The organism is Paenibacillus sp. LC231 (assembly GCF_001860525.1).
In the GTDB taxonomy this organism is placed as follows: domain Bacteria; phylum Bacillota; class Bacilli; order Paenibacillales; family Paenibacillaceae; genus Paenibacillus_AQ.
This window is the reverse complement of sequence record NZ_JFOM01000058.1, coordinates 1-57671: the sequence shown is the minus strand read 5'-3', so window position 1 is coordinate 57671 and position 57671 is coordinate 1. Positions and strand designations below refer to the sequence as shown.

The 57671-nt window shown below is 48.5% G+C and carries 46 protein-coding genes, 2 pseudogenes and 1 other annotated feature (1 of these 49 running past the window's edge); of the genes and pseudogenes, 41 read left to right on the top strand and 7 right to left on the bottom strand.

Features of this window, described 5'->3' with window-relative positions; genetic code table 11:
* From AK95_RS32130 to aac(2')-IIb, 11 genes are all read left to right on the top strand, one after another.
* Positions 1-438 carry the 3' portion of an alpha/beta hydrolase gene (locus tag AK95_RS32130; RefSeq protein ID WP_071224059.1) on the top strand. It extends 342 nt beyond the left edge of the window, so the window shows 438 of its 780 coding nt (coding positions 343-780); the start codon falls outside the window, past its left edge; the stop codon is at positions 436-438.
* A 93-nt stretch (positions 439-531) separates the two neighbouring features.
* Entirely contained in the window at positions 532-2916 is a 2385-nt protein-coding gene (locus AK95_RS32125; protein ID WP_071224057.1) for a polyprenyl synthetase family protein, read from the top strand.
* A 541-nt stretch (positions 2917-3457) separates the two neighbouring features.
* Entirely contained in the window at positions 3458-4795 is a 1338-nt protein-coding gene (locus tag AK95_RS32120; protein WP_071224055.1) for an AraC family transcriptional regulator, read from the top strand.
* Positions 4796-4909: 114 nt separating this feature from the next.
* Positions 4910-5320, top strand: a complete 411-nt coding sequence (locus AK95_RS32115) for a VOC family protein (protein ID WP_071224053.1) — start codon at positions 4910-4912, stop codon at positions 5318-5320.
* Positions 5321-5757: 437 nt separating this feature from the next.
* Positions 5758-6993 carry an RICIN domain-containing protein gene (locus AK95_RS32110; protein WP_481855875.1) on the top strand — a complete coding sequence of 412 codons (1236 nt, stop codon included), beginning with the start codon at positions 5758-5760 and terminating at the stop codon, positions 6991-6993.
* 130 nt (positions 6994-7123) lie between these two features.
* Positions 7124-8722, top strand: coding sequence for an amidohydrolase (locus AK95_RS32105; protein WP_071224379.1), 1599 nt, complete (start codon positions 7124-7126; stop codon positions 8720-8722).
* A gap of 328 nt (positions 8723-9050) precedes the next feature.
* Positions 9051-9701, top strand: a complete 651-nt coding sequence (locus AK95_RS32100) for a phosphatase PAP2 family protein (protein WP_071224049.1) — start codon at positions 9051-9053, stop codon at positions 9699-9701.
* Between the two features lie 126 nt (positions 9702-9827).
* Positions 9828-10895 (top strand): hypothetical protein, encoded by a 1068-nt coding sequence (locus AK95_RS32095; protein WP_071224047.1) that lies wholly within the window; start codon positions 9828-9830, stop codon positions 10893-10895.
* A gap of 111 nt (positions 10896-11006) precedes the next feature.
* Positions 11007-11271: a binding site (T-box leader), on the top strand.
* 198 nt (positions 11272-11469) lie between these two features.
* A complete protein-coding gene (gene asd, locus AK95_RS32090) occupies positions 11470-12555 on the top strand; it encodes an aspartate-semialdehyde dehydrogenase (RefSeq protein WP_074961992.1) in 1086 nt (361 codons plus the stop codon).
* Between the two features lie 228 nt (positions 12556-12783).
* The gene (gene nhaC / locus AK95_RS32085; protein ID WP_071224045.1) at positions 12784-14160 is read left to right on the top strand and encodes a Na+/H+ antiporter NhaC; all 1377 of its coding nucleotides are present in this window, start codon (positions 12784-12786) and stop codon (positions 14158-14160) included.
* A gap of 177 nt (positions 14161-14337) precedes the next feature.
* A complete protein-coding gene (gene aac(2')-IIb, locus AK95_RS32080) occupies positions 14338-15060 on the top strand; it encodes a kasugamycin N-acetyltransferase AAC(2')-IIb (RefSeq protein ID WP_071224044.1) in 723 nt (240 codons plus the stop codon).
* Positions 15061-15160: 100 nt separating this feature from the next.
* Here aac(2')-IIb and AK95_RS32075 read toward each other — a convergent pair whose 3' ends face one another.
* From AK95_RS32075 to AK95_RS32065, 3 genes are all read right to left on the bottom strand, one after another.
* A complete protein-coding gene (locus AK95_RS32075; RefSeq protein WP_071224377.1) occupies positions 15161-15370 on the bottom strand; it encodes a hypothetical protein in 210 nt (69 codons plus the stop codon).
* 82 nt (positions 15371-15452) lie between these two features.
* Positions 15453-16322: a serine/threonine protein kinase gene (locus AK95_RS32070; RefSeq protein ID WP_071224042.1), complete on the bottom strand. Its 870-nt coding sequence runs from the start codon at positions 16320-16322 to the stop codon at positions 15453-15455.
* Positions 16323-16432: 110 nt separating this feature from the next.
* Positions 16433-17305 carry an AraC family transcriptional regulator gene (locus AK95_RS32065; RefSeq protein WP_071224041.1) on the bottom strand — a complete coding sequence of 291 codons (873 nt, stop codon included), beginning with the start codon at positions 17303-17305 and terminating at the stop codon, positions 16433-16435.
* Positions 17306-17445: 140 nt separating this feature from the next.
* Here AK95_RS32065 and AK95_RS32060 point away from each other — a divergent pair, with 140 nt between their 5' ends.
* Both AK95_RS32060 and AK95_RS32055 read left to right on the top strand, forming a co-directional pair.
* Positions 17446-19011, top strand: a complete 1566-nt coding sequence (locus AK95_RS32060; RefSeq protein ID WP_071224039.1) for a HEAT repeat domain-containing protein — start codon at positions 17446-17448, stop codon at positions 19009-19011.
* Positions 19012-19213: 202 nt separating this feature from the next.
* The gene (locus tag AK95_RS32055; RefSeq protein ID WP_071224038.1) at positions 19214-21298 is read left to right on the top strand and encodes a DUF5054 domain-containing protein; all 2085 of its coding nucleotides are present in this window, start codon (positions 19214-19216) and stop codon (positions 21296-21298) included.
* A gap of 81 nt (positions 21299-21379) precedes the next feature.
* On the opposite strand, the gene AK95_RS32050 is transcribed toward AK95_RS32055, so the two are convergent.
* The gene (locus AK95_RS32050) at positions 21380-22843 is read right to left on the bottom strand and encodes a 4-hydroxyphenylacetate 3-hydroxylase family protein (RefSeq protein WP_071224376.1); all 1464 of its coding nucleotides are present in this window, start codon (positions 22841-22843) and stop codon (positions 21380-21382) included.
* A gap of 197 nt (positions 22844-23040) precedes the next feature.
* The gene (locus AK95_RS32045) at positions 23041-23826 is read right to left on the bottom strand and encodes a M15 family metallopeptidase (RefSeq protein WP_071224036.1); all 786 of its coding nucleotides are present in this window, start codon (positions 23824-23826) and stop codon (positions 23041-23043) included.
* Between the two features lie 175 nt (positions 23827-24001).
* On the opposite strand from AK95_RS32045, the gene AK95_RS32040 reads away from it, so the two are divergent.
* The 20 genes and pseudogenes from AK95_RS32040 to AK95_RS31950 all read left to right on the top strand — a co-directional run bounded on the left by AK95_RS32040 (position 24002) and on the right by AK95_RS31950 (position 46448).
* On the top strand, positions 24002-24565 hold the full coding sequence (locus AK95_RS32040) for an SMI1/KNR4 family protein (RefSeq protein ID WP_071224034.1): 564 nt from the start codon (positions 24002-24004) through the stop codon (positions 24563-24565).
* A 34-nt stretch (positions 24566-24599) separates the two neighbouring features.
* Positions 24600-25574, top strand: a complete 975-nt coding sequence (locus tag AK95_RS32035) for a phosphotransferase enzyme family protein (protein ID WP_071224033.1) — start codon at positions 24600-24602, stop codon at positions 25572-25574.
* A gap of 127 nt (positions 25575-25701) precedes the next feature.
* Positions 25702-26298, top strand: a complete 597-nt coding sequence (locus AK95_RS32030; RefSeq protein WP_071224031.1) for a hypothetical protein — start codon at positions 25702-25704, stop codon at positions 26296-26298.
* A gap of 18 nt (positions 26299-26316) precedes the next feature.
* A pseudogene (locus AK95_RS35040) lies at positions 26317-26442 on the top strand (SAM-dependent methyltransferase); the annotation flags it as partial.
* A gap of 172 nt (positions 26443-26614) precedes the next feature.
* The gene (locus AK95_RS32025; RefSeq protein WP_071224029.1) at positions 26615-27835 is read left to right on the top strand and encodes an amidohydrolase; all 1221 of its coding nucleotides are present in this window, start codon (positions 26615-26617) and stop codon (positions 27833-27835) included.
* Positions 27836-27844: 9 nt separating this feature from the next.
* Positions 27845-29317, top strand: coding sequence for a sensor histidine kinase (locus AK95_RS32020; protein WP_071224027.1), 1473 nt, complete (start codon positions 27845-27847; stop codon positions 29315-29317).
* A gap of 3 nt (positions 29318-29320) precedes the next feature.
* Complete coding sequence (locus AK95_RS32015; protein ID WP_071224025.1) at positions 29321-30016, top strand: response regulator transcription factor; 696 nt, start codon at positions 29321-29323, stop codon at positions 30014-30016.
* A gap of 132 nt (positions 30017-30148) precedes the next feature.
* Positions 30149-31630: an S-layer homology domain-containing protein gene (locus AK95_RS32010; RefSeq protein ID WP_071224024.1), complete on the top strand. Its 1482-nt coding sequence runs from the start codon at positions 30149-30151 to the stop codon at positions 31628-31630.
* 291 nt (positions 31631-31921) lie between these two features.
* Positions 31922-33637, top strand: a complete 1716-nt coding sequence (gene treC / locus AK95_RS32005; protein ID WP_071224022.1) for an alpha,alpha-phosphotrehalase — start codon at positions 31922-31924, stop codon at positions 33635-33637.
* A 26-nt stretch (positions 33638-33663) separates the two neighbouring features.
* Positions 33664-35694, top strand: a complete 2031-nt coding sequence (treP, locus tag AK95_RS32000; RefSeq protein WP_071224021.1) for a PTS system trehalose-specific EIIBC component — start codon at positions 33664-33666, stop codon at positions 35692-35694.
* Positions 35695-35756: 62 nt separating this feature from the next.
* Positions 35757-36494, top strand: coding sequence for a trehalose operon repressor (gene treR / locus AK95_RS31995; protein WP_071224019.1), 738 nt, complete (start codon positions 35757-35759; stop codon positions 36492-36494).
* A 184-nt stretch (positions 36495-36678) separates the two neighbouring features.
* Entirely contained in the window at positions 36679-37461 is a 783-nt protein-coding gene (locus AK95_RS31990; protein ID WP_071224017.1) for an SDR family NAD(P)-dependent oxidoreductase, read from the top strand.
* Between the two features lie 489 nt (positions 37462-37950).
* The gene (locus AK95_RS31985; protein ID WP_071224015.1) at positions 37951-39033 is read left to right on the top strand and encodes a Gfo/Idh/MocA family protein; all 1083 of its coding nucleotides are present in this window, start codon (positions 37951-37953) and stop codon (positions 39031-39033) included.
* 174 nt (positions 39034-39207) lie between these two features.
* Positions 39208-39723 (top strand): DUF3189 family protein, encoded by a 516-nt coding sequence (locus AK95_RS31980; protein ID WP_071224012.1) that lies wholly within the window; start codon positions 39208-39210, stop codon positions 39721-39723.
* A 346-nt stretch (positions 39724-40069) separates the two neighbouring features.
* Positions 40070-40564, top strand: coding sequence for a sigma-70 family RNA polymerase sigma factor (locus AK95_RS31975; RefSeq protein WP_162487688.1), 495 nt, complete (start codon positions 40070-40072; stop codon positions 40562-40564).
* A 21-nt stretch (positions 40565-40585) separates the two neighbouring features.
* Entirely contained in the window at positions 40586-42025 is a 1440-nt protein-coding gene (locus AK95_RS31970) for a DUF4179 domain-containing protein (protein ID WP_071224010.1), read from the top strand.
* A 189-nt stretch (positions 42026-42214) separates the two neighbouring features.
* The gene (locus AK95_RS31965; protein WP_071224008.1) at positions 42215-43810 is read left to right on the top strand and encodes a spore germination protein; all 1596 of its coding nucleotides are present in this window, start codon (positions 42215-42217) and stop codon (positions 43808-43810) included.
* A 35-nt stretch (positions 43811-43845) separates the two neighbouring features.
* The gene (locus tag AK95_RS31960; RefSeq protein WP_071224005.1) at positions 43846-45054 is read left to right on the top strand and encodes a Ger(x)C family spore germination protein; all 1209 of its coding nucleotides are present in this window, start codon (positions 43846-43848) and stop codon (positions 45052-45054) included.
* 12 nt (positions 45055-45066) lie between these two features.
* The gene (locus AK95_RS31955) at positions 45067-45306 is read left to right on the top strand and encodes a hypothetical protein (protein WP_071224003.1); all 240 of its coding nucleotides are present in this window, start codon (positions 45067-45069) and stop codon (positions 45304-45306) included.
* A 17-nt stretch (positions 45307-45323) separates the two neighbouring features.
* On the top strand, positions 45324-46448 hold the full coding sequence (locus tag AK95_RS31950) for a GerAB/ArcD/ProY family transporter (RefSeq protein ID WP_071224002.1): 1125 nt from the start codon (positions 45324-45326) through the stop codon (positions 46446-46448).
* Positions 46449-46645: 197 nt separating this feature from the next.
* On the opposite strand, the gene AK95_RS31945 is transcribed toward AK95_RS31950, so the two are convergent.
* Entirely contained in the window at positions 46646-47053 is a 408-nt protein-coding gene (locus AK95_RS31945) for a hypothetical protein (RefSeq protein WP_071224000.1), read from the bottom strand.
* A gap of 230 nt (positions 47054-47283) precedes the next feature.
* Between AK95_RS31945 and AK95_RS31940 the strand changes: the two genes are divergently transcribed.
* The 4 genes from AK95_RS31940 (at position 47284) to AK95_RS31925 (ending at position 50702) form a co-directional block, all read left to right on the top strand.
* Positions 47284-48126: a hypothetical protein gene (locus AK95_RS31940; protein WP_071223998.1), complete on the top strand. Its 843-nt coding sequence runs from the start codon at positions 47284-47286 to the stop codon at positions 48124-48126.
* Positions 48127-48327: 201 nt separating this feature from the next.
* Positions 48328-48936 (top strand): TetR/AcrR family transcriptional regulator, encoded by a 609-nt coding sequence (locus AK95_RS31935; protein WP_071223996.1) that lies wholly within the window; start codon positions 48328-48330, stop codon positions 48934-48936.
* A 20-nt stretch (positions 48937-48956) separates the two neighbouring features.
* Entirely contained in the window at positions 48957-49979 is a 1023-nt protein-coding gene (locus tag AK95_RS31930; protein ID WP_071223995.1) for a 2,3-butanediol dehydrogenase, read from the top strand.
* Between the two features lie 183 nt (positions 49980-50162).
* Positions 50163-50702, top strand: a complete 540-nt coding sequence (locus AK95_RS31925; RefSeq protein ID WP_071223993.1) for a GrpB family protein — start codon at positions 50163-50165, stop codon at positions 50700-50702.
* A 53-nt stretch (positions 50703-50755) separates the two neighbouring features.
* On the opposite strand, the gene AK95_RS31920 is transcribed toward AK95_RS31925, so the two are convergent.
* A complete protein-coding gene (locus AK95_RS31920) occupies positions 50756-51562 on the bottom strand; it encodes a phytanoyl-CoA dioxygenase family protein (protein WP_071223991.1) in 807 nt (268 codons plus the stop codon).
* A 142-nt stretch (positions 51563-51704) separates the two neighbouring features.
* Between AK95_RS31920 and AK95_RS31915 the strand changes: the two genes are divergently transcribed.
* The 4 genes and pseudogenes from AK95_RS31915 to AK95_RS34370 form a co-directional block, all read left to right on the top strand.
* Positions 51705-52511 carry a helix-turn-helix domain-containing protein gene (locus tag AK95_RS31915; protein ID WP_071223989.1) on the top strand — a complete coding sequence of 269 codons (807 nt, stop codon included), beginning with the start codon at positions 51705-51707 and terminating at the stop codon, positions 52509-52511.
* Between the two features lie 144 nt (positions 52512-52655).
* The gene (locus AK95_RS31910) at positions 52656-53561 is read left to right on the top strand and encodes a DMT family transporter (protein WP_071223987.1); all 906 of its coding nucleotides are present in this window, start codon (positions 52656-52658) and stop codon (positions 53559-53561) included.
* Positions 53562-54116: 555 nt separating this feature from the next.
* Entirely contained in the window at positions 54117-57359 is a 3243-nt protein-coding gene (locus tag AK95_RS31905) for a PQQ-binding-like beta-propeller repeat protein (protein WP_071223985.1), read from the top strand.
* A 241-nt stretch (positions 57360-57600) separates the two neighbouring features.
* Positions 57601-57671 (top strand): annotated as a pseudogene (locus tag AK95_RS34370) (IS200/IS605 family transposase); the annotation flags it as partial.

Here is a 57671-nt window from a genome sequence, read left to right as displayed (position 1 = left end):
GCCATCTTCGGACAGAATAAGGCGGATTCCTTCATATCGGAGCATCAAGACAGACGTTATGTCATTGGCGGGCATTCCTTAGGCGGTGTTTTTGCTGCGAGATATGCTTCTGAACATGCGGATGTCATTGACGGGGTTTACTTCATGGCATCCTACGCGGATGATGGAGGAAAGCTAAACGGGTTGAATATGTCCGCGCTTCAAATCACCGGTACGCAGGATGGCGTTCTTGATCGAACCGAGTGGGAGGCTGCAAGAAAGAATCTGCCGGACGATACGACATACGTGGATATTGCGGGCGGCAATCACGGACAATTCGGTTCTTACGGTTTCCAAAAGGGAGACAACGAAGCTTCTTTAACCCCGGCAGAGCAGTTGATCGAAGTGACGGAAGCCATAGACCTCTGGATCCAGGGCCTTGATTCGTTTCAACGTTGAAACTGAAATGTAACCCGATTGAAACTTCTACGTATATAGGTTATAAACATGGGTACATGTTAAACACTTAAAGAAGTTGAGGGATTCCATCATATGAATGTGGCGTATACAGACTATGCCGATACGGGATATCGGCGGGCTGAGCAGAAGGCAGCTCAGTATTTTGCATCACTTTATGTACAGGTTAAGGAAAAGAGTTATGTGCCGATCCTGACAGAGGACATTCTAGTATGGAAAAGGAAGCATATTCATCGTCCTTCATGGCTGTCTTTTTTATCGCGCGGAAAGAAGAAACCGGATAGCCGGGATTATCATAAATATATCGGCTGGCTTCATTATACAGGTGAATTGGATAATTACTTGGATCGAAGCATTTCCTATATTTATATGAGAGACCTGGGTATGGACCTGGATTCGCCAGACACGAAGGCCCGAATTCGGCGCGTTGCCCAAGATACCAAGAAACTTCTGCTTCGCTCGACCAATAGGAACGGTGGAGGTACGCCGGATTACATGAGTTTGGCCGGGCTGTACCGATGGGCCCAGAAGGAAGGCATCGAGAATGCCGTGATTTGGGTCATTAACAAACTGAAGCTCGTGGCGACCCATATCCCGGAGGAGATGGATGCGGACCAAGCTCAACGCAAATTGATTAAAATTATCGTAGGCGTTGTTATGCACGTCATCGAGGATATGAATGCCGAGACATCGCCTGCGGAGCGCTCAGCCCGCCTTGATGATGCTATCCGGCTGGGATATTCCTATGGGTTGACCTATCCTTTTATAGACGATCTGCTCGATTCAAGGGTACTTAACGCTCAAGAGAAGGAACAGTACTCCCAGATGATACGTCAGGCGCTCCTTACTGGAACGGTACCGGAGCTTGGGCAGTGGACCGGGAAGAACATGGATCTCGTTCAATTCGTTCATAAGGAGCTTCGGGATGCATTTGAGTATATTCAGGGACACCAACGCCCGGAAACGCAGCATGCTTTTTTCGAGCAGTCTAATGTATTTTTTCATTCACAGCATATTGACCGAATTAAGGATCTTGACAATCCCAATTACAGTAACGAGGAACTATATCTGCCAATCATCTTGAAATCATCGTCCTCCCGCTTGATCGTCCGTTCCGTTATCAGCGCTTCGGCGGATGAAGGCTTTGAGGACCGGACCTTCTTCTACGGTATCTACAACCAGCTGGCCGATGATTTTGCCGATATGTTTCAGGATATGGAAGACGGAGCGGTAACCCCGTATACGTACTATTTAAAATATCGCGGTCAGCGTACGGATCTTATCAATCCTTTTGAAATGTACTGGGCGGTTATTTCCCATCTGATTCATGAGGTGTATCATTCAGACGCCAAGACGCGAGAGGTGATGCTGGACCGGGCCATTAATGGCCTGAAGCGTTGTAAAGAACGGGTCGGTGCTGAGAAATATAACGATATCATGGATATTTTTGCATCCGGTAACCCGGAATTCAATCGGCTTGTCCAGCAAATGGTTCGAACAGCCGATCAGGTGGATTTCTTCGATAAGTTGCTGCGGGACCAGATGGTTACGGTGCTCCGAAACGAGCGGAAGGAAAAGGATTATTTTATCGATACCATTAAAACCGTTCGAAACGAGATAAACAACAGCTTGCAAATCGCGAAGCCCCTTGGCATTCCACCCATGAAAGAGTCGCTGATTGACGCAGCCAATTATACGCTCGAAGGGGACGGCAAACGTCTAAGACCTATCTTGACTTGGGTCATGGCGGTCAACGAATACGGTCTGCAAGCTTCCGCCATCGTGCCGCTGCTAAGGTCGCTTGAATACATGCACACCGCTTCCTTGATATTCGATGATTTGCCGTCTCAGGATAACGCCTCTACCCGTAGAGGACGACCGACCCTGCATCGGGTTCATGATAGCGCCACGGCGGAAATCACCGGCTTGTTCCTGATTCAGAAGGCTATCGAAGAACAATCATCCCTTGAAGGGTTTGATCCCCAGACGGTATTAAAACTGATTCAATATTCGTCTCAGCGAGCGGGAGATATGTGTTCGGGCCAGGCGATGGATTTGAATTCAAAAGGGAAGGCATTGTCTTTGGAGGAGCTGAATACGGTATGTTATTACAAGACGGGCATTGCCTTCGAGGCATCTCTCGTTATGCCTGCCATCCTCGCTCAGGTGAAGGAGACCGAAATTGCGACACTGAAGAAATTCGCCTACCATGCGGGCATTGCCTTTCAGATTCAGGATGATTTGCTTGATGTGCAGGGTGATATGGAGCAGCTCGGGAAACCAGGAGGACAGGATGCGGAGAATAATACATCGACCTTTGTGAGCATTTTGGGTCAGGAAGGCGCCAGTCGGGAAATGTGGGAGCATTATTGCCTGGCTATGGAGGCGCTGCAGGAGATGCCGCGCAATACGGCGTTTCTCAAGCATTTATTAAATTACATGGTAAATCGAGATCGTTAAATTGCTTCATTGTTAATGTACAATCATGAGAAAATATCCCGAGAGGAAGTGTTGGCGTGAATGCCAGCACTTTTTTTGGTTATGGCATTGGTTTAAGCCATGCTTGCTGCATGCTTGTTACAAGGATGGATTGTGCAAAGGCAGCAATTTCAGAAGAAATACAGCGTATTCCCTAAAGATATAATAAGCCCTATGATACGCTTCTTGCCAGCGACCTGCCGCCGATTGAAAGAGCGTCCCGTCTGAGCACGCCGATTCATATCATGGTTGGCGAACAAAGTCCTGAATCCATGCTGGAGATTGGAAGGCAGCTAAGCCGAGCTATTCCAACGCCATAAACACGATCCTAGAGGGCCAAGATCATATGCCGGATCCGGAATTGTTGCTGCCATTACTCTCAAGCTTTCTTCACAAGCAGTTGAAGCGGAGAAGAATAAAAGCGAGATTGTTTTTTTGATAAAAAAGTACAGTTCATGCTGCATGGAATTTGGTATGATGACCTCATAGCCAATCCACATAGAGAGGGGGCAACAGGCTTGAAATGCAGAGCGGTGAAATCGTTCAACGCGCCATTGATTATATCGAGGATCATCTGACGGAATCACTAACACTTGAGGAGATTGCCGGCGTGGCGGCCATGTCGCTGCCTAATTTATACCGTTTGTTTCATAGCCTGACGGGACACCCGATTAAGGAATACATACGTAAACGCAGAATCAACGAAGCCGCCTTATGCTTGCGGGATAGCGACTTGCCGACCATCGATATCGGGTACCGCTGCGGATTTGAGTCGTATCCGACATTCATTAAAACCTTCAAGAGACTCACGGGACAGACTCCAGGACAATATCGAAGATCTGAGGTAGTTTACAGCTTCGAACGGATGAATCTGAAAGAGCATGTAAGCTATTTGGAAGAGCGGGCCTTATCTGAACGATTTCCTGAAGTAAGGGTTATCCGTCTGAATCCTCAGCAAGGGATCGGCCATCTATTCGTTTCCGAGTATGAGGAGGGTATAGAGACCGCTGCGATCGATCATTTTCGCGAACGGTTGTCATCACACCGTATCGATCTCAATGGGCTGAGGCTCTTCGGTTGGAACGTGGACATGGAAGGTGAAACCAAGCCCTTCGGTTATCAACTGCTGGCTGTAGGCTCGATGGACCAAGCCGAGATGATGAAGCATTCGGAACTTAATTCCCTGACGCTTGAGGGCGGATTGTATGCAGTGGCCAGAACGCCATCGGTAGCGGAAGACAGTATTCAAAACACCTGGAACCGTTTGTTCTCCGAGTGGCTGCCCCGCAGTGTGTTTGAGCAAGGAAAGCATGAGTTCATTGAAGAATATGCGCTGAACCGAGATCAAATCGTTCGGATGAAGCTTTATCTTCCGGTGGAACGAAGTAAGCTGGTGAAACCTATCGAAATCGTGCAGCTGTCTTCGCTTAAGGTGATGCGTTTTCGAAGGACGGGTGTAGACTGCGTCAAACAAGCGGATGAAGCATCCATTGCCTGGTTATGCCGTAATGGATTGATGGAAGATTCGCGAATCCGCGTATTCATGCACTGTGACGGTGGACTGCTGGACGAATGCTCTGCTTATGAGGTTTATATAGCTCCTCCTGAGGATTTTCTTCCTTCCTGTGAAGAAGCAGATCTACAAGTTGAGCTGGAAGGTGGAATGTATGCCTGTCTGGAGTCAGGTGCCGCTGGCACGATGACAGGAGTACTTGAAAGAGTGGATCGATGGCTCGATATGTCAACCGAGTATAGGCCGGATCCGGGACGCTTTTGGTATGTGAGCTATTTGCCTAAAGAAGAGGCGGATCACGGGATTATCAGAGTGAAGTGTTATGTTCCTGTTCAAATCATGTCATGAGCATAAGAATGGAGGGAGTTCATGGGCCGATTACCTGTAGAAAGAGTGCGGCCTGAAGGGTATCGTCCGTTTACGACGCCACGCGTGTTAAAAATGATACATGGAGGCAAAAATATGAGCGAACAAGTGCGTGATAATCACAACCATGCAGAGGTTAGTCCGATTAAGAACAAAGTGGGCAGCATATTCATCCCGGTGCGGGATATCGAAAGGTCGCGCAGTTGGTACTGCCGTGTACTCGGAATAGCGGAAGATGATTGCCAGGTGATGAATGGTCATTTATGCCCTTTGCCCATGGAAGGAACGGGCGTGATTCTGGATACCATGCCGAAGTGGGGAGGGGATCAGCCGGGGGGAGCCCCATCCATCGATACTCCAGCGTTCATGCTGCTGACAGAGGACCTGGAAGGATCGTTAGCTTACATGAAAAAGCTCGGAGTGGAACTCGTGACGGAAATTGAACATCATCATTGGTTCGTCATAAAGGATCCCGATGGAAACAAACTTATGATATGTCGTGAATAAGCAACCCATTTTTGAAACCATACATGAGATTACGATTTACGTAAAAAAGGGTACATCGAGCTTGGGAATGTTCCATTTACTGAAAAAACATTGGTGGGAATAACAGAATGAGATCGAGGGAGACTCTAGGCCGGGGCTTGCACCGGCTTTTTTTGATAGGATAGGATTTATTGAATGCAGATTATAAATGTAAAAAAATATAAATTGAGGTTGATAGTGGTATATAGTGAACTTATAATGGAAATGTAAGCGTATTATTTTACCTAATATCCTCGAACAACAAGTGAACCTACCATCATAGATTGGTTGTATGGGCAAATCATAGAGAACGAGAAAGCGAGGTGACTCGAAGCTTAGTAGACGGTTCGCTAGAAGAACAGCTATGAGGTGCACTAGTATCCATGAAGCCTTTAATTCGATCATAATTAGGAGGGAACATGATGCTAAGAAAAGGAATAAGTGTCGTTATACTGTTTAGTCTTCTGGTCGTTCTAATGCCTGTCAACAAGGCCAATGCCGCACCGAACTGGAATTTGGTATGGAGTGACGAGTTCAATGGGACCTCGCTCAACAGAGCCAATTGGACACCGGAAATCGGTACCGGCAGCGGCGGATGGGGAAACAATGAGCTGCAGTATTATACCGACCGGGCACAGAATGTTCAGGTAACTGGCGGTAACCTTGTCATTACAGCACAGAAGGAATCCTACGGCGGGATGAATTACACTTCTGCCCGGATCAAAACCCAGAATTTGAAGAGCTTTACTTACGGGAAAGTAGAGGCGCGGATCAAGCTGCCATCGGGTCAAGGTCTTTGGCCGGCGTTCTGGATGCTGGGAAGCAATATCAGTTCGGTTGGCTGGCCGAAAAGCGGTGAAATTGACATTATGGAACGGGTAAACCATAACCCTTACGTGAATGGTACCGTACACTGGGATGCAGGAGGGCATGCCGAATATGGACGAGTATCCGGCAATTTGGATTTCTCCCAGTTCCATGTCTACAGCATAGAGTGGGATTCCAAATATATTCGTTGGTTTGTAAACGGTCAGCAGTTCAATGAATTCTATATTGAGAATGGAACCGGCAATACCGAGGAATTCCAGCGCCCGTTCTTTCTATTATTGAATCTGGCAGTCGGCGGAAATTGGCCTGGAAGTCCAAACAATTCCACGCCGTTCCCATCGCAGATGCTGGTGGATTATGTACGCGTGTATCAAGACAGTGGTACATCGAACGTGATCAGTGATGGGATTTACACGATCGCTTCCAAGGCGAGCGGCAAAGTGATGGATGTTGTGGACGTCTCCATGGCAAGCGGAGCCAAGATTCAGCAGTGGACCAACTACGTTGCCAATAATCAAAGATTCAGGGTAGAAAGCACCGGAGACGGGTACTACAAGCTCACAGCCGTGCACAGCGGAAAGGTTCTTGATGTGCCGAATTCGTCCACAGCCACCGGCGTTCAGCTGCAGCAATGGGACGATAATGGATCGAATGCGCAGCGATGGAGGATCGTTGATGTTGGCGGAGGGTATTACAAACTTGTGTCCAAAGTAAGCGGACTGGCAGTCGATGTAGCCAGTGCCTCCACAGCAGATGGGGCGGTTGTCCAGCAGTGGACGGATAATGGTACGGATGCGCAGAAATGGATGTTCACCAAAATTAACTAAACTTGGACAAGCAGCTCCGTGAGGGGCTGCTTGTTTGGTTATGAAGAAGATTGGCTTAGTCCTGTTCCAGCTGACGAGCTGCATGCCCGTTTGGTATAATGGATGGAAAAATCCGGAGGAATCAGGAAACATGCAACCAGTTCTTTTTACGAACGGAAATCTCTTTTTACCCCATAGCGCTTCAACAGCGGATTCGATATATGTGGAAGACGGAATCATTCGTGCTATTGGAAGCGCAGCAGACCTGCGACTTCAGCTGGCGGATCGGAGGTATCGAACAGTGGATTGGGATGGCGCCTTCGTTTTACCTGGCCTGGTCGATGCGCATCTGCATCTCGGTATGCATGGACTGAAGCTTGGCATGCTTGACTTCACAGAGGCGACCTCTAAGGAAGAGATGCTGGATATGCTTAGGGAAAGGGTCGCGGTTACGCAGCCTGGCGAGTGGATCATGGGGTTGAACTGGAATGAACATAACTTCCGAGACCATCAGATTCCGAGCATGCAGGAACTCGACGACGTGACTACGGAACATCCAGTCTATCTAACCAGGACCTGTTTCCATGCTTACCTGGGTAATTCGGAAGCGTTCCGAAGAGCGGGTGTTACATCAGACACGCCAGATCCGGAGTCCGGCGCTTTCGGCCGGGATGCCGATGGCCGGTTAAACGGCCGCATTTACGAGAATGCATCGATACCTTTTGCCATGGTGCAGCCGGAGCCTGATCCCGCCAGCCTGAAATTAGCGATGCTGGAGGCATGCCGTGATGCGCTGCGTTTAGGCCTTACGGCAGCTCATACGGAGGATCTCCGTTTGCTTGGAAGTGTGGAAGCAATGCAGCGGATTCATAGAGAGCTAAGAGAGGAGGGACTGCACTTTCGTACCCATCAGCTGATGTTTCATGGTTATCTTGATGAAATGAAAGAGTTGGGCCTTAAGCCGGGCAGCGGCAACGATTGGAACCGGATTGGGGCCGTCAAATTATTCGCGGACGGGGCGGTTGGCGGAAGAACGGCACTGCTGAAGGAACCTTACCATGATGCGCCTCATACAAGAGGGCTGGCTATGCATACTTTTGAGGAGCTAAGGGAGATTGTTGGCAGAGCGCGTCATCTGGGCTTTCCCGTTGCTTTTCATGCGATTGGGGACGGAGCGGCAGCGTTGATGACGGATGTGCTTGAATTCTATCCATTAAGCCGGGATGCGAAACTTCCGGACCGATTTATCCATGCCCAAATTGTACACCCGGATACGGTGAAACGAATGAGTAAGCTGAATCTGGCCGTTGACCTGCAGCCCCGGTTTGTAGCCAGCGATTTCCCTTGGGTGCTGGAGCGTGTGGGCCCTGATCGGACAAGCTATCTGTATGCGTGGAAGAAGTGGCTGCGCTCCGGCCTGCCTTGTTCCGGAGGAAGCGATGCTCCCATAGAGCCGCTGAGTCCGCTGCTTGGGATTCATGCTGCAATGACGAGACGGAAGCCGGAAGAGAGACATGATGGATATCTGCCGGAGGAGAAGCTGAGCTTAACGGAAGCGATTGAATTGTTTACGCTCGGCGGCGCAAAGGCCGAGGGAGAATCAGGGCAGCGGGGAACGATAACAATAGGGAAATATGCCGATTTTACCGTTGTGGATCGTTGCTTGCATGATGCTATGGATCCGGATGAAATGCTGAAGACGAAGATCAGAATGACGATTGTGAACGGGGAAATCGGTTATACGCAGTAACTTATCCAATCGAGCAGTCCAGCAAAGGACTTGCTCGATTTGTATTTATGGATGTTTTTTAATGACACAAAGATGGGTTATCGACTTGAGCCTTACCTGACGACATGGTATATTGTGAAGTTGCCGGCAAAATCGTCGCACAGCATGAGGGGATGATCTTAAGCAAAACGTTAGTGGAGATTAGAGAACATGTGAGTTATCCGGATTAACATTCAAACCATTGGATATAACGGCTACATCGTTGGTTCGTGTGAAAAACAGGAGGCGCAATTGCCTCGTTGTTTCATATATTTAAAGAGACTGAGGAGTCGAAGAAGGGAGGAAGCCAATGAACTTAAAATGGAAGACATATCTCCCGCTGTTATGGATCCTGGCCATTCCTGTGCTTAACATTTTTTATGGGATATTGAACCATGCACATACGCCGGTAAAAAGCTTAACGACGGATCTTGACACTGCAATTCCGTTTGTACCGATATTCATTATACCGTATCTGGTATGGTACCCTTTCATCATTATTATGCTGTTTCTGTTCTGTGCCAGAGACCGAAATGTATATTATCGAACACTGTTGACCCAGTGTATTGGACTCATCGCGTGTTACATTATCTTTTTCTTGTTCCAGACGACGGTAGAGCGGCCGCCGCTTGTAGGCACAGGGGTTTTTGACAGGTTGGTAAATCTGGTGTACAGCACCGACAATCCGTACAACTGTTTCCCAAGCATCCATGTTCTGACCAGTTACTTGATGATAAAAGGGGCAGCAGCTAGTGCAGGCTTTACGAATAAAGATCGGGTGGCGGTGCATATCTTTGCTTGGTCGATCATTGTTTCCACGCTACTCGTGAAACAGCATGTCCTGCTGGACGTGGCGGGTGCCATCGCACTAGTTGAGATTCTGTGGTTTGGGGTAGGAAAATTATCTTTAGGACTCCGTTCTAAAAACCGGGGAGTTATCGTCCGCGGGGAGAATATGTAGGAGCAATGAAAGTCCGGATAGTACGATAGCCGTTTAAATTGCAAGCATTGTGTCGAAATCGAACGATAAAAGCCGCGTTTATTAGGGAAAAATTCAAATCATCATGTTACAGGAGAAGCCATAAGAATGATGTGGAACACCGAAAAGCTCATCAGAGATTTCAAGAACAATCCCAGGATGGATGGAACGATTCTGGCTTCATACTGCCGGATTACCTCCCTGTATGGTGACCGGAATGACGCAGCCGCCTTATTCCGACTGTTTGCGGAGGAGCCTTCCGATTACAAGCGTTCCCTGCTGCTTGATCCGATTATGAGATGCGGAGATCAGGAGCTGGCAGAGGATATAGCGCGTGTTTGTTTTGATGGGAAGAAACTTAAGGAGAACATGCCTGGCGATATTTTGCATGTGCTCGGGTACTTGGACTATGACCGCATGATGGATTATATGGTGGCGTGCATAACCGCAAATGATTGGTATTTATCGAAAGCTGCCTGTATCGGCTTGATGCATCTCCCTTGCGAGCGTTATGGCGAGATATTCGCTGATGAGCTGGAGCGGGTTTACGGACAACCGCTTTTTCCCGAATTTCTCCCGGCTCTATGTTTCAAATTCACCGATGCCCGGATGGTTCCCCGTCTTATGGAGTGGGGGGAGCAGGCCTCTACGGATTGCAATGCGGGATTGATCCTGGGCATCGCTGCATTTGGCCGATCGCAACAGGCGAAGATCCGACGTATTTTGATGGAACCGAAATGGGAGATGGATGCAACCGGAACCGGAAGCCACTGGTGGGGTTACATGTCCATGCAAATGTCCGAAGTGACGTTCAGTCAGCTTATTTCGGATATGTTGAATAGCATGCCGCTGGATTTACATAAGGCTAAGACGTTAGAGGTAGAGACGTTGATCGTTCACGGTCTGCAGGTGCTGCATGATTTGATGGAAGTGAAGCTGAGTGATGATCTTCATCCCCTCCGTTTTGCTGCGACGAATAATGAGCGGTTCTCCGATCTTTACGCGCAGTTGTTCCAATGGAGCAACGAGTATGAAGATGATTCCATGATAGGCCGGATCCAACATGTTTTAGGATACGATCACCCGGTGGTGAATCAATACATAGTATTAAGAACGAGGATGGAAATGGCGATCCGCCGGGAAATGGAACTGGAGGCAGTGCGACTTCAGCCATAAAATGGTTCCGACAGGTGTGGATCGATGGAACAGCTCATGAATCAGCCGAGTTTTCCGAAAATTTTATAAATAAGGTTTACCGCCGAAATGGTTTTATATATAATAATCATAACAAATGCGATGAAGAGACGAGTAAATAAACGAATTCTTGTACAGAGAGCTCCGGCAGCTGAAAAGGGGCAAAGCGTTCTTTATTGAAAAAAGACTCAGAGCAGCACATGGAACCCTCATTGAGAGGCGGATGGTGTGCCAGGAGCTCCTGTTATAGAGCTAGAGTATCTGCATTACCGGGTAATGCCGTACTCGATGAGGCGAATATGGTGACATATTGGCAAATTTGGGGTGGTACCGCGAGTATAACAATCTCGTCCCTAAGACTTATGGTCTTGGGGGTGGGATTTTTTTGTTATATCAAAAGAAATATGATGGTTCAAGGTAGGATACCTACACGAATCTCGCCGGTTTGAATAGTTATCTAGAAGAAGCTCATTTACTGCATGATTTTGTCCGTACGGTAGATCAAAGTCGATGTATGGGGAACATGACGCCACTATTGAAAGGATATGAGTAACGAATGTCTGAAAAACTTAAAGTCGGTATTGTCGGTGGAACGGGTATGGTCGGTCAACGTTTTATGCAACTGCTGGATGGGCATCCATGGTTCGAAGTCACTTCCATTTCTGCCAGCAAAAACTCAGCCGGCAAAACGTATGAAGAGTCGGTTCAGGGCCGCTGGAAGCTTGCCACGCCTATTCCCGAGAAGGTGAAGGGCATTATTGTGCAGGATGCTTCACAAGTGGAACAGGTAGCGGCAGAGGTTGATTTTGTATTTTGCGCGGTTGATATGAAGAAGAATGAGATACAGGCATTGGAAGAAGCCTATGCCAAAACGGGGACGCCCGTCATTTCCAACAATTCCGCCCATCGCTGGACGCCTGACGTTCCGATGGTCATTCCGGAAATTAATCCGGGTCATATTGACGTGATTGCCGCGCAGCGCAAACGTCTGGGAACGACAACCGGTTTCATTGCCGTGAAGCCGAATTGCTCCATTCAGAGTTATGTACCGGCGCTTCACGCTTTGCTTGATTACAAACCTACCCAGGTTGTTGCCTCCACCTATCAGGCAATTTCCGGTGCCGGTAAGAACTTCACCGATTGGCCGGATATGCTGGACAATGTGATACCGTACATCGGCGGGGAGGAAGAGAAGAGCGAGCAGGAGCCGCTGCGCATTTGGGGCAGCGTTGTGAACGGTGAGATCGTGAAAGCCCAATCGCCGTTGATTACAACGCAATGCATTCGCGTTCCCGTAACCGATGGCCACCTAGCCACCGTATTTGCATCGTTCGAGAACAAGCCTTCAAAGGATGAAATTCTGGACCGCTGGCAGCAGTTTAAGGGAAGACCGCAAGAGCTGAATCTTCCAAGTGCGCCGAAGCAGTTCATTACGTATTTCGAGGAAGAGAATCGCCCGCAGACGAAGCTGGACCGTGACATCGAGCGCGGCATGGGTGTATCGGTGGGCAGATTGCGCGAGGATTCCCTCTACGATTATAAATTCGTAGGACTCTCGCATAATACGCTGCGCGGCGCGGCTGGCGGAGCTGTTCTGATCGCCGAACTGCTGAAAGCCGAAGGTTACATTCAAGCGAAATAATATCGATACTCATTAAGAAAAAGGCGACTGCTTGATGCAGTCGCCTTTTTGTGGTCATTGTTCAAGGTTCGTACATTGACGAAGTTCGTGTTTATCGTATATAGTGTAATTCGCGCTTCAATGCAAAAAAGCAAAGAAGCCGAAAAGCATAAAAGCGAAAAAGTTCATCTATATAGACAAGGACGGGAAGAAGCCCTGTCACGACCAAGTATAAGGAGTCTTAGCACCATGGAACGACATCTCAGTTTCTCAAAAAGCATCATTCTTATTGTGTTTATACTGGCAGTACTGTTTGTCTCTATCTTTCTTCTTAAGGCAGAGCCGCATATACCGCTTTTGGCAACAACCGTGGGTATCGCCTCCTTGCTGCGGTTGTTCGGGTTTTCCTGGAAGCATCTGGAATCCGCTATCATTCAAGGCATTCAAACGGCGATTATGCCGATTCTCATCCTTTCGCTCATCGGCATTCTGATTGCGGTATGGATGATGAGCGGCACCGTCCCGACCATTTTATACTATGGAATGGATTATATTGAACCGCATTATTTTGCCGTGAGTGCGTTATACGTGACCATCGTGGTGTCGATGTTTACCGGAAGCTCCTTCACGACGGTCAGTACGGTTGGCGTTGCCTTCATGGGAATTGCTGTAACAACCGGGATTTCGCCGGCACTGGCAGCAGGAGCGGTGATCTGCGGAGCTTGCTTTGGGGATAAAATGTCGCCGCTGTCCGACACAACGAACTTTGCTCCGGCGGTCGCCGGCATATCCTTGTTCACCCACATTGGCAACATGATGTACACTACGGTGCCGGCCCTGATCGTGACAACGATCTTTTTCCTGCTGGCACCAACGGCGAATAGCCTGGATTTAACATCGATTATTCAAATCAAGGCTGCACTGAGCGACGGATTCCAAATTCATTGGCTAACGCTGCTATCGCCGCTTGCGGTCATTGCCTGTTCCATCAAGCGGATTCCGATCCTCCCTACACTCATTGTCGGCATTGTTACCGGACTCATCGTAACGGCCTTCGTTCAGGAGCAGACGGCAGTCGATGTCTGGTTCAGCGTCATGCAGAGCGGTTACAAGAGTACAATCGCCAACGAAACCGTTGCTTCCATTGTCAACCGCGGCGGATTGCAATCGATGATGGGGTCCGTATCACTGATATTGATTGCGTTATCCTTGGGAGGGCTGCTTCAGCATTGCGGCGTCATTGAAGCCTTCTTCCGCAAAGTCATGCAGCCGCTGAAGCGGAAGAGCAGTATCGTTCTGATGACCGGGGCGTCCGCGATTGCAGTCAACGGCATGACAGGTGAGCAGTATTTATCGATCCTTTTGCCTGGTCAAATGTTCAAGGAGGAATATGTCCGCCGAGAACTTCCGGCGAAGACGTTGTCCCGTACATTGGAGGATTGCGGTACGCTTGTTAACCCGCTGATTCCATGGGGGGTAAGCGGTGCTTTCTTCGCTGCTACGCTTGGAATTCCGGTCATTGAATATGCGCCGTATGCAACTTTCTTGTGGTTAAGCCCGCTCTTTACATTTGCCTATGCCTTGATACCGCGATTACAGCGGAACACGCTGGGCAGGAAGATCTAAGGATAACCGAATAAACATGGATCCTCAGTTTGACCTTGCTTCCCGGATAGGGGAGACAGGGTCTTTTTGATTAAAGCGATTTATACCCAGCCTGTTCTTCGATACAACTGATATGATGGAAAGTGGTGATGTGCAGCCTACATCGCGGATTCATTCTTACCGGGAGGGGATATTAGCATGAACCATAGGAAAGGTAACGAGCCAACCGCTGCGGCACTGATGGAATTGCATGTTCTGGCGATGTTTACGCATGACGGGAATATGCAAATTCGCACCATCAACGAGCCTTGGCCGGGAGAGGAGCTTGCCCCGAGGTTTTTCATGGGTCGAACGATAGACGGCTCTTCGATCTGCAGGTTTCGTCATGATGTTCCCGAAGGAATTGCCGGGCAATTGAGGGCTTTGGTTGAAGATGAGCCTATCGTTACTGAAGAGGTTCTGACGAGGCCTAAACATTTTGCAGCTTATATGAACCTCCTTCGCGCTGAGCACTATACGAGCGGACCTTGTTATCGGATACCTGATCAAACAACGCAGGCCAAACAGACGGTAAGGATCACACCGGGAAATATTCGCGAATATTCGCTCACCGGTTTTGAATGGCTGACCACGGAAATTGATTATGACCAGCCTTGTGTTGCGCTCATTCATGAGAATAGGGTGGTGTCGGTTTGCCGCAGCGTCCGGATTACTGAACGAGCTCACGAAGCTGGGCTTGAAACGTCAGAGGAATTTCGTGGAAGAGGTTATGCGGCTGCTGTTGTTGCCGGATGGGCCATAGAGGTGCAAAAAATGGGCGCGCTGGCGTTGTACAGTACTTTATGGGGAAATAGCTCTTCCCGGAGAGTAGCAAATAAATTAGGGTTGTCCTATTACGGAGTTAACTTCACGATCAGTTGACATGCTGGGCAGCGTAAACACCTTACTGTATGAAGCCATAAAGAAATCCCTCAATAAAGTTGAGGGATGAAGTGAAGTACTCCATGATGATGTTAAATAATTAGCTCGAGCTGCCTCTTCTGTTCTTATAATAGCCATGACCTTGGTTGCCATGCCTGTGTTTGTAATCGGATGAGGAACCTTTACGACGCGAATAGCCATGACTGCTGCTGTATTTTCTTACATAATTCTTCGCGGAACTGCTGTAACGCTTACGGCCATGACTATGGGATGTAGAGTGGAGAAGCTTATTCATGATCTTTCTTAACATGCGAAAACATCCTCCTTTCTTGTTCGTCATCATTCCATATAATTTAATCGGATCGTAACATAAATGAAACCCCATAATCAAATTAAAGGCTGCCCTTCTTATCAGAGGGGCAGTCTCTTGCATTAGCGAGCGACTGCAGCTCGTGCATGAACTGCAAAGAACTTGAGTAAGGTTCACTCAATTGCATCAAGCGTTTAATCATGTTCTGCAGTCCAATCGAGAGATGAAGTTCTTCCTGCCAGCTTCGCTCCACGGCTGCGCCCTGGTTGTGATCCGGTTCGTAGGTAGAATAGAGCATGAACAGCATAAAGTGACCGATGTCCCGGAGATCCTCGCTTTCCTTCGAGTCCTTATATTGAACAGAGGACGCCGAGCTGTCTGCTCTGAACTTTTTCCGTACAGGTACTGGGAGCGGAGGGGGCTCACCAATCCTTCTCGCGAGTCCAAAATCAATAAGTTGGATCCTGCCATCCTTAAACAGTACGTTCGGAATCCGCAGATCAAGATGAACATAGCCTTGGTCGTGTATGTATCGGACCAGCTTCAGAAGCTGCAGCGTGATCTCGATGCATTCGTCTTCTTCGTATTTCATGTCTTGTTCAAATATTAAATCTTCAAGCGTATCACCGTTCATATAAGACATGACCAGATAAGTATGGCGGTTGTCCGTGAAAAAATCCCGATATACCGGAATTTGCGGATGTTGGAGAGAACTTAGTATCGCTGCCTCACGGTTCAGCAATTCTTTGGCGTAATTGCCTTTGCTGGGTCTCGACTGTTTAACAGCGACCACGTTCCCGCTCTGTTGATCCTTGCATTTATAGATGATGCCGTAACTTCCTTCTCCAATCCTCTGTTGAACAGTGTAACGATTTCCCAGAACCGTATTTTCTTCAGCCGGGTAATCCCGCCAAGCGTTTATAAAGGAGCTAAAGTATGAGAATAAGCGCATATCGATTCCAATCTCTCCCTTGGGTCCGTTTGATCTTCCGGAGCAAGTGCTATTCCTATTTATCGTACATGATAAGTTTAACTAAAGATAGTTCAGCTAACTGCCGGGTCTCAATCGAGATTCATCCGATCTTTCCGATACTCCAGCGGCGACAGGCCGTTTAGCTGACGGAACAGCTTCGAAAAATAATGGATGGAAGAGAAGCCGTGCTTCTCGGCAATGTCCGTAATGCTGATGTCCGTATTCCGCAGATCCTCCTTGGCCCGATTGATTCGGAACTGGTTAATGTATTGGATCGGCGGCAAGCCTGTCGATCTTTTGAACAATTCGAAAAAATAACCTCGGCTGATTCGAAGCTCATCGTAATACGATTCCAATGGCCGCAGCTTGCCGTGCAGGATATCCTGATCCATTCGCTCCAGAAGCTTGTTCATTCTGTGATCGGGAATCACCTCATCCTGCAATGCGAATTCAAGAAAATACTCGATGAATTGCAGGAACTGACTTTGTGTTTTTACGCTTCGCATATAGGTATGCTCATTCTCAAACTGGTTCCCGGTATAGAACTTTTCAAACAGATCGCTCCATACTTTGATCTTCTCAACCCTCATATATTCTGGAATGGCGTAAGGAAAGGCAGGTCCTACATAGGAAGGAATCAGTTGGGCAATGTCATAGCAGATCACGCTGGGGTGATCGGCCAAAGCCCGGCGGTCCACATAAGACCAATCAAAATAACAGCAGACATGTACCATGGGATCTTGGTTGTCCGCTATCCAATCATGCGGCTGTCCTGCCGGTATATACACCAGTGAACCCGGGTCGGTACGGTACGTGCGTCCACAGGTACGAACGATGCCCTTACCTTCGGTAATTAGATAAAGCGATGACGAATAGCAGTGCCGGTTGCTATTGCTTTGTCCCTTGGAAAAGGGGTACCTAGTGGCATACAGCACGTAGGGATGGAAGGCGGCAAAATCCACGTGTTTATTTCCACATCCTTTAGGTGATTTCGATATTTGCATGACGATTGTACAAAAGCCTGACGTTTATGTAAATACAGTCATTTAGCCTCTTGCTATACTAATTCTGAAATTAAAACATGCAGAGGAGGGGAAATAAGATGTCGGACAGTCAATATCTGTTGACGGATGAACAAATGGTGCATTTTATTACTAAGGGCTATGTGGTGCTGCGCAACGAGTTGCCGGATCAGCTTCACGCTTCCGTCAGGGATAAATTGAATGTGGTATTGCATGAAGAAGGTAATCCCGGCAATAACATTCTGCCCCGTGTGCCCGAGATCCAGCAGTTCTTCGAAACGCCAGTCGTTAAGGGGGCTTTGACCAGTATACTCGGCCCGGATTACTATATGCACCCGCATCGGCACTGCCACTACAATCAGCCTGGAAATCCATTGCCGGGAGGGGGGCAGTGGCATAAAGACGGTTATTGGTCCAGCATGCGCAGCCACCGACCCTGGTGGGCGATGATTTTTTATTATATGCAGGATATCACCGAGGAAATGGGACCAACGGCCGTCATGCCAGGTACTCCATATTACGAAAAGTTTATAGGCGATCAAGGCGAGACGTTGCTGCCGACCGGCAAAGCGGGAACGATGGTACTGGTGCATTTTGATTTATGGCACAAAGCTTCGCTGAACGTATCCGACATGGATCGATACATGTTAAAGTTTCAATTCGTCCGATTGCGCGCGCCCGAATCGCCAAGCTGGAATCATCAAGAGAAAGAAATGAATCTCACGAGTGGTGGAACACCTTACGTGCATATGAATCTTTGGAGGGACATATGGAACTGGATGCGCGGCGAACCGGGTCAGGAGAACCTCTCGGCAGCAGGAGACGAAGCCCAGATCGAGCAATTGGTTAAAGAATTAAAATCCGAGGACGAGGTCATTCGCGCCAGAGCGGCGGATCAAGTTGGAATGTTAGGAGAGAAGGCCGCTTCCCTGGCTTCAGAACTGGGCCGAATGTTGAATGATAAGGAACCGGTAGCCTTGAATGCCGCTTATGCACTTGGCAGATTGGGGTCCGCAGGGATTGATGAATTGATTCACCGCATTTCCGAAGGAACAACGCAAATCGCGCAGAGAGCGGCTTACGGGCTCCAAGGTGCCGGGGCGAAAGCCACTCCGGGACTGCTATCGTTGCTGGAACACCCCAATGAAAAGTGCAGGGCGCTCGCCGTATTCATACTCGGCATGATTGTACCGCCGTCGCATGAGGCGGTGTCTGAACTGAAAGCTTGCTTGCGCGATCCGAGCGAATGGGTTCGGCGAAATGCAGTCGAAGCGATGGGCATGATCGGGAGTGATGCCGACGATGTGTGCCTGGCCTTGGCAAACGTACTGGAAGAGTCGCTTCTGCAAGAGGAAGACAGAGGAACTATTGGAATCGATGATACGGACATCAGCCAGCAGAGTTATATCATGAATAAACTCGGATATACTGCTGCCTTGTCACTGCTCCGTACCGCCAAGGCCTCTGATGTTCCCATCGTGATCCGTTCGCTTGAGCAAGCGCTGCACAGCAAGGATCGTTATGTAAGGGCGTATGCCTTCGAAACGCTTACCCATCTGCGGACCCCTGAAGCGGTTGATGTTTTGATTCGATATTATCGACCGGCCAGATGGTGTCCGGATACTACGAAGGCGAGCACTTTTTAATATCCGCTAAGGTCCGAAGCCTCTTATTCCTAATGGGAATGGGAGGTTTTTTAGTATGTCTGGTCTTCAATCTGATTTACGATCAGGTGTCCTTATTTTGCAAAAGCAAGACCCTTTCATGCAAAGACTTGTTCGTTGCACTCTTGTAAAATGGGCTCAAAGTTCGTGGTTAGCCATTTATGGTGGAAAGGGGCAGTCAAGCATGACAGCATCAATCAAAAGAGTTCATGTCGTATTTAAGACCCATCTGGACATCGGGTTTACCGATTTGGGAAAGAACGTAATCGAGCGATATATGGAGCATTTCATCCCCCAGGCCTTGGAGCTGTCCGAGCAGCTGGCTAACGAAGAGGGGAATGCAAAATTCGTATGGACAACCGGCTCGTGGTTAATCCATGAATTTCTGCAAACGTCTTCTTCTGAGATGCGGGTGCGCATGGAAAAAGCCATTGAGGAGGGACGAATCGTTTGGCACGGACTGCCGTTTACGACGCATACGGAAATCATGGATGCCCGGCTATTTGAATTCGGAATGTCCCTTTCGGGCGACTTGGACCAAAAGTATGGAAAATCCACGATCGCCGCTAAAATGACGGATGTTCCGGGCCATACGCTTGCAATGGTCCCGCTGCTGGTTAAACACGGCATACAATATTTGCATTTGGGCGTTAATATGGTATCCAAGAATCCCAAGGTGCCGGAGATATTCGTATGGCGCGCTTCCGATGGCTCGGAGATCATCGTCCATTATGCGGATAGTTACGGTAAACCGTTTCACATGGAAGGGCTGGAAGATGCGTTGTATTTTGCCCATACCCATGATAACCATGGTCCATCCACGCTAGAGGAGATCCGTGCATTGTTTGAACAGTTGGAGCGGGATTATCCCGGGGCGGAAATCATGGCCTCGACACTTGATGCATTTGCCCAGCGACTGCGTACCGTCAAAGATCGATTGCCAGTCGTGAGTGAAGAAATTGGGGATTCGTGGATACACGGGATTGCCTCGGATCCTTGGAAAATCGCTCGCTACCGTGAATTGCTAAGGCTTCGGGATCGCTGGCTCGAAACCGGTCAACTGGATAAGGACAGCGAGGCGTACGCTCGATTCTGCAACCGTCTGATGTTGATTCCCGAGCATACCTGGGGGCTGAACAATTCCGTCTATCTCGCCGATTTTGTTCATTATTCCGCCACGGATTTAGCCGCTGCAAGAGCACGGGATATCGTAGAAGACAATACATTGAGAAAATATGACTACCTATGCCAGCAGGCGAGTGATACCAGGTCGTACAGCCATTACGAGAGCTCTTGGCAGGAGCAGCGGGATTATCTTGATGAGGCCGTTCAGTCACTGCCGAAAGCGCTGGCAGCTGAAGCGAGAATGGAGCTGGATCGGATGAGTCAGCATGATACCGTCCAAGACTCGGAGCCGCTGCAGAACAAGCAGACGATTGAAACGAACGAGCATTATGAATTAGGGCAGTTTCAGGTAAGCTTTGCTGCCGACGGATCGATCAACCGATTGATGGATCGATCCGGGAAGGAATGGGCGAACGAGCATCAGAGGCTTGGCACTTATAGGTATGAAACCTTCAGCAAAGAAAACTACGACCGTTTCTTTAAGGAATATATGACCAATCTGGATATCCATCATGGCTGGGCGGACAACGATTTCGGCAAGCCGGGAATCGAGTATGTCAAACCGCGGCCGGAGCATCGGCAGTATACCGCCTCCTTGCGGACCCTGCATCTGGAGAGGTACGCCGATTATGATATCGTAACTGCCGAACTGAAGCTGCCTGGGAATCTCGGCAATCAGTATGGAGCTCCACGCATACTGAACGCGATCTATACGTTCCATGCGAATGAGCCCGTCATTGAGGTAAGTCTAAGCTGGAGGGGCAAACCAGCCTGCCGTCTTCCGGAAGCAAGCTGGTTTTCGTTTGCGCCTCTTGTGGATAATCCTAACGCCTGGAAGATGGATAAGCTCGGACAACGCATATCTCCGTTATTCGTCGTAAAGGACGGAAACCGGAACATGCATGGAATCAACGCGGGCTTATATTATGAGGGGGCGGACGGAACGGCGGCCATTGAAACCTTGGACGCGCCGCTTGTTTGTCCGGGGGAACCGCGGCTGCTGCAATTTGACAATACGTATGCTTCATTGACCGGAGGATTTCATTTCAATCTGCACAACAACGTATGGGGTACGAACTTCATGATGTGGTTCGAGGATGATATGAACTATCGGTTCAGATTGAGCCTGCACTCTCATTCGTGAGTCATCTGATCATGAAACAAACCGAAAGATGTGAGTTTATAACTCGCATCTTTTTTATTGTTGGATCATCCCCCGGTCAAGCTATGAAGAAGGTTTCTCTCGGGAAAGAAAATCGCTTATCCTGCTCCGAAGCTGCTCATGCTGTTCAAAATGGTTATACATCCGATAGGCAGCCGTCTGCGCATTTCCGAAGAAGAATCGTTCAAACTGGGTTTGGCGACCACCGAACGAGCTTGCGCCAAGCTCCCATGCAAGCCTGAACAATGCGATGCGATCCCGAGCATCCGTCGTTGCCCCTTTTAAATATTGATTAAGGTAGGGGCCTGACTCCGATCGAAAATCCAATTCGGAAGGGATCATAATCAGGCCGCTGGAGCCTAGCAGTTGAATCATCTCTACCATCTCGGGATAGAATTTGGGGAAGAGGATGCTGGATGCGATAAGAGGACTGGCAGCTGGTACGAGATATCCAAATTTATCATGGCTGGCGCCCTGTTCGGAGGCCAGTCTTAATGCCTTGAAGGTTTCCAGAAATGTAATCACTTTCGAAACATTCGAGACCATATGGGGCTCGAGTCCAATGTTCTGTTCATCCGCCAAGGATTCCAGCAAGCCGAGCATGAATTCGGTTTTTACGATAAAACGGACGGCCATTTGATGGGCGATATGCGTATGAAAGTGACTCTCACCGAATAAACGTCCGGCGTAAGTCTCGTCCCCGTAGTAAAATATTCGATCATGAGGGACCAGCACGCGGTCGAAGATAACGAGCGTATCCATCTCTTCGTATCTGGCGCTCAGGGGATAATCATAGGAAGAAGTGGCACCGTAGCTTTCACGGCATACAAAAGTCATCCCCGGTAAATCGTTGGGAACCGCAAATGCAAACGCAGAAGGATTTACATCCTGGGACATCGTTGGCGAAGGGGTCGGGAATACCAGCATTTCTTCGCAAGTAGCCCCTTGTGTAGCCATCAAGAAGGCTCCGCTTATAATCATTCCTTCATGATTCATCTCGACGACTTTAGCCGCGATAGCGTCTTCAGCAGCATCCTGCTGACCGGACATTTTACATGCATAGGGCTGGATGAAGGCGTGAGATAATGTAATATCGTGATCACGACAGTACTTATAATAGTTCCTGAGATTTTCCGCATATTTCGGATGATGTTCCTCCAGTATATCGGCAGCGGAATATAGGGACATGATTGCAGTGTTCATATAATCGGGAGAGCGGCCTAAAAAGCCGTGATGCCGCCTCGCCCATAACTCCATCATGATTCGGCGTTTCTGCAAATCCTCAGCATTCTTTGGCGGCAGAAAAGACAAGCCTACCCGTTCCCCCGTATCGGGTGAGGGGTAAGTCAATTGTTCGATATATCTTGCGTCACATTGCATATCGTATAGATCGGCCTGGGTTTGAATAAGACCTTGAAATGCAGGATGTTCGGATAAAGGTCCCTTGATAGGCTCACCTTTATACCAAATATTGATATTTTGCCGGTCAATTCGTTCGATATACTGCTTTCCCGATTTAATAGGCACGTTGTTCACCCCATTTGCAAAAATCATAAGCTAACGAACCTGTCTACTGCTGTTAATGTACGTGCTTCGTCCACACGGAGTACATTGTCCGTCGGAACCAACGGAAAATATGCGGTTGTACCTCAGAATTTCAAGTCAGGAAGTGCACAAGAGACAAAAAAAACGGACCCGTTACGGCCCGTTTCTTGATTTTTCGATTAATGGGATTGACCCAGATACTGCTCAAGCGTCAGGTTTTGCCTCGTGATTTCTCCTGCAATATAGACGCCCACGTAACGGACATGCCAGGGCTCATAAGAATAGCCGGTTAATTTCTCCTTGCCTTTTCCGTAACGAATGATAAATCCGTACTTCGGTGCATTAGCTTTCAGCCATTTGCCTTCTTTGGTATTTCCGAAGCTTTGCTCCAATGCATACCCTACGGAAGCACTGGATATATCCATGCTCAGCCCGGTCTGATGCTCGCTTTGTCCAGGACGAGCGCTTGTTTTATTAGCGACGGCTTCGCCCTTATTTCGGGCGTTGCGTTCGAATATGGCCTTCTGGGTGGCATAGGATCGGTAGCCTGACACGGCTTTGAGATCGATCCCGTCTTTCTTGGCTGCCGCAAACAATTTTTCGAGCGCAGTTGCCGCTACTCGTTTCATCTGTTTCTTAGGACTGGGACCCGAGAAGCTGAATGGAATCTGGGGTACAACCAAGTCTTGCGGAACATAACTCGATGGTAGATTTCTTTGCTTGTTGACGAGTACGACGGTGCTTGATAGATTGGTGACCATATTTAAACCATGAACCGTTTTTATAGTCCGGTTAGGAGCGTTGTTTTCCAAAAACGCAGTAAATGATAAGCTGGAAGAAGCTGCAGCGGCTGCTTCCGCCTTGCCGATGCCGGTGCTGCTTAGAAAACTGGATAAGGCTAGGCTTGTGACAACGGAACCGATGATGACTGTGGGTATGATGGATTTTACGATTTTTTTGTGCATGTGAAGTCCCTCCTCGTTAGCTGTCTCTGAGTATATAAGAGAGTTATATCGGTAGAATCTCTGACTTGTTTCTGAATTGTAAACAAAATAGAATAGATCGAATCTAATAATAACCCATAAATAGATTATAGTAATATGAAATCGTAACAAATTTCTACATAAGGAGACTTTTTAGATGGAAATACGCGATTATATTAAACAAGGGTTTGAGACCTATTACGCCAAATATAGTCAAGTTACGGAGGAGGGATTCTGCAGGTGGATGCGTCCCGACGTTCCTGCAGAGATGAAAGTCGTTGATACCGATGAGGAGTGGTCCATATGGAAATTGGTCCCTTCCGTTGTGGGTGAGGATCATATTGGGGCAATGGAAGAAGAGTATGGATTGACTTTTCCGGAGTGGTATAAAGCATTCATCTCCACGTATCATCATTACTTTGACGTCATACCTGAACAAGCAGTGGACGAGCCGCTGGATAATGTCAGGAACATGTACAATCCCTTGTTGTGCCGGCTGGGATACCTTCCTTTTACATGGGACGAAGAATACGGAAAGATATGGTGTATCGATCTAAGAGAGGACGCAGGCGAGGATTACGGAGCGATCTATGAGATCGAACATGAAATCTTGTTTGATCTGGATGAGGAACGAACGGACCAGGCCAAGCTTAAAGAATCGCTGGTATTTTTATATCCGGATTTCAAGGCGTATTTTGACCATACGTTCCTGGAAGGTTAAAACGTTTATCTTTATCTATAAGGAGAATCGTCACATGCGAAATGAACAGCTGCAGGAAATTTTGAATGAATACGATATCCGTGAGGCGGAAATTGCGTTTATTCGGCATAATGAAAATCGAACCTACAAGGTAAAAGGCCATGACGGAAGTACATATCTGCTGCGCATTCATCAACCGGTCAAAGACGGCATGGCAGGTCAGCAGCATACATACGAAGGTCTGATGGGTGAGCTGCAAATGCTGGAGCACTTGTCAACCCGAAATCATCTGCTTGTCCAAAGGCCTGTACGTAATCGGGAAGGTGAGCTGATCACGATCATCGAACACGAGGGGAAGCGTTGGAACAGCTCCGTGCTTACCTGGCTGGAAGGAAGAGACTTGCATAAGGATGACGTAAGCGACCCGGGATTGGTCGAGAAGCTGGGGGCCCGCATTGCAGAGCTGCACAAATTCTATAGCCTATACAAGCAGGAGGGCCTGGACAAGCGTCCGAGTCAGGGGATTGCCTACAATCAATATGTGATCGAGGTTATACAGCAAGGATTAGCGAAAGATTTGTTTACTTCCTCCGATGTTTCCATTATTGAAGAAACGATATCGTTGGTTAATGCGCGCCTTGCGGACAGTGGTAACGTTGAAGCTTGGGGGCTTATCCATGGTGATTTAAGCTTGGGGAATATCATCATGACCTCGGATGGAGAACTGAGTTTTATCGATTTTGGTTTTTTCGGACCAGGGTACCATTACACGGATGTTGCCATGGGTGCCATGATGGTTCCTTCGGAGCTTCGGGATATTTTCCTGAAAGGGTATTATGGCCACGATCATACGGGAGAAGATAAGCTTGTTCTGTTAGAAGGTTTCATGCTGCTGGCCATTATCGGATACTATGTCTTTCAGATGGAGAATGAATCCGTGCATGCGTGGATGCGTGAACGAATGCCGAAGCTGTGCGCCGATTACTGTACGCCTTATTTGTCGGGTGAACGCATATTTTATTCCGTATAACTCGATGTCGGCTCAGACGTTATCCGTGAAAGATCATTATAAGCATTCAATCCCTTGGTCAGCACGTTAATAGGGTGATACCATATGAGATGAGATATACAACTTAAGGATTAGAGGTGAACACCGTATGGCGGAAAGCAAACTTCTGCAGCAACAAAAAGCTCTCCAGAATGAGGCTTCTGAAGTAGCAGATGAACTTCGACTTCATGAGTTATTAAGTCAAGCAGGCGAACCGGTGCGTGTCGGCAGCTCAGCCCTCGGGTTGATGGTATGGAGAGACCTGGACATGACGGTAAAATGTACTCGGCTGAATCAACAATTAATAGCACAAATCGCATCGGAACTTATGCTGCGTGCTGGTGTGCGGGAGCTGAAGTTCATCAATGATACCGGAGTTTACAATATGGATCCCGCTTATCCCGATGGATTGTACATTGGCCTAAAGTATAAGTCTCAACAAGGGAAGGAGTGGAAGATGGACATATGGTTCGTGGATGAACCGGAGAGACAACCCGACTTAAAACATATCATAACGATGCCTGATCTGCTGACTCAGGAACGCCGGGAAGCGATTTTGAAAATCAAAAATAACTGGGCAAGCCATGCTGAATATGGAAAAACCGTACGAAGCTTTGATATTTATACAGCGGTCCTGGAAGAAAACGTAAGCACGCCGGAGCAGTTTCAGGCCTGGTTGGACCAAAGATCCATGAATATAGAATAAAGTCTATGATTCTAACAGCAAATTGGAGGTCAGATCCAATCCGGATTTATGATTGCCGGGTTATACGAGGATTCCTTCGGAGGCGAGAAATTGTTGGACCGTTATGCGAACAGTTTTATTGCGACAAGGGCCATAAAAGCTTAACAGCTTGCCCATTCCCAAGGCTTCATCAGAAGAGTCATCCAAGCGGGTGGCTTTTCTTTTTTATGTATATGTAAAACTTAAGTAAATCCTACTTTTTAAATATTATCCATATCATTTTTCCTGTGATAGCATGATCGTATATCTGGTAAGTGGAGAGAGGAATGATAGATATATGAGTTCAGCATTTTGGTTAACCAATGCCCGGTTAGAAAGCGGAGATGAGGTTCAAGATGGCGTTATTACGGGAACAAAGACGGAGATTCGCCATATATTCATAGAAGATGGGAAAATCGCGAAAATTGCAGCTTCGGACACAACGATAACAGACGAGTGGCCGCAGCACGATGTGAAGGGTTTATTGCTTCTGCCATCCTTTATCGACAAGCACTGCCATTTGGATAAAACGCTGCTTGGTGACCGATGGCGTTCCGTTACGCCGGTTTCCAGTATTTTTGACCGTTTGGCAATCGAGAAAGCGACGCTTCCTTCGCTGGATACCTTAACGCAGGAACGTGCGGAACGGCTGCTTGATATTTACCTGGAGTCCGGGGTGACGCATGTCCGAACGCATGTCGATATTTATCCGGAAGCCGGATTAGACAATTTAGAAGCGGTACAACAGGCATTACGCGCGTTTGAAGGAAAGTTATCTTATGAGATCGTAGCTTTTCCGCAGCATGGTTTGCTCCGCTCGAAATCAACGGAGTTAGTGAGACAAGCACTTCGCAGAGGAGCAAGCCTGGTCGGCGGAGTTGATCCGGCGACGGTGGATGGCGATATCGAAGCGTCCTTGCAGGAAATGGTGGGGCTCGCCGTGGAAGCCAATGCGGGCATTGATCTGCATTTGCATGATGCCCATCATCTGGGAACCTTCACCATGAAGCGGTTAGCACAGCTGACCATCGAGGCGGGTCTGCAGGGCAAGGTGGCGATCAGCCATGCCTTCGGACTAGGTGATATTCCACCATCCCAAGCACAGGAAATGGGGGACCTGCTCGCTGATGCGGGGGTCGCCATAATTACGAGTGTGCCTATTGGCCGGAACTTTCCGCCGGTTGGTTTGCTGCACGAGCGCGGTGTAGAAATGGCCGTCGGATGCGACAACATTTTTGATGTGTGGTCTCCCTTCGGAAATGGGGATGTGCTGGAGCGCGCCGGCCGACTGGCCGAAATATCCAGATGGGTGGATGAACGCGCTCTAGCGCAAACGCTACAATATATTACCGGTGGCATTACACCGCTGAATCATGATGGGGAGCAGGTGTGGCCGCAGGTCGGAGACGTTGCCAGCATCGTATTGGTTGAAGCTTCTTGTTCAGCTGAAGCCGTTGCGAGAAGATCCAAACGCGTGGCGACGATGTTTCAGGGAAACATCGTTTCCGGTTCGCTTTAGGCGAATTTTATGTCCATTCGGATTAAGTTGCTGCTGTCCTTTACCGGGATGCTGGTCATTAGCCTGCTGGTTTTTGTCTTGACTGCCAGTTTGTTTACCATTGCGGCTACCGGCGATATCCACGGTATTCGCGATTTTTATAAAGTGCACTACCAGATTAACCCGCTCACGGAACAAGAGGAGTCTATTTTCCTCGAATTAAAATATCTTGCCAAGAACGAGCCGGATGAGCTGCAGAACAAAGAGCTTCTGACGGAATACGATTTTAAGCTGAGAACCGTACGAGCGGGACTGTACGTCCGCAGAGAAAACGACCAGGTATTTGAGTCCAACACGATGAACCAGCCTCTACTGGAAGCAAATCTGCCTCCATATGACCTGAACAACAATCAGATCCGCAATACCCTTAACATCGGTGAACGGTTCTATGCATATGCCAAATATGATTTCCGGTATTCAGACGGGGCCAAAGGGAGCGTGTACGTGATTCGCGAGCGAAGTCCTTTCGGCGAAGTCACGCGCAAGCTGCTGCCCATACTTGTCTTGAGTCTCGTTGGCATCGTTGTCGTTGCGAACGTTTTGTTATATCGTTGGATCACGCGCAGCGTGGTCAAACCGCTTGATTTGCTCCGAAATTCGGCGGAACACATTAAGGAGGGAAATCTCCAGTTTTCTCTGGATTTGCATTCCAAGGACGAAATCGGCCAGTTGAACGAGACGTTTGAGAATATGCGGAAGCGTCTGCATGAATCGATTCAACTGCGGCTTCAGGATGAAGAGAATAGGAAAGAGCTGATCTCTAATATCTCTCATGACTTGCGCACACCCATAACGAACATTAAAGGGTATATCGAGGGCATACGCGACGGTGTTGCGGATACCCCGGAGAAAATGGATAAATACGTGAACATCATTTATAACAAAACCATCGATCTGGATAAACTTGTGGATGAGTTGTTTCTCTATTCCAAGCTAGATTTAAAGCAGGTTCCGTTCATGTATGAGCATGTTGATATCATCGGTTTTATAGACGATTGCATCGATGAGCAGCGCTACGTGTTGGAGGAGAAGGGAATACGGCTGGAGTGGAAGGAACGTACCGGTCAGTCAGTCCAGGTTGTTGCCGATCTGGAAAAATTAAAGCGAACGGTGCTCAATATCATCGGGAATGCCCAAAACTTCATGGACAAGCAGCACAAAACCATATGCGTCTCCACTCACCTTTCTCCGGAATGGGTAACGGTAGAAATACGGGACAATGGCATGGGCATCGACCCGGAAGCGATTCCTCATATATTCGAAAGATTTTATCGGGCGGAGCCATCCCGCAATTCTGCAACGGGCGGCAGCGGACTAGGGCTTGCCATTGCCAGCCAGATCATCGAGGGACACGGGGGTACCATCTGGGCGGAGAGCGAGCTGGGCGTCGGCACCAGCCTGTACTTTACCCTCAAACGAGCGAATATGAAGGAGGCACTTTAATCCATGACGGCACGTATTCTCATCATTGAAGACGAGACAACCATCGCTCAGTTGGAGCGGGATTATTTTGAGTTAAATGGATTTATGGTTGATCTATGCCATACAGGCAATGAGGGATTGAAGCTTGCCCTTCATGAGGACTACAGCCTTATCATTGTGGACCTTCAGCTGCCCGGTATGAATGGCTTTGAATTATGCAGCCACATCAGGAAGAACAAGGAGGTACCGATTCTGATCGTATCTGCCAAGAATGAAGAGATCGATAAAATCCGTGCCTTCAATCTCGGTGCCGACGATTACATTACCAAGCCGTTCAGCCCGAGCGAATTAGTTGCAAGAGCCAAAGCCCATTTGATGAGATATGTGAGGCTTATGGGCAAGCAAAGCCCAAGTCCAAGCTCAGAGATTCACATTCGCGGTTTGGTTATCGATAAATCGGCGCGACGGGTGTTCGTACGCAATCAGGAGGTCGCGTTCACAACCCGGGAGTTTAACTTGCTGGAATTTCTGGCTAGTCATCCGAACCGGGTGTTTAACAAAACGGAACTGTTTGAACGGATATGGGGCATGGATTCCAGCGGGGATATTGCAACCGTAACCGTCCATGTCCGTAAGCTGCGCGAAAAGATGGAGCTGGATCCATCCAATCCGCAGTACATTGAAACGGTCTGGGGGGCTGGCTACCGCTTTTCGGTTTAAATAATTTAGAAATTGTTAATAAAAGTTTTCGAAACGCTTAATCCCAGCTTTCTTGGGAGTTTAGGACTCTCCTCTATCATGGAGATATGACAATCAAGGCTCATATTTCAACGATTCAGGGAGGGTTTACTAATGAAAACATATTCTAATAAACTGGCGGCCATGATGGTGGCAGCTGCTCTGGGAACGGCTTCGCTGCCGTTACATGTTCTGCAAGCCGAGGCTGCGGGAGCTCCGCTGGCTGTCCAAGATATAGAGCAAGCCACTCAAGTATTGTCCCAGCTTCGCGTGATGCAGGGTTACCAGGATGGCTCGATGGGGATCACCAGTCCGATCACGCGGGCAGAGCTGGCGAAAATGCTAGTGCTTGCGTTTGGTCTTGAAGGCAAAGGGGAGACAGAGCCAAGCTTCACGGATGTGAATCCAAACGCGTGGTATGAGCGGTACGCATCTGAGCTGGTAGCGCAAGATATTATGCAGGCACCGGACGGACGTTTTGACCCGCGGGGAACCGTTACCCACGCCGAGCTGGTACAAATGGTGTCTAAAGCACTGAAACGAGATGCCAAGTCCGTGGATTACTGGGCAAAGCGTTTCTATTTCGAGGAAGGCCAAACCACTCGTGGTCAAGCTGCCTACTTGATCAGCATTGCCCATGAGGCGATTCCGTCAGAAAAAGCCAAAATCACCAGTGTCCGCGCACTGAATGCGATAACCCTGATCGTCACTTTTGATGCTCCATTAACCACAGACAATGAGGCGTTTGCCAAAGCCAAAGAAGATTTTAAATTGAACAATGGACTAGAACTCACCAACATGCCGCGTTTGAAGACGGGCTCCATATCCACTTACATCGTCCCAACCTCCGTGCAAAAACCGGGTACATCGTATACGCTTACCTATAAAGGGAAAACAGAAGGTACATTTACGGGTAATAGCACGAAGTTGGACATGACAGAGGTTAGACAAGTGGCTCAGGATACGTTTGAGTTGGAGGCACTTAAAGAGAACGGCGTCGTTGACTACGGTTATGTTATTTCCGCTTATAGCGGAGGCCGCGGAGCCAATGCATTCGTATTGGATGAGGACAACAGCGCCGATGGAAAAGTCTATCAGATCATATCCTCGGGTCAAGCCAGGGAAGTCACGATTACGCCTGCAGGCGGACAACCTATCGTGGCCAAATACGTACCATTCACCCAGTCCACGGATGGCAAACAAGAACCGAAATTCCGTTTGCATGAAGGCCAGGCACTGACGCCGGGTGTTACCTATACCGTTACCTCGGATTGGGCACAGATTGCGAACCCGACTTTCGTTGCGGAGAGTTTCGAACCGCTGGATATCATCGGAGTCGAGGCGATCAGTGACAGCTCCGTTTCCATTACATTATCCGAGGACCCTGGAGATGAGCTGTTCTCCGGTCGGAGCATCGAATTGATTGACACAGAGGGCGGCAAGCTTATGGCAACCTATAAATATTCAAGCCGCAAAGGTGCAGTAGGCGTGTTCGATCTTACGCAGGAGGGCAAACTGAAGCCAGGAACGACCTATACGATTAAACCGGTCGGCAAATGGGCAGGCGAAACAACGGCGGTTCTGACCGTGAATTAATAAACAGTGGGAAAATGAATACCCCATATGATAAGGATGAGCTCAAAAGCTCGTTCTTTTCATATGGGGTTTATTGCATTTGATAGAAACCATTTTATCATTTGGGACATTCGGGGTTAGCAATTCATTCCACGAAATCAGAAAAAAATTCCAACTAAATTGTTATTTCTGTAGTCGAAACATCCGGGAAGTGGGTATTAATTGTTAAACGGTTGACAACCTGTATATACATGTATATGATTTCCCTATATGCAACCTGTATATACAAGATGACGAGGAGGACGAAGTTTCATGTTGAACCCAGAAACCCAGTCTCAAGATTGGTGGAGAACTTCGACGGTTTATCAAGTATATCCGAAGAGCTTCAACGACACGACCGGCCTAGGTACCGGCGATATACGCGGGCTTATGGAGAAACTGGATTATATAAAAGGACTTGGCATCGACATTGTGTGGCTCCAGCCGGTGTATGTTTCTCCGCAAAATGATAACGGTTACGACGTAGCGGATTATTGCAGCATAGATCCTGCGTACGGGACGATGGACGATTTCGATGATCTTGTGACCGAATTAAAAAAGCGAGACATGCATCTGATGATCGACATCGTCGTGAATCATTCATCGACCGAGCATCGATGGTTTAAAGAAGCGGTTTCCTCACGCGATAACCCGTATCGCGACTATTACATCTGGCGGGATCCGGCAGAAGACGGCGGCCCGCCGAATAACTGGCAATCCAAGTTCGGAGGGCCAGCTTGGCAGTATGACGAGGGGACAGGGCAATATTATTTAACTTTGTTTGACAAAACGCAGGCAGACTTGAACTGGGAGAACGAGAAGGTCCGTGCAGAGGTTGTGGATATCCTCACCTATTGGGCGGAAAAGGGAGTCCGCGGATTCCGGATGGATGTCATCAATCTCATATCGAAGGATCCCAGTTTTCCCGATGACGACGGTTCGGTGGCGCCGGGCGACGGACGCAGGTTTTATACGGACGGCCCCCGAGTGCACGAATACATTAAGGAATTGAACGAAAAAGTGTTCAAGCCTTACAATCTCGTCACGGTGGGAGAGATGTCCTCCACAACCTTGGAGCATTGCATTCGATACTCGAACCCGGAGGAGAATGAATTCTCCATGACGTTCAACTTCCACCACTTGAAGGTAGACTATCCCAACGGGCAAAAATGGGAACTCAAGCCATATGATTTTGAGGAGCTGAAAAGAGTGCTCTCCGATTGGCAAATCGGCATGCAGAAGGGCGGCGGCTGGAATGCCCTCTTCTGGAACAACCATGATCAGCCGCGAGCGCTGACCCGGTTCACCAATGATGGCGAATACCGCACGGAAAGTGCAAAGATGCTGGCCACAACGCTTCACGGGTTACAAGGCACGCCATATGTGTATCAAGGCGAAGAAATCGGCATGCCCGATCCGAAATGGAATGATATCTCCGAGTTTCGGGATATTGAATCTTTAAACATGTACACCATTCTCCAGGAGCAGGGTAAAACGCCGGAGGAGGCTGCCCACATCGTGAAAGTACGCTCGCGCGACAACTCCAGATTGCCTATGCTGTGGAATGACGGCGACCAAGCCGGATTTACGACAGGGACGCCCTGGATCAAGATCGATGAGCGGTATCCGCTGATCAATGCGCAATCCGAAGTGGAGAATCCGCAATCGATCTATCATCATTACCGGGAGCTGATTGAATTGCGAAAGAACATTCCGGTTATTACGGACGGTGAATATGTTCGCCTGGATGAAGGTCATTCCGAAATTTATGCGTATGCCAGAACGAACGAGGAGCAGACGCTTGTTGTCATTTCCAATTTTAGCGACCGCGACGTTTCGTTCGAGCTTCCGAAGACGTTGTTAGACAATCTAACCGAAAGTCAATCGGTTCAACTGTTAGTCGGCAACACAACGGAAGAACCGGACCTTACTCCAACCGTTGCACTTCGACCGTATGCATCCTATATGTGGCTTATTCATAACAACTAAATTCATAATGTCAGGAGCGTAGAGCTATGGCCATTGATCGTAAAAACGTGGAGCGCATTGTCGAGGCAGTCGGCGGAAAAGACAATATCGAAGCCGCTACGCATTGCGTAACCCGATTAAGATTTGCCCTTGTGGACGACAGCAAGGTGGACTCCCAAGCTCTTGAAGCGAACGATCTGGTGAAGGGGCAGTTCTCGTCCCAAGGACAGTTTCAGGTCGTGATCGGACCGGGTCTTGTCGACCAGGTTTATGATGAAATGATGGACATCACCGGCGGAGCCAGAGTTTCGAAGGATGAAGTGAAGAACATTGCGAGCAAGAAGCAAAATCCGCTGCAGCGGGCGATCAAAACGCTTGCGGATATATTCATTCCGATTCTGCCGGCCATCGTCATGGCAGGTTTGCTGCTTGGTATCAACAATCTGCTTACGGGACCGGGTATCTTCTATGAAGGACAATCGTTGATTCAGGTCCATCCCGAGTGGGCGGACGTAGCCTCGATTATTAATCTGATTGCAAGCACCGCCTTTACTTTCCTTCCTGTTCTGATCGGATGGTCAGCGGTAAGACAGTTCGGAGGCAACCCGCTGCTCGGGATTGTACTGGGCCTGATCCTGGTAAATCCGGATCTGCTCAGCGCTTACCAGTATGCCGATGCCAAGCTGGAGGGTACGGTTCCCGTCTGGAACCTGTTCGGTTTTGAAGTGGAGAAAATCGGTTATCAAGGCCAAGTGCTGCCGGTTCTAGTCTCGGCTTATATTTTGGCCAACATCGAGAAGTTATTGAACAAACGCGTCCATGACTCCATTAAGCTGCTTGTTGTGGCCCCCGTGGCCCTGTTGGTGACCGGGTTCCTCGCGTTTGTTCTGGTGGGTCCGATCACGTTTGCCATCGGCAACGTTCTCACTTCAGGTCTTGTCAGCATTTTTGATTCCTTTGCCGCTCTGGGCGGCCTGATCTACGGCGGACTGTACGCGCTCCTTGTCATTACGGGGATGCATCATACCTTCCTTGCAGTGGACATTCAGCTCATCGGCAGTGAAGGCGGAACGTTCTTGTGGCCGATGCTGGCATTGTCTAATATTGCGCAAGGTGCCGCAGCGCTGGCCATGATGTTTATCATGAAGGAACAGAAGGCGAAAGGACTTGCCGTTACCTCGTCCATCTCCGCCTTCTTGGGGGTCACAGAGCCGGCCATCTTCGGGGTCAACGTTCGTCATAAATATCCGTTTATTTTCGGCATGATCGGATCCGGAATTGCCGGTGTGCTGCTGGCTGTGAACAACGTTCTGGCTTCATCGATCGGCGTGGGCGGGATTCCGGGATTCCTATCGATATTCCCTAACCAGTGGGGTGTCTTCTTCCTCGGCATGGCAATTGTATTGGTCATTCCATTCACAGGGACATTGCTGTTCGGGCGTTACCAGTTGTCCAAGCAGTCTCGACGTACAACGGAAGGGAATCCTGCTGGCTCGGATGCAGCAGAACAAGCTGTTCCAGCAGCATTGAACGGCAGTTTTCAGTCCGAGTCATTCGACTCGTCAGAATCGGCGAATAGTCCAACTATGGAAGCGGCTCAAGAAGTCGTGGTCGATATCATGGCACCGATCAAAGGGAAAGTGGTTCCCCTGTCTGAGGTGCCGGATCCTGCCTTCGCGGATAAACAGATGGGACAGGGCATTGCCATCCTCCCGTCCGAAGGAAAAGTGTATGCTCCTTTTGACGGACAAGTCGCGCATCTGATTAAGAAGAGCAAACATGCCATTATTTTGACGGATACGAACGGAGTTCAGATCCTGATTCACGTCGGTATCAACACGGTCTCCTTGAAGGGAGAGGGATTCACGGCTCACGTGGAAACAGGTGCGGAGATAAGCAAAGGGCAGCTGCTGCTTGAATTCGATATGGATCGGATTCAGGAAGCCGGTTTACCCGTCATTACGCCGGTCATTATTCCAGATGGGCAGGAACATATTCAGGAGGTTACGGAGTTTGAAGGCGAAGCGTTTCCAGGCGAAACGCGAGTGCTTCAGGTGACTCTCGGTAATGGAAGCTGACAGTTCCGATGCAGCATGTAATAGCCGCTGGAAAATGGTACAATAACTGATGGTGATAAAGGATGACGAACAACATTTATTGGACGCTATACAAAGATTATGCCGACAAAATCGAAACCGGCGCTCTGCAGCCCGGCAGCAAGCTGCCCTCGGAAAACGAGCTTGCGGCTACCTATCAAATCACTAGGGAAACGGTACGCAAGGGACTCAATTTGCTGGCTCAAAACGGTTATATTCACAAGGTAAAAGGTAAAGGTTCTTTTGTGCTGGATACAGGCAGAATGAACTTCCCGGTAACGGGGCTCGTCAGTTATAAAGAGCTAGCGGAACGGTTAGGCCGAAAGAGCCGAACGATTGTATATGAGACGGAATGTGTTCCGGCCGGGGAGGGAATTGCAAGGGAGCTTCAAATTCGTCCGGATCGGCTTGTATGGAGGGTCATCCGTGCAAGGGAAATCGAAGATGAGCGCATCATTCTCGATATCGATTATTTGCTTGCCGACATCGTAACGGGTCTAACGAGAGATATTACCGGCGATTCTATCTATCAATACCTGGAGCAGGAGCTCCATCTGAAAATCAGCTATTCGAAAAAAATGATCTCCGTTGAACGAGCTACTACGATGGACCAGTCCTATATGGATCTTGGAAACGATACTCATGTCGTCGTAGTCCGGGGCTACGTTCACCTGGAAGATACCACGCTTTTCCAGTATACGGAATCGAGGCATCGATTGGATAAATTTCAATTCGTTGATTTTGCAAGAAGAGAAACCAATCATGATTTTGGAGAGCAATAGAAGTGATTATGCAGCCGCGAATTCATCGCGGCTTTTTTATGTTGTCTTGACAGGCTTACCGGGGATTTGGTTAACGGGGCGATGTGCCGGAGAATAGATGGAAAGAAAGAGGAAATTTCCTTCTTGATGTTGAAGCTATCTAGTAGGGATTGTCCGATAATCAAGGTAAAGGAGTCGATAGAACATGGACTTGGGACTGACAGGAAAAGTCGTGTTAATCACCGGAGGAAGCAGAGGGATAGGCCTTGAAACCGCGGTTGCTTTTGCGTTGGAAGGTGCCAAGGTTGCTATTTGTGCACGGGATGAGGCTCAGTTAAAAGCTGCGGCAGACCATATCCGACAAACAGCGGATATCGAAACGCTAACCATCGCAGCGGATGTTACGAAACCTGAGGATTGCATACGAGCGGTGAACGATACCATGCAGCATTATGGACAGCTTGATATTCTGGTGAACAACGCCGGAGCCGCCGCTGCCAGGCCATTTGAACTGATTGACGACGAACAATGGGCATCGGATCTGGATCTCAAGCTGTTTGGCGCGATACGATTCGCGCGTGCAGCTGTCCCTCATATGAGAGAGTCCGGCGGGGGTGCGATTATTAATGTCACGACATCCTGGGCCAAAACGCCGCCGGCCTCATCCATGCCAAGCAGCGTCAGCCGCGCGGCAGGGCAAGCCATGACCAAGGCCATGAGTCACGATTTGGCGAAAGACCAGATCCGGGTAAACACCGTATGCATCGGAACGATACGCAGTGCACAGCTTGAAGCACGTTGGAAACGTGAATCACCTGAACTCACTTGGGAACAGTATGCCCGGGACCCACGCCATAACATTCCGCTCGGACGTATTGGAAACACGGAAGAAGCGGCAAAAGTTATCGTATTTATGGCATCCGATGCTGCTTCCTATGTTACAGGCACTTCCATCAATATTGACGGGGGTTCAGCTCCGTCTTTGTAAGCCGTTAGCAATTAAGAACGCGGGAGGTCTTGGATGTGAAGCATGAGGTCGTGATATCCCTCAATTATCGGCCGCCGCCGGCGCCGTGCTTATGGCATTTCGCAGTTTAGGTCTGCAGGTGGATTCCCATAGGATTGAATCCATACGCAGGCATCCTCATGCTACATGGTAGAATTCATTTTTTCATAATTTATATTATGTAAACTGAGGATCATATGTAGTAAGAGCCCCATTTGCCTAATGATGTTCTTCTCATAAGGATGTCGTAATTTTATATATGATTTGTCGCATAGTTGGACTAAAAAAATGAGTGAGATGTGATACCTTATATGTGGATGTCATGGCAGCTAAGTTCATATCCGGAGACCGAAGAGATGTTGTGGCAGAATTACATACATAAAAGCCCGCCTGCTCTTTAAGGCGTTATGGATAGGCAGGACTTTATATTTGAAGTGATTAAAAATTAATGAAAAGTGAAGGTGATGATCCATGTCTAAAGTGTATCGTATTGGAATTATCGGCTGTGGCGGTATCGCAAATGGGAAGCATTTGCCGAGCTTAAGCAGATTGAACAACGTGGAGCTCGTGGCATTCTGTGATATCGTCCTTGATCGGGCAGAAGCTGCTGCTAGCAAGTACGGGATTGAGGAAGCTAAAGTGTATAGCGACTATAAAGAGCTGCTGCAGGATCAAAGCATCGATATCATTCATGTTCTGACGCCTAATGACTCGCATGCCGAAATTTCCATTGCTTCCCTTGAAGCAGGTAAGCATGTCATGTGCGAGAAGCCGATGGCAAAAACGGCTGCGGATGCCAAGCGAATGATGGAGACCGCGAAGCGCACAGGCAAGAAATTGACGATCGGATACAATAACCGATTCCGTGAAGACAGTCTTTACCTGAAACAAGTATGCGAAGCCGGTGAACTCGGAAATATTTATTTTGCCAAGGCTCATGCCGTACGGAGAAGAGCGGTTCCAACTTGGGGCGTGTTTTTGGATGAGGAAAAACAAGGCGGCGGGCCGCTTATCGATATCGGTACGCATGCTCTCGATTTGACCCTCTGGATGATGGATAATTACAAACCGAAGATCGTCCTCGGTACCACTTACCATGAATTGTCTCGCAAGGAGAACGCGGCAAATGCTTGGGGACCATGGGAACCGGAAAAATTCACGGTCGAGGACTCCGCGTTTGGTATGATTGTAATGGAGAATGGCGCGACCATTATGCTGGAATCCAGCTGGGCGCTCAATACGCTGGATATCGATGAAGCCAAATGTACGCTGAGCGGTTCGGAAGGCGGAGCCGACATGAAGAACGGTCTTCGCTTCAACGGCGAGAAATTCAGTCGTCTGTACACCAACGAGATCGAATTGAATTCCGGCGGAGTGGCGTTCTATGACGGGAAGAAGGAGCAGGCTCCGGATGTTGAGATGAGAAGATGGATCGAGGCGATCGATCAGGATAAGGATCCTGTCGTGACCCCGGAACAAGCTTATGTCGTATCTCGAATTTTGGAAGCTCTCTACGAATCCGCAAAACTCGGCAAAGCCGTTTACCTGGACTAAGTTTAGATTTATATGATGATTTAATCATGCAAAAAGCCCTGAGGTTCAGGGCTTTTTTTTATTTCGATCATACTGAATCTAGCAAAACTGGATAGGTGATTGGGGAGAAATAGGATATAGTATAGATTAATGGGGCATAATGAGCTCATTACATCATGAAGGCAGGGTTACAAAATGATATTTATTTATAATGATTACGGTGGAACCCACACAACCTCGCTGGCAGCCGCGTATCATCTAAATAAATTACCCACGCATCGGCAGCTTACTACAGAAGAGATTCTGGCGGTTGACTGTTTTAATAAACTCAATACTTCCGACATGGGCAAACTCGTTTTTCACGGGCTGGATGAGAACGGGAATCCGGTATACACACTTGGAAGAGGCTCATCCAAGGTAGTCATACCAGCTCTAAAAAATTTGAGCCTGATCCTTCAAGACAAATATCAGAACGCAGAACCGATTGTATATTCCAATACTTCGCCTACCGTTCCATTGGTCATGACGATTGGAGGATTTTTAACTAAAAGATTAAAATTGAGTTTTGTAGGCGATCCATTATTAATCGCAGGCGCGAAGCAGTGCTGCAGCAACATCCGTGAACTGGTTCTACATACCAAACAAACTGCAGCCGCGAGGTCTGGAACAGAATCCGTAATCGTTATGGAGAACAAAAATTTCTCTTCTTAGCTATGCGAATCGCTACATTCATATGAGAAGTTAGACCAATTTGCATAAGAAACTCCAAACGAATGATGACATAGGGCGTTCTTAAAGAACATGCTTACGGCGTTTGCTTAAAGCGTCGAGGGGCCTGCAATTCCCTGCATCTGAGTTTGAATGACGATTAAAAGAATGACGTCCGGGTCAATCGATTTTCTGGATGTCGTTTTTTTTGTTTGTCCGCGAAACAATTTTCCTGAAAATCAATCGATTTTCAGGTGAGCCGCGTCTTACTTTATGAGTGGACGATATGGCGGCTAATTTCCCATTACCCAAAGACAGAAGAAAGGGGGACGGTGGGGTGGAGAATACGATGAACGAAGTCAAGTTGTCGGATTCGAAGGAGATGGAAGAAGAAGCTTTTTTCAACCATTTATCAAGCGAACAACGGAAATTATACTCCATAGCATTCAGTTATATGAGAAACGAAGCCGATGCGCTGGAAATCGTGCAGGAAGCGTCCTGCAAAGCTTGGATGAAGCGCAAAAAGTTGAAGGATGAGCAGGCGTTTGCCCCTTGGCTGATCCGGATCACGATCAACTGCTGCATGGACGAGCTCCGGCGCAAAAAACGCATATTTCCGGTGGAGGCATTGAGGGAAGAGGCTGCGCAGGAAATGCAAAGCAATGATCGGATCGATCTTGAGCAGGCAATGGATCGGATGAAGACAAAATATCGGCACGTCGTGATGCTGAAGTATTACCAGGATATGACTACGGCAGAAATTGCAAAAGTGCTCAGAAAACCGGAAGGCACGATTAAAACCTGGCTGCGTGAAGGGCTGAAGCAGCTTCGGAACTACGTCTAAGGATAGGGAGGCGAAAATACCATGCTGGACAAAGAACAGCGCGTACTTATGAAAGATTCAACCGTGTTGAATGAGAAAGCCAATTCCCTCCCGGAGTCTAAGCTTTCAACTGCGGTGCGGGGGGGAATGGAACGGGGGAGGAAACGCGAAGTGAAGCGTATGTATTCTTACGGATTGGGAGCCATGGCAGCAATGACTGCCGCAGCTCTCCTCATGTTCACGATGGACGGATCTCCATTTACGGGGAAGCAAGACCATCTTGTCCAGACCTCCAGTATCGGCAGCGTCTATAATCTGGAATCGTTCCCGACTGAAAGGATTAAGGATGGCTCGCTGAGGAGCGCGCTTGAACGAGGTCTCATACAGCCAATCAACCAGGCCATGGAGAAAAAGGGATATCGCGTGGAGATTCTGGGATCTGTATCCGACGGCCGGAAGTCCTTTGTTCTCTTTAATGTGCTTAATCATAGTGACAAAGATATCATCGTACGGGATTTCACGCTAGATTACGGAGGTTACGAAACGCCGTCAGTTGGAGCCATGATAGCCAATATGAGCGGGAGCGGACAGATTCCCCCAGGGCAGAACTCATATTATGCGTATTCCACGAATCTTTTGCCAACGGATCCTTATACGAATAAAGCAAGCATTCATATTACCTTATCTGATACGTCGGATCGAGCCTTGAACTCTAACAGTAAGAAGTACTTAACCAGCATGGATTTCTCTCTGAAACTCGAACCCAATATGTTTGAAGACAATGAACGAGCTTATTACCCGGATCGTACATTGAAGGTAGATGGACAACGGATTAACGTTCGCCAGTTGCTGTTTACGCCTCTGAACACCTATGTGGACTTGGAATATGACCACGCCAATGAGAAACAGATTTTCAAATTGCTGAATCCGGTTCTGATCGGAAAAAGCGGGGAGCATACCAAGAAGTTATATTATCCTCAAGCGATCTTAAAGGATGACGCCAAAGTTACGCTGGTATACAAGAACAGCCAGCTGGATCAGTTGGATACGACCACATTCAAGGCGTTTGGCATCGCGGCCGTGAATAAAGACGAGATGAACATCGTTGTTGATCTGAAGAAGAAACAAATCATCGATGCACCGGACGAGCTTCTGCGAATACTCCCGTCCGATCAGGAAGCTGGCGCAGGAGAAGTATATTTTCAGCGCATTCTCGAAGAAGCTCATGCAGCTGAAAGCTTCGGGATGTGGCTGGAGGACAGCTTCACAGATGCCTCGGGGGTGAAACATAGCAGGTTATCGCCAGAAAGCAGCAGTCACAGTGGACTCCTGACGTCGGTTAAAGATGATACCATAGAAGACACTACGGCCTATAATTTTGGGGAGGATGCGCTTGAGTATCCGCAACCGCTTACGATAGGAGTCAAACAATACTGGATTCCGATTAAGGATAGTCAGGCTATAGACCTGCTCAAGAAATGAAATAATTAAATGTTAAGGATACACGATTGTCCCCTCATGGCAGAAAAGAGATCATGATCTCAGTGAACTCTACATTGTGTCTATGGGGGGATATTTGTATTTGTTATGAAAGCAATCCAATGAAAGTTTACAGCTGGTTTTCTTCGGTAATAATGGGGGAATAGCATCTGAGAGAGGGAGGATGTTCCCATGCGGTATCGAAGAAGAACCGGCTATTCCGTCAAAAACCGCATCAAAGATACCCTACCGGCTAACACATCGATTACAGATCCCGATGCCTTAAGCCCGGATATACAAAGCAATCTAAACCATATCAGAGCAGCCCTCGGCAACAGCAGCGATATCGTGATCAGGGAAATTCCGCTGGATGAAGAGGAGATACACTATATCGCTATCGTTTATACGGACGGCTTGGCGGATCAAAAGATCATTTCGGAATCCATCATGATGGCCGTAGCAGATATTGCGAAATCCCGGGTTAGGGATGATTCGGAACATTCGAAACCATTCGACGGGCAAAAGATATTAGAACAAATTTCCCTTGTCAATCAAGAGATTCAGTCTATTACCGATTATAAAAAGTTGTTCCATTCCTTATTGTCGGGAGACACCATTTTTCTGGTAGATGGATTGAATCGAGGCATCGCGGCAGGTACACGCGGGTGGAAGGACCGTGGGGTCATGGAAACATCGGCGGAGAATGTCGTCCGTGGCCCGCGCGAGTCCTTTTCGGAGTCGCTGCGAACGAATACGGCCTTGATTCGCCGGAAAATCAAGGATCCTCAACTGTGGATGGAAACGAAACAAATCGGTCGAGTGACGCAGACGGATGTCGCAATGATGTACATTAACGGCATTGCAAACGATAAAATTGTCGGGGAAGTCCGGACCCGGCTTGGACGAATCGATGTGGACAGCATTTTGGAGAGCGGCTATATCGAGGAGTTGATTCAGGATAAGACGTTAACTCCTTTTCCCACCGTTTATAATACCGAACGTCCGGATGTGGTTGCGTCCGAGCTGCTGGAAGGGAAAATCGCGATTATCGTGGACGGGACTCCGTTCGTTCTGATCGTTCCGGCTCTTTTTGTCTCTTTCTTGCATGCTGCGGAGGATTACTACCAGCGCGCGGATATCAGTTCCTTCCTGCGCTTGCTGCGCTACCTGAGCATATTTATTTCTTTGCTTGGACCTTCCCTCTATGTTGCCATAACCACTTTTCATCACGAAATGCTGCCGACAAGGCTTCTGTTCGGGCTGGCTGGGCAGCGTGAGCAGATCCCGTTTCCTGCCTTTGTCGAGGCGGTCCTTATGGAGGTTACTTTCGAGATTCTGCGGGAGGCAGGCGTGCGGCTGCCCAAAAATATCGGATCGGCGATTTCCATCGTAGGCACATTGGTGATTGGGCAAGCCGCCGTTGAAGCGGGGATCATCTCGCCCGCCATGGTCATCGTGGTTGCGATCACGGCAATTTCCAGCTTCGTCGTTCCATCCTTTAATATGTCCATTGCTTTTCGGATGCTTCGGTTTCCGTTAATGGCCCTAGCCGGATCCTTTGGCCTGTTCGGCATCTTAGTGGGGATCATCGCTCTAATTCTCCATTTGTGCAGCCTACGCTCGTTCGGAGTCCCGTACATGTCGCCTTTCGCGCCGTTAATTCCGGAAGGGCAAAAAGATACGATATTGCGACTGCCGCATTGGATGCTGTTAAGTCGCCCCCGACTGATGAATCAGAACAACCAAAAGCGCAGAAAAAGCACGCCACCCCAAAAATCGCGGGAATAGATTATTGCAGACCAGCGGGAAAGTGAGTGAAATGGATGAAACGGATCTTGGCGTTGATTCTCCTACATATCGTCATCATGCTTTTTCTGAGCGGTTGCTGGAACCGCAGGGAATTGAACGATTTGGCCATAGCTGTGGCCGCTGGAGTGGACTGGGTGGATGGCCGCTACCGTTTAACTGTCCAGGTTGCCAACCCCGGGCAGCTCACCGCCAAAAGAAGTGGAGGTCCCCAAGCGCCGGCTACATTGTTTACGGCAGAAGGGGACACTATTTTTGAAGCCGCGCGGAGGATGACGCAGAACAGTCCGCGAAAAATTTATTTTTCCCATTTACGGATGTTTCTGATGGATGAGGCGATGGCAAAAGAAGGGATTGCCAAAGTTCTGGACTTGCTATCCAGGGATCATGAATTTAGACCCGATTTCTACCTGGTGGTGACCAAAGGAGCAACGGCGGAGGAAACGTTAAAAATCATGACGCCCATGGAAACCATCCCTGCAAATAAACTTTACGAATCGCTGCAAATCTCCGAGAAGGTATGGTCACCCAGCATGGCCGTAACGCTGGATGAATTGATAAGTGATTTGACCAGCAGCGGCAAACACCCTGTGCTTACAGGATTGATAATAGCAGGGAATCGGGACATCGGAAAAACGAAGAAGAATGTAGAAAATATTAATACGCCAAGCCAATTGAAATATTCGGGGCTTGCCGTTTTCAAAAGGGACAAGCAGATTGGATGGTTAAACGAGAAGGATAGCAGAGGGTATCGACTTATTACGGGGCACGTGAAAAGCTCTGTCGATTTCATACCTTGCCGCCGGAACGATGGAAAGGTTATTGTGGAGACGCTTAGGTCCGAAACGAAGCTGAAGGGAAGGATGGTCCAATCCCGTCCTGAAATGGATATCCGAATTAATATGGAGGGAAATATCGGCTCTGTAGAGTGCGGCGGCTTGGATCTGTCTCAACCTGATACCGTAAGAGACCTCGAAGTCCAAATGGAAGAAAGACTAACCCAAAGCTTAGAGGCAGTTATCGCTAAAGTACAAACGGAGCATAAAGTGGACATCTTCGGCTTCGGGGAAGCTTTTCGCCGTGCGCACCCGAAGGCGTGGAAAGGGATGAAGGACGAGTGGGAAGACCGATATTTTCCGAGTCTCGAGACCCATATCCAGGTGGATTATAAAATCCGGCGTACAGGAACTACCAACGATTCATTTCTAAATGATATCAAGGAATGAGGCGATGATTTCATGCTCAACATCGCGATTATTGCGGCTTCAGCTGTGATCTTAACCTGGCTGGAGCTGCCGAGGATGCTACGGGAAAAAGAACACAGGGAAATCTGGGGGTTCGCGGTACTCATGATCATTGGCATGGGAATTAGCGTGACTCAAACGGTCATGAACGATATTCCAACTCCCTTGGCTATGATCACGGTCGTATTCAAGCCGCTCAGTGATTGGCTCACTGCCATCGGTTTGATCCAATAAGAAAAGGAGCGGGAAAGATGCCCGTAGTCAAAATTTCACTGCGTCAGGTCAGCATATTAACTGCCATGTATACGATCGGAAGCGCTATTCTTATCGTTCCTTCGGGTATGGCTTCCATTGCTAAGCAAGATGCTTGGATTGCCTGCTTGGTCGGGACCGGCCTCGGATTCATCATTTTGGTGCTGCAGCTGCAAATGTTCAAAAAATATCCGGATACGAATCTGATGCAGTTGTCCGAGAAGCTTTTTGGAAAATGGATCGGCAAAATGATAAACGTTCTCTTCCTGCTTACGTTGTTCCTAGGCGGTCCCGCTACGGTGTTACATGAAATCGGTATTTTCATGACGATTCAGATGCTGCCGGAAACCCCGATTCAGGCGATCATCTTCCTATTTGGAGCCTTGGTTGTGCTGGGGGTTCGTTTAGGCCTTGAAGTGCTGGCTCGTTCAGCGGAAATGCTCTTCCCATGGTTTCTTCTTCTGTTTCTATCCATGAGTTTATTATTATTGTCAGAGATTGAATGGGAGAATGCTATGCCGATTTTCGAATCGGGGGTTAACCCCCTATTTCCAGCCGCGGTCTCTTTCGTTAGCATTGCTTTTCTGCCGCATATCGTATTGATGATCATCTATCCGGGGGCTGTCAACCGCCCGGCCGAGGCTTACAAGGCCGTTTATATCGGCAGTCTATTCGGCGCGATGGTGCTGTTTACGATTATTGCCTTAACCATCTTGGTCCTGGGTCCGGATATAACAGGAAGAAACCTATATCCAAGTTATATGCTGGCAAAAAAAATCAATATCGGCAATTTCCTTCAGCGTATTGAGGCAGTCATGGCCGTGATGTGGTTTATCACTTTGTTTTATCGGATTTCCTTGTATTTCTATGCCATAGCGATAGGCATAAGCCAAATATTTCATATTAAAAACTATCAGCCTCTGGTCGTTCCACTCGGTTGGATTCTGGCTGCGGTTTCCGTCTTCATCTATCCCAATGTTCCATACAAGTTGGTATGGGACAACAAGACTTGGATTCCGTACACGATTACGATCGGATTAATTCTCCCGCTGTTGTTGTTCGGCATGCACGGATTGCGTAAAATAGGTTCCAAAAAGACAAAAAAGTCCTCGAAACCCGCCTGAACGGTTGGAGGACAAAGTGGGTTTATTGATAATCCACAGAAATCGCAATTGAAATGGATAATGCTGGAGCTATTGTTCGATCCGTCTACTTGTAGACGGTTTTTTAAGTTGAGCCAGCAGGAAAGGGGAGATTATCTCTTATTGCACTAATAGATGAAGTCACTCTGACTTCATTAAGGAATAACGGCGATTGTGATTTATGCCAAATTCTTAGGTTTATCACCGATCAAGCCCATCAAAAACATTTGAGAATAAGCGTAGCCTTTATAAGTCTTGGATAAACACGAAGGAATCGTAAGATCCAGATCCATATAGGTAGTCAAGATCAACTGCGTGAACTCCTTCTGATTCGTCAAGGAATGCTCCTGCAATTGTTTAGCGAATTCCTTGGTGATATGATCCCTTCCTCCCAGTGCTTGCTGCAATTGGTATCCTGCCAAATATAACTCGGCAGCAGAATCTTCACCCGTCTTTCGATGCTCCGCTACATAGTTGCCAATCCAGTCGCGAACCAGAGAAGAAGGGTCCGTATTATTGCCCTTCGCTATCTCTTGAAAGCTCTCCTTAAGTTCTTTGTTTAGACGGATGTGCAGATTAGTATCCATTGGCAAAAGCCTCCTTAACGTTGTAGATCAATTGTACTCAAAGTGACTACATATTGTAAACACAATGTATACACAACAAATACACAATGCATACACGATTCAAACAAGATAGCCTAGCGGATGCTCTCACATCCTATCCATTGTCTGATGCCGATTGAAACCCCGCGTATCTTACAGTCGTATATGATACATTGTCATCTCTGACATCGTTAACAGGAGGAGATAAACCCGTGGCCATGAAGCGCAAAGATAAACCCAGTCGTACAGGTATCCATACATATAAGCAGAAAGCAAGAAAACAACGTAAACGATCCAAAGACACCCGCTTCGATCGGTTCTGGTTTCGGATTATGGAAGCGATCGGATGGATCATCCTGCTCGGATCGCTTCTAATGTATTGGGATTCCGCCCGGCTCACGACCATTATAAACAAAGCTCAGCCGGTCCAGCAGTTGACATCCGAAACGACTGGCTATGTACGTCTCGAAGGTCAGGCAGGAGGAAAAGCGGCATATACGGATGAAGGCAAGCTTCAGGGTCGTTACGCTCTGCTCCAGAAAGAGCCATTCCGCTGGGAATGCGGCAAGGGTGGTTGCGATTACAAGCTGGATGATAACGGAAGCCACCAATCTTGGGGAAGTTCAGAGTTAAACGGAGTAACGGTTCAGGCGGAACGGATCAGGTTTTACACGGACTGGCTTCCGCTGAATGTTGCGACGGTTGATCCTAAACATGTCACCCTGATTTACGAAGGAAATTCATCCCGACCGCTGCTGATGGAAAGTCCCAAGGGTACGGCTTACGGGTATTATGCCGTCTCCCCTGGAGATTGGGTGACGGTAATTGGCAGGGCTAGCAAAGGTCAGCTGGAAGCCTTCAACTTACCGGGGGACGATGCGAAGCAGCCTGTCCTGCTCATCGGTACGAGTGTAGAACAGATGTTGTCGGAAGAGAATGGAGTCCAGATCGTGTATTTGATCATTTCTTGTATCGTCGCATTGATGCTGCTCCCTAAGATGATCGGAAGAGCCAAGCGAATCACTCAATGGATAAAGACTAGAAGAGCGAGATAGTATGAAGCCGAGGAGCATGGCTGCGGCGAAGGCCGCGGCTCTTGATCCAAGGGTGCAGACACATTTGACATGAATAAAAACGAGGAGTAAAATGAATTCGCAGCTGCTTGAACAATTGTTCAAAACGAACGTTCAAATCAAAGAATCAACTTAACGAATAATTGGAATAGCAAATACATGAAGACAGGTAATGGATGTCAAATGGTAAACGAAGAACAGGTACAGGATCAGGAAAAGGACGTAAAGCAGAAGATTTTAGAGGCAGCGAAGAAGCTATTTGCCGGAAAAGGGTTTGAAGGCACCAGCGTCAGGCAAATTTGTGACGATGCAGGCGTTGCATTAGCGCTGGTATCCTACCATTTCGGAGGAAAGGACAAGCTGCTCTATGCATTGTTCGAACCGCTTAATGAACATTTTGCTAAGCTGTCCTTCAACTTGGATGAGCCGATCAAAGCGCTTGAAGCGTTTATCCGTGGTTTTGTTGCATACCGTTACGATAACGAAGAGCTGATTCATATCCTGCAACAGGAAATGATGATGCAAAGTCCCCGGCTCAAGATGCTTTCAAATGCCTATTATCCTTCTTGGGTACATCTAAGAGCCATACTGGAATCAGGGAAGAGTCAAGGCGTGTTTCAGTTCGAATCGATTGTGCATGCCGTCCATTTTGTAATGGGGGTCGTGATCTTTTCCAGACAGAACCCGTTCCTCGAGCCAGTGTTCAGCGATTTGCCCCCTGCGGAGGACAATGCCACGCAGGCAGCTGAGCATATCATTCGCCTTGTCTTGAACGGTTTGCATTCATCGTGAACAGCAAAGGGGATAACATCATGAGAGCAGCGAAAATATACGGAACTAAAGACATCAGGGTTGAAGAAACAGCCATTCCTCCCCTTGAAGCGGGAAAGGTGCTCGTCAAAGTGGATTATGCAGGCATATGCGGAAGCGACATGCATGAATATGTAGCGGGTACATTTCCAATCCGCACGCAGCCGGTTCTCGGACATGAATTCTCCGGTACGGTCGTTGAAGTAGGAGAAGGCGTAACCACCGTGGAGCCCGGTGATCAGGTGGCCGTTGAACCACTCATCGCTTGCGGCCATTGCTCCAATTGCCGAAGAGGGATGGCGAATCTGTGCTCGAACAGCGGCGGTTACGGTTATTCCATTTCTGGCGGGTTCGCGGAATACGCCGTAGTTAAAGAGGAGAATGCGTTCAAGCTTCCAGCTGAAATGGACGTTAAGCTAGGAGCACTCGTCGAGCCTACGGCCGTAGCGGTTCATGCGGTACGGCAAAGCACACTGCGCCTTGGCGATACGGCAGCTATCTTTGGAGCTGGTCCGATCGGTCTTTTGCTCCTGCAAGCGGTGAAAGCGGCGGGAGCAAGCGAAATAATCGTCGTTGAAGTATCCGATGACCGCCGGGAGAAGGCGCTGGAGCTAGGTGCAACCCACGTGCTTAACCCGGTTGAAGTCGATGCAGTTGCACGAATCAAGGAGCTGACGGACGGAGGAGTGGACGTAGCCTTTGATGCGGCGGGTGTGCAGGCCACATTCTTGAGCGGCGTAAGTGCGGTGAGAAAAGGCGGGGAATTCAAGGTTGTGAGCTTGTGGGAGCAGCCGGTCACCTTTAGTCCGAACAGCTTTGTAAAGACCGAAGCCAAAATCACCGGTTCTTACGCTTACGCAAACCTGTTCCCCGAGGTGATTCGATTACTCGCCGGAGGCATCATTGATGGGAACAAGGTCATCACAAGCCTCATACCGCTTGGCGATATTGTCGAGAAAGGCTTTGAAACATTGGCCAATGATCGAAAACAATGCAAAATTTTAGTTGATATGCACTTGTCCTAATGAATCAGCCCTACCAAGATCTTGGTAGGGCTTTTCTATATTGAACCTTACGCCGAATTTAATGAAAGATAGATATATTATCCAATCAGCCTTCAACCAATGCGCTTTATTATATATAATTAAATTCTTACATATTTCCATAAACCACTCTTAGGTTAATAAAAGCAGAGCGAGGTGAGCGTGATGGAGGATACCATCAACATTGTAGAATATGACCAGAGCTGGACGGAAGCTTTTGAATCCGAAAAAGAAGCGCTGCTTTCGGGACTTGGTGCCGAAGCGGTAGCCATCGAGCATGTGGGGAGTACCGCGATTCCCGGGCAGGCATCCAAGCCGGTGATCGACATTTTTGTCGGCTTGACGCCGCTCCGGCCGGTCGCCTATTACGAATCAAGGTTTGATCCGGCTAGCTATACGCATATTCCAACCGGAATGCAGGGGAGATATTTATTTGCCAAGCGTACGGAAGGAAAGTGGACCCATAATGTTCACCTTATGATGTATGATGCGTCGTTCCCTACGAGAAATGAAATTTTGCTGCGAGATTATTTGCGTAGACATCCGGAGCTTGTCACGCAGTACGGCGCAGTAAAAAGGGCGGCTGCCCTAAACGCAAGTTCCATGGAAGCCTACACGAAGGAGAAAACCGCTTTTATTCAGATGGTTGTGGATGCGGCCCGAGGTGAGCTGGGCCTTCCGCTGCAAAATGTATGGGAAGATTAAGATTACAAACAGCGCGACCAGCGCTATTAAGATATACGCTGGTCACATGAAATTTAATGGGGATAAGCCGTATCAAATTCGACGCCGCACGGACCGCCATTCGGATTGATGTCGAGATTGACTTCCGTCCCGTCCTCCCGGAATAATGGCCGATAGAAAGCACCGATCTTGGCAGCCGAGGCGTTGGCGTAGTGGCAGATGAAGGCTCGGCGAAAACGGTTGGATTTGTTACGGTAGGAGCCGTGGATCAGATTGCCGTTAAAGAACAGCACATCGCCTTTGTCCATGATCGCCGGGAGTGCCTTGCTGTCTTTGGGCGGCTTCACGAAATGGGTGGTGAACGACTCGTTCGAATCGGCTTCCTCCGGGCACACCAGAGCATAATCACTTGTTTTCGGAACGACGAGCAACCCGCCGTTCTCTTCATTAGACGCATCGATTGCGGTCCACGCCGCGATACAGTTACCCGGCTCGACCTGCAGGTAAAAATTGTCCTGGTGCAGCGCTTGACCGCGGGAACCCGGGGGTTTGTAATAGAACATGCTTTGAGCCGCGAGTGCCGGCTCCCCATACAAATCGGCCAGTACATCCATAACAGGCTTGTGCAGCATATATTTCTTCGCGGTCGGATTAAAGCGGTGAGGATGCATCACACGGGGATAACGCTTCAGCGGTTCGACAACTTCCTCATCCAACACCGGCTCAAAGTGGCCAGGAACGGTAGTATGGCTGATCTCCTCAAACGTTGCTTCGATTTCCGACACCTCTTCCTGGCGGAAGAGTCCTTTTACGATTAAATAACCTTCCGTTTCGAACAATTGCAATTGTTCTTGAGTCAATACCCTTGGCTGTTTTTGCATGGGAGTGCCTCCTGTACGTTTATTGTTTTTCCTATTGACAATAGAATATCGCCTGCTTAACTTGAGAGGAAGTCAGTTTTCTGCTTATTAATACCTGGATTCTGCTATTCTGTTATTACAGGTACAAAAGGAGGAGAAGTTCATGCGAAAGCCTGCGGGCAGGCACGTGAAACCCTTAGAAAGTACCGGCACCATATTCGGCGACCATTTCGATCAAGACGATGCTTATCGCTTACGTCGCCCTCATGGCATGAAGGACTGGCTACTTGTTTATACGCTGCATGGAGAGGGCTATGTCCGGACGCCTGCCGGAGAGAAACGCTGCGGGCCTGGACAGCTTGGCCTACTGCGCGCCAATATCGCGCATGAATACGGAACTGTGCAGGGGAAACGCTGGAACTTCCTGTGGATTCATTATCCTGGACTTCCGGAAAACAGGATGCTGCGTTATGAGGAGTTTTTGGTCGAAACGCTGCCCGATGAACGTGTCCGTGGGCGAGTCGAGCAAACATTTCGGAATGTACTTCAAGATTCGCTGGATCGTTTGGATCTATGGGAGGCACTGTGTGAGAATTCGGTGCGTGAAATTTTGCTCCTGCTTGCGCAGCGGATGAACAAAAGACTCGATCCCAGAGTCGAGCAGACCCTTGGTTTGCTGTCCCGATCGTTAAAAGAAGATATTCGAATTGATGCGATATCGCGAGAGGTCGGAATATCGGGATCAAGGCTGGCCCACTTGTTCAAGCAAGAAACGGGGTACACCATTGTAGAGCATCTGAATCAAATGAGGATTCGCCATGCCGCCTTATTGATGACCCATTCCGGCCGTACGGCGAACGAAGCCGCGCAGGATGTCGGGTTTAACAGTTACAATCATTTTGCCGATCAGTTTCGCAAACAGTACGGGGTTTCACCGAGGCAGTACCGCCAGGCGTGGAAGCCTACATGAAGGCTGCAAGGCTTAAGTTATCCATAAATCATACCAATAGAAAGAAGCTGCCTGAAAGAGCATTGTGTAGAATCACTCTGTACAACCTCCATGATGAGATGTTAACTTATAAGGATGTCCCTAATATAGAAAGAAGGTATTAAGTTGGCACGATCCTTATATGTTTCACTCATCCTCCTAAGTCTCATATGGGGAGGTTCGTTCTTTTTCGTCAAAAATTTGCTGCACGATTTCGGCCCGTGGGGGATCGCCTTTCTGCGATCAACCTTTGGATTTCTCTTCATCACAGTCGTTATGCTCATCATGCGAAAGCCGTTTGCCCTGCGGCAAATCCGCTGGCTGCCCACCATCGTGATCGCGATGATCAATATGGCCCTGCCATGGACCTTAATCGGGTTTAGTGAGACCAGGCTGGCCAGCAGCATGGCTTCGGTATTGAATGCAACGACGCCGATTTGGACCATGATCGTCGGGTTGCTGTTCTTCGGCTCCGTGTTTAGGCGGATTCAATGGATGGGCATGGGCGTCGCGCTTGTCGGACTGATCATTCTGCTCGGCATTCGACCCGGATCATTTATTACCGTCGATTTCATTGGGTTTGCGACGATGATAGGTGCTACTTTGTGTTATGCCGTTGGTTCGCAGTTATCCAAACGTTTATTGGGCGGACTGAGTATGTATCAGTTAACGTTCGCAACATTGCTTGGGGCAATGGCAGGGAGTGGAGTAATCGCTCTTACAACGGAAAAGGTTGAACTTGCCAAGATCGCGGAGCCTGCCAATATAGGTTCTCTTGTTGGCCTGGGCATCTTCGGCTCTGGTGTAGCATATATTCTGTTCAATTATATGGTCTTGAAAGGGAGCCCCGAGTTTGCGACATCCGTCACTTATCTCGTTCCTGCAACGGCGATGATCTGGGGATATACACTGCTGGATGAACCGATTGGATGGAGCCTGATCCTCGGCCTAATTCTCATTTTATCCGGGGTGTTTATCACCAATCGTGACGGACGAACACAAAAAGAAAGAGTTGCTGCTGTACCTAAGTAACATTCAATAGCACCAAGAAGGACTGCTAAAGAGGCAGTCTTTTATTTTTTTATCCCCGCGTTGTACCTTAACTGAAGCATTCAAGTAATTAAGGGAATTTCGATATAAACGAAAATGAAGAATTTCCTAAAGAGCTTCCTAAAGAAGGAAGGATGCCGCGTGTGATACGAATTTATACTTTGCTCCGGGCCGCTTAAATTGCGGCTTTTTTCTTGTTAACCTTCGGGTTTAGTTATTTATCTATTGGGTTCTAAGCTTGAAATTTTCGATGAAGATTTTGCGATTATTCTACCACTTTTGCAAAATCCACTTTGACCGATAACGAGATAAATGTAAGAAAACAAAATAAATATCGATTGACACCATCTTGCTATTTGCCTAATATACGGGCCAGACGACCCGGGTCCAAGTTCTGGATTCTACTTACAAGGGCTTGTCAATGCATCGAAAAAGGAGGATCCGTATACAAAAACCGAGACTAACGCCCGTTCGCTAGCCGCATGTATGCGCAGTGGTTTTTCGGGAAGACAACGACTGATTCTAGGGAGGTTATTTATGAGATTTAGAAAGGGTGGCAAGTTCCAGGTCATCATGCTTGCAATTTGTTTTATATTGGCATGCTCGGGAGGCAGCGGTGTCGCAGCTGCTTCCGGGGAGAGCAGGCTAGCTCAAAAAACATATGGAACACCGGAAGAAATTCTGGTCCCTAACAACTATACGGTGGCCGTGTTCAACGGTACCACTGGCAAGGAAGAGGGCCGCAACGTGCTTTACGCGACCAGTAAAGGAAAACCGGGGCATCTTAATGTCATTGATCTGGAGGATTATAAACTGCTGCGGAGCATTCCGATCGGACCCTCCGAAAGCTCATGGGCACATACGACGGCACCGGACGGAACATTGTTCCTTGCGGCTGACGGTGGCGGGGCAAGGCTGTGGAGTTACTCACCGGTTACTCATGTCCCTGTGCAAGTGGCACAGTTCGACGGCCAGTCGGTTCCGAACAGCATTACCACGGATGAACAGGGCCGCGTGTATGTCGGAACCTATCCCGGCGGCAAAGTGTATCAGTATGACCCGGCTACCAAGCAAACCAAAGATTATGGCCGCGTCATCGGGCTGCTTGACCAGGAATATGTACGCTCCATTGCTTATCAGGGCGGCAATATATATGCAGGTACCGCGCATAAGCAGATCGTACGCGTGAATCTAGCCACAGGTGAGAAAACAAATATTGCTGCTTCCCTGCCGGTTAAAGAAGACACCGTATATGACCTGAGCACGATTGATAACCGTTATTTGTTTGCCCGATATACGGACGGAAGCGGCATTCCTGGAGAGGCGTTTATCTACGATACGCAGACGGAAAGCTGGCTGGATGTTGTGCTGGAGAACGTAACGGGGCTGCACGCAACGGACTCGCTTGACGGAAAACTGTATTATATGTCCGACAAGAAGCTGAAAACGTTTAATCTTGCCACGCATGAGGTCGAGTTAACCGGAATGGAGTACAACAGCGGATTTCGGGGAGTAGATTGGGTTGAATTTCCCCATAATCCGGAATACCCGGGCAAAAATCTGGTGACCGTCCGTTATGACGGCGGCGTTACAATCATGAATATCGAAACGAAGCAAGTGCACCTGTTGCCGCCGGTCATTCCAGGTCTGCCCGGGGTTGTCAACCGGTTGAAAAGCGTGTCCCATACGGAGCTGATCACCACCGGCTCGCAGGCGCGATCCTCGCTCGTCGATCTGACGGATAACATCGCAACGCCGTTCAGCATCGGCCAGGCGGATAGCGTTCATGCCGTGGGCAATAAAGTCTATATGGGCGTGTATCCGGAGGGCGGACTGTACGAGTTCGATTTATCGACGGAGCCTGGAATGAACAATCCGATGCGACTGGCCGTACTGGGCAACGATCAGGAGAGGCTGGTGGATATCTCCAGTTCCAAAGGCAAGCTCTACATTTCGACGATATCTGGCTACGGCACATTGGGCGGCTCATTGACCGTTTATGATACCGTCACCGGAGAAATCAACTTGCATCGCAATGTCGTCCAGAATCAGAGCGTGCTCAGCACGACGGTTCATGACGGCAAGGTGTTCGGCTCCACCACGATTCGAGGCGGACTGGGTTCTGAGCCGACGGAAGCGGAAGCGAAGATTTTTGTCTGGGATGAGGAGACACAGCAAAAAATAGCAGAGTTTCCGCTCCGGGTTCCCGGTCTGGATAAGCCGATATTCATCGGCGATCTTTCCGCCGGTCCGGACGGTTTGATCTGGGGGGCATCCTATGAGTATATTTTTGCGATCGATCCCGATACGTATCAAGTTGTGAAGAGCAAAAAAGTGTATCCAAGCTTAAACTTCAGCCAATGGGCTCACCACCCGCTGCGTTGGTCGGAGGATGGACTGCTCTATGTGCTGTTTAACAACAAACTGACGGTCATAGACCCTGAAACGCTGGAACATCGGACATTGGCCGACACCTCCAGATTCGATTTGCATGCTGACGGGAACCTGTACTTCACGGATATGCAAACCAATACGATCCTATATCGGATGGAAGTTGACGGAGAGGTTACTGAAGAACCGCCGCATACGGCTGTTCCGGTTACCAATCCGGGCTTTGAAGAGGAATTAAAGGGATGGAGTCCATTATTCGCTCCAGGCAACGGGTATCGCTATGATCGCAGCACGGAACGCAGTTTCACGGGAACACACAGCTTGAAGATTACGGACACGCTGAGAACGGCATCCGTTGCCGTTCAGAGTGATCCGATTCCCATCATTCCGGGAGAGGAATATACGGCAGGCATGAATCTTTATATTGAATCCGGTCAGCCTGGCTTTATGTTCCGTTTCTTTGATAGCAATAACGCGACCATCTCCACCTTGGAAACCCATTTGGATGAATCGCGATTGGCACAATGGCAGAAAGTGACGCTAAGAGGGAAGGCTCCGTCTAATGCAGCTTACGCGAAACTGATTGCGGTAACTTCCAGATACAATGTGGCAACAGCCTATTATGACGATTTCTTTGTAATGGTAAAAGACAGTGTGCCGCCTGTCTCCACGGTTAGTCTATCGCCTACTCCCAACGAGAACGGCTGGGTGAAATCCGATGTGTCCTTGTCCATTTCTGCCGACCGCGCGCACTCCATTGCATACGCTGCGGAAGGGGCACAGCCGATAGAGAAGACTACAACAAAAGGGAATACGGCCCAGCTTGAAATCACGAAGGAAGGCGTCACGACGGTCACCTATTCCGCCACTAACTTCTCAGGCGTGACTGAGGTTCCGGGGACGCTGAAGGTGCAGATCGACAAGACGGCACCTGTCGTTGAATTCACCGGTGAGCGTACGTACACAGTAACCGACTCTGTATACGTTTCGTGCAGCGCCGTCGACAGTCTGTCCGGGTTAGCTGACAATCCTTGTTCTCATGCACTGATTGAACGTCCTGCCTATTTCTTCGAGCCGGGATCCCACGATATCTCGGTCACGGCAATCGATCTGGCGGGAAATAAAACGGAAGCGGTCTTTCGTTTCGAGGTGATTGTAACGTACGATAGCTTGTCCGCGCTTGCAGCGCATTTCGCCGCGAGCGATCCAGGACTCGCACGATCGCTCTCAAGTAAACTCCTCCAAGCGAAAGAGGCCGACAATAGAGGTAACACCTCTGCCAAGGAAGGCATGCTGAACGCTTTTTCCAATCAAATTAGCGCACAATCCGGCAAAATATTGACGGGTGAACAAGCAGAAATACTTACCAAACTGGCAGGTTACCTGTAAGCAAACGAAAGCTTTAGCCATTTTAATAGCACGACACTTTTCTTCTATATCAATGTCCATATTGTAGGAACAGCCGCGTGAATTACGCGGCTGTTTTTGTTATGGCTTTAGCCAGTTGAGTGCGTGAAACGCGCGAAACAAAAAACCACCCGCTATGCGGGTGGAGGGATTGAGGGTTTGACCACTGAGACCATTCCAATAAAATTGAGATGTTCAGGCTCAAAGAAAGGAATGGTCTCAAATGGCAACCAAGAGCTACAGCCTAGCTCACACAAAGTGGATGTGCAAATACCACATTGTATTTACCCCTTA

Coding starts and splice junctions, on each gene's coding strand:
- AK95_RS32125 (WP_071224057.1), top strand. CDS start 532: ATGAATGTGGCGTATACAGACTATGCCGATACGGGATATCGGCGGGCT.
- AK95_RS32120 (WP_071224055.1), top strand. CDS start 3,458: ATGCAGAGCGGTGAAATCGTTCAACGCGCCATTGATTATATCGAGGAT.
- AK95_RS32115 (WP_071224053.1), top strand. CDS start 4,910: ATGAGCGAACAAGTGCGTGATAATCACAACCATGCAGAGGTTAGTCCG.
- AK95_RS32110 (WP_481855875.1), top strand. CDS start 5,758: ATGATGCTAAGAAAAGGAATAAGTGTCGTTATACTGTTTAGTCTTCTG.
- AK95_RS32105 (WP_071224379.1), top strand. CDS start 7,124: ATGCAACCAGTTCTTTTTACGAACGGAAATCTCTTTTTACCCCATAGC.
- AK95_RS32100 (WP_071224049.1), top strand. CDS start 9,051: ATGAACTTAAAATGGAAGACATATCTCCCGCTGTTATGGATCCTGGCC.
- AK95_RS32095 (WP_071224047.1), top strand. CDS start 9,828: ATGATGTGGAACACCGAAAAGCTCATCAGAGATTTCAAGAACAATCCC.
- asd (WP_074961992.1), top strand. CDS start 11,470: ATGTCTGAAAAACTTAAAGTCGGTATTGTCGGTGGAACGGGTATGGTC.
- nhaC (WP_071224045.1), top strand. CDS start 12,784: ATGGAACGACATCTCAGTTTCTCAAAAAGCATCATTCTTATTGTGTTT.
- AK95_RS32075 (WP_071224377.1), bottom strand. CDS start 15,370: ATGTTAAGAAAGATCATGAATAAGCTTCTCCACTCTACATCCCATAGT.
- AK95_RS32070 (WP_071224042.1), bottom strand. CDS start 16,322: ATGCGCTTATTCTCATACTTTAGCTCCTTTATAAACGCTTGGCGGGAT.
- AK95_RS32060 (WP_071224039.1), top strand. CDS start 17,446: ATGTCGGACAGTCAATATCTGTTGACGGATGAACAAATGGTGCATTTT.
- AK95_RS32055 (WP_071224038.1), top strand. CDS start 19,214: ATGACAGCATCAATCAAAAGAGTTCATGTCGTATTTAAGACCCATCTG.
- AK95_RS32045 (WP_071224036.1), bottom strand. CDS start 23,826: ATGCACAAAAAAATCGTAAAATCCATCATACCCACAGTCATCATCGGT.
- AK95_RS32040 (WP_071224034.1), top strand. CDS start 24,002: ATGGAAATACGCGATTATATTAAACAAGGGTTTGAGACCTATTACGCC.
- AK95_RS32035 (WP_071224033.1), top strand. CDS start 24,600: ATGCGAAATGAACAGCTGCAGGAAATTTTGAATGAATACGATATCCGT.
- AK95_RS32030 (WP_071224031.1), top strand. CDS start 25,702: ATGGCGGAAAGCAAACTTCTGCAGCAACAAAAAGCTCTCCAGAATGAG.
- AK95_RS32025 (WP_071224029.1), top strand. CDS start 26,615: ATGAGTTCAGCATTTTGGTTAACCAATGCCCGGTTAGAAAGCGGAGAT.
- AK95_RS32020 (WP_071224027.1), top strand. CDS start 27,845: ATGTCCATTCGGATTAAGTTGCTGCTGTCCTTTACCGGGATGCTGGTC.
- AK95_RS32015 (WP_071224025.1), top strand. CDS start 29,321: ATGACGGCACGTATTCTCATCATTGAAGACGAGACAACCATCGCTCAG.
- AK95_RS32010 (WP_071224024.1), top strand. CDS start 30,149: ATGAAAACATATTCTAATAAACTGGCGGCCATGATGGTGGCAGCTGCT.
- treC (WP_071224022.1), top strand. CDS start 31,922: ATGTTGAACCCAGAAACCCAGTCTCAAGATTGGTGGAGAACTTCGACG.
- treP (WP_071224021.1), top strand. CDS start 33,664: ATGGCCATTGATCGTAAAAACGTGGAGCGCATTGTCGAGGCAGTCGGC.
- treR (WP_071224019.1), top strand. CDS start 35,757: ATGACGAACAACATTTATTGGACGCTATACAAAGATTATGCCGACAAA.
- AK95_RS31990 (WP_071224017.1), top strand. CDS start 36,679: ATGGACTTGGGACTGACAGGAAAAGTCGTGTTAATCACCGGAGGAAGC.
- AK95_RS31985 (WP_071224015.1), top strand. CDS start 37,951: ATGTCTAAAGTGTATCGTATTGGAATTATCGGCTGTGGCGGTATCGCA.
- AK95_RS31980 (WP_071224012.1), top strand. CDS start 39,208: ATGATATTTATTTATAATGATTACGGTGGAACCCACACAACCTCGCTG.
- AK95_RS31975 (WP_162487688.1), top strand. CDS start 40,070: ATGAACGAAGTCAAGTTGTCGGATTCGAAGGAGATGGAAGAAGAAGCT.
- AK95_RS31970 (WP_071224010.1), top strand. CDS start 40,586: ATGCTGGACAAAGAACAGCGCGTACTTATGAAAGATTCAACCGTGTTG.
- AK95_RS31965 (WP_071224008.1), top strand. CDS start 42,215: ATGCGGTATCGAAGAAGAACCGGCTATTCCGTCAAAAACCGCATCAAA.
- AK95_RS31960 (WP_071224005.1), top strand. CDS start 43,846: ATGAAACGGATCTTGGCGTTGATTCTCCTACATATCGTCATCATGCTT.
- AK95_RS31955 (WP_071224003.1), top strand. CDS start 45,067: ATGCTCAACATCGCGATTATTGCGGCTTCAGCTGTGATCTTAACCTGG.
- AK95_RS31950 (WP_071224002.1), top strand. CDS start 45,324: ATGCCCGTAGTCAAAATTTCACTGCGTCAGGTCAGCATATTAACTGCC.
- AK95_RS31945 (WP_071224000.1), bottom strand. CDS start 47,053: ATGGATACTAATCTGCACATCCGTCTAAACAAAGAACTTAAGGAGAGC.
- AK95_RS31935 (WP_071223996.1), top strand. CDS start 48,328: ATGGTAAACGAAGAACAGGTACAGGATCAGGAAAAGGACGTAAAGCAG.
- AK95_RS31930 (WP_071223995.1), top strand. CDS start 48,957: ATGAGAGCAGCGAAAATATACGGAACTAAAGACATCAGGGTTGAAGAA.
- AK95_RS31925 (WP_071223993.1), top strand. CDS start 50,163: ATGGAGGATACCATCAACATTGTAGAATATGACCAGAGCTGGACGGAA.
- AK95_RS31920 (WP_071223991.1), bottom strand. CDS start 51,562: ATGCAAAAACAGCCAAGGGTATTGACTCAAGAACAATTGCAATTGTTC.
- AK95_RS31915 (WP_071223989.1), top strand. CDS start 51,705: ATGCGAAAGCCTGCGGGCAGGCACGTGAAACCCTTAGAAAGTACCGGC.
- AK95_RS31905 (WP_071223985.1), top strand. CDS start 54,117: ATGAGATTTAGAAAGGGTGGCAAGTTCCAGGTCATCATGCTTGCAATT.